The organism is Bdellovibrionales bacterium (assembly GCA_018266295.1).
Lineage (GTDB): Bacteria > Bdellovibrionota > Bdellovibrionia > Bdellovibrionales > Bdellovibrionaceae > JACMRP01.
This window is the reverse complement of record JAFEAQ010000004.1, coordinates 223,381-281,051: the sequence shown is the minus strand read 5'-3', so window position 1 is coordinate 281,051 and position 57,671 is coordinate 223,381. Positions and strand designations below refer to the sequence as shown.

General features: G+C 46.2%; 53 protein-coding genes and 1 tRNA gene (2 of these 54 only partly in view). 21 read left to right on the top strand and 33 right to left on the bottom strand.

Features of this window, described 5'->3' with window-relative positions; translation table 11 throughout:
• Positions 1–4,668, top strand: the 3' portion of a protein-coding gene (locus tag JSU04_01745; GenBank protein MBS1968996.1) for a VCBS repeat-containing protein. It extends 1,392 nt beyond the left edge of the window; the window shows 4,668 of its 6,060 coding nt (coding positions 1,393–6,060); its start codon lies off the left edge, out of view; its stop codon occupies positions 4,666–4,668.
• Between the two features lie 3 nt (positions 4,669–4,671).
• On the top strand, positions 4,672–6,564 hold the full coding sequence (locus JSU04_01740) for a hypothetical protein (GenBank protein ID MBS1968995.1): 1,893 nt from the start codon (positions 4,672–4,674) through the stop codon (positions 6,562–6,564).
• Between the two features lie 14 nt (positions 6,565–6,578).
• On the opposite strand, the gene JSU04_01735 is transcribed toward JSU04_01740, so the two are convergent.
• The 3 genes from JSU04_01735 to JSU04_01725 form a co-directional block, all read right to left on the bottom strand.
• Positions 6,579–7,808, bottom strand: a complete 1,230-nt coding sequence (locus JSU04_01735) for a DUF3443 family protein (GenBank protein MBS1968994.1) — start codon at positions 7,806–7,808, stop codon at positions 6,579–6,581.
• Positions 7,805–8,260 carry a DUF2844 domain-containing protein gene (locus tag JSU04_01730; protein ID MBS1968993.1) on the bottom strand — a complete coding sequence of 152 codons (456 nt, stop codon included), beginning with the start codon at positions 8,258–8,260 and terminating at the stop codon, positions 7,805–7,807. Before JSU04_01730 ends, JSU04_01735 begins: the two co-directional genes overlap by 4 nt.
• A 163-nt stretch (positions 8,261–8,423) precedes the next feature.
• Positions 8,424–10,400, bottom strand: a complete 1,977-nt coding sequence (locus JSU04_01725; protein MBS1968992.1) for a hypothetical protein — start codon at positions 10,398–10,400, stop codon at positions 8,424–8,426.
• Positions 10,401–10,591: 191 nt separating this feature from the next.
• Here JSU04_01725 and JSU04_01720 point away from each other — a divergent pair, with 191 nt between their 5' ends.
• The 3 genes from JSU04_01720 to JSU04_01710 all read left to right on the top strand — a co-directional run bounded on the left by JSU04_01720 (position 10,592) and on the right by JSU04_01710 (position 12,620).
• On the top strand, positions 10,592–10,903 hold the full coding sequence (locus JSU04_01720) for a hypothetical protein (protein ID MBS1968991.1): 312 nt from the start codon (positions 10,592–10,594) through the stop codon (positions 10,901–10,903).
• 3 nt (positions 10,904–10,906) lie between these two features.
• A complete protein-coding gene (locus JSU04_01715; GenBank protein MBS1968990.1) occupies positions 10,907–11,452 on the top strand; it encodes a hypothetical protein in 546 nt (181 codons plus the stop codon).
• A gap of 229 nt (positions 11,453–11,681) precedes the next feature.
• Entirely contained in the window at positions 11,682–12,620 is a 939-nt protein-coding gene (locus JSU04_01710) for a hypothetical protein (protein MBS1968989.1), read from the top strand.
• A 65-nt stretch (positions 12,621–12,685) separates the two neighbouring features.
• Here JSU04_01710 and sucD read toward each other — a convergent pair whose 3' ends face one another.
• The 3 genes from sucD to mdh are packed head-to-tail and all read right to left on the bottom strand — an operon-like array spanning position 12,686 to position 15,690.
• Complete coding sequence (sucD, locus tag JSU04_01705) at positions 12,686–13,555, bottom strand: succinate--CoA ligase subunit alpha (protein ID MBS1968988.1); 870 nt, start codon at positions 13,553–13,555, stop codon at positions 12,686–12,688.
• A gap of 2 nt (positions 13,556–13,557) precedes the next feature.
• On the bottom strand, positions 13,558–14,724 hold the full coding sequence (sucC, locus tag JSU04_01700) for an ADP-forming succinate--CoA ligase subunit beta (protein ID MBS1968987.1): 1,167 nt from the start codon (positions 14,722–14,724) through the stop codon (positions 13,558–13,560).
• Positions 14,725–14,745: 21 nt separating this feature from the next.
• Positions 14,746–15,690, bottom strand: coding sequence for a malate dehydrogenase (mdh, locus tag JSU04_01695; protein MBS1968986.1), 945 nt, complete (start codon positions 15,688–15,690; stop codon positions 14,746–14,748).
• A gap of 117 nt (positions 15,691–15,807) precedes the next feature.
• On the opposite strand from mdh, the gene JSU04_01690 reads away from it, so the two are divergent.
• Entirely contained in the window at positions 15,808–16,566 is a 759-nt protein-coding gene (locus tag JSU04_01690) for an ABC transporter ATP-binding protein (protein ID MBS1968985.1), read from the top strand.
• A 16-nt stretch (positions 16,567–16,582) separates the two neighbouring features.
• On the opposite strand, the gene JSU04_01685 is transcribed toward JSU04_01690, so the two are convergent.
• A complete protein-coding gene (locus JSU04_01685) occupies positions 16,583–17,626 on the bottom strand; it encodes a hypothetical protein (GenBank protein ID MBS1968984.1) in 1,044 nt (347 codons plus the stop codon).
• A gap of 130 nt (positions 17,627–17,756) precedes the next feature.
• Between JSU04_01685 and JSU04_01680 the strand changes: the two genes are divergently transcribed.
• The 11 genes from JSU04_01680 to JSU04_01630 all read left to right on the top strand — a co-directional run bounded on the left by JSU04_01680 (position 17,757) and on the right by JSU04_01630 (position 25,833).
• Entirely contained in the window at positions 17,757–18,485 is a 729-nt protein-coding gene (locus JSU04_01680; protein ID MBS1968983.1) for an ABC transporter ATP-binding protein, read from the top strand.
• Positions 18,482–19,267: an ABC transporter permease gene (locus JSU04_01675; GenBank protein MBS1968982.1), complete on the top strand. Its 786-nt coding sequence runs from the start codon at positions 18,482–18,484 to the stop codon at positions 19,265–19,267. Before JSU04_01680 ends, JSU04_01675 begins: the two co-directional genes overlap by 4 nt.
• The gene (locus tag JSU04_01670) at positions 19,268–19,960 is read left to right on the top strand and encodes an ABC transporter permease (protein ID MBS1968981.1); all 693 of its coding nucleotides are present in this window, start codon (positions 19,268–19,270) and stop codon (positions 19,958–19,960) included.
• A gap of 42 nt (positions 19,961–20,002) precedes the next feature.
• Positions 20,003–20,779 carry an MCE family protein gene (locus tag JSU04_01665; GenBank protein ID MBS1968980.1) on the top strand — a complete coding sequence of 259 codons (777 nt, stop codon included), beginning with the start codon at positions 20,003–20,005 and terminating at the stop codon, positions 20,777–20,779.
• An 8-nt stretch (positions 20,780–20,787) separates the two neighbouring features.
• The gene (locus tag JSU04_01660; GenBank protein MBS1968979.1) at positions 20,788–21,402 is read left to right on the top strand and encodes a hypothetical protein; all 615 of its coding nucleotides are present in this window, start codon (positions 20,788–20,790) and stop codon (positions 21,400–21,402) included.
• Positions 21,403–22,062: 660 nt separating this feature from the next.
• Positions 22,063–22,800, top strand: coding sequence for a hypothetical protein (locus JSU04_01655; protein ID MBS1968978.1), 738 nt, complete (start codon positions 22,063–22,065; stop codon positions 22,798–22,800).
• Positions 22,788–23,225, top strand: a complete 438-nt coding sequence (locus JSU04_01650) for a hypothetical protein (GenBank protein MBS1968977.1) — start codon at positions 22,788–22,790, stop codon at positions 23,223–23,225. The genes JSU04_01655 and JSU04_01650 overlap by 13 nt, the downstream gene beginning before the upstream one ends.
• 26 nt (positions 23,226–23,251) lie before the next feature.
• Positions 23,252–23,461, top strand: a complete 210-nt coding sequence (locus JSU04_01645; protein MBS1968976.1) for a hypothetical protein — start codon at positions 23,252–23,254, stop codon at positions 23,459–23,461.
• Between the two features lie 18 nt (positions 23,462–23,479).
• Positions 23,480–24,529: a cysteine synthase family protein gene (locus tag JSU04_01640; protein ID MBS1968975.1), complete on the top strand. Its 1,050-nt coding sequence runs from the start codon at positions 23,480–23,482 to the stop codon at positions 24,527–24,529.
• Positions 24,530–24,550: 21 nt separating this feature from the next.
• A complete protein-coding gene (locus tag JSU04_01635; protein MBS1968974.1) occupies positions 24,551–25,705 on the top strand; it encodes a cystathionine gamma-synthase in 1,155 nt (384 codons plus the stop codon).
• A gap of 52 nt (positions 25,706–25,757) precedes the next feature.
• Positions 25,758–25,833 (top strand) — tRNA-Phe (locus JSU04_01630).
• Between the two features lie 36 nt (positions 25,834–25,869).
• On the opposite strand, the gene JSU04_01625 is transcribed toward JSU04_01630, so the two are convergent.
• The 23 genes from JSU04_01625 to galU all read right to left on the bottom strand — a co-directional run bounded on the left by JSU04_01625 (position 25,870) and on the right by galU (position 50,932).
• Positions 25,870–27,078 carry a hypothetical protein gene (locus JSU04_01625; GenBank protein MBS1968973.1) on the bottom strand — a complete coding sequence of 403 codons (1,209 nt, stop codon included), beginning with the start codon at positions 27,076–27,078 and terminating at the stop codon, positions 25,870–25,872.
• Between the two features lie 67 nt (positions 27,079–27,145).
• Positions 27,146–27,727, bottom strand: coding sequence for a DNA-3-methyladenine glycosylase (locus JSU04_01620; GenBank protein MBS1968972.1), 582 nt, complete (start codon positions 27,725–27,727; stop codon positions 27,146–27,148).
• A 90-nt stretch (positions 27,728–27,817) separates the two neighbouring features.
• Entirely contained in the window at positions 27,818–29,257 is a 1,440-nt protein-coding gene (locus tag JSU04_01615; protein MBS1968971.1) for a DUF1254 domain-containing protein, read from the bottom strand.
• Between the two features lie 96 nt (positions 29,258–29,353).
• The gene (locus JSU04_01610) at positions 29,354–30,136 is read right to left on the bottom strand and encodes a hypothetical protein (protein ID MBS1968970.1); all 783 of its coding nucleotides are present in this window, start codon (positions 30,134–30,136) and stop codon (positions 29,354–29,356) included.
• 59 nt (positions 30,137–30,195) lie between these two features.
• The gene (gene pgeF, locus JSU04_01605) at positions 30,196–30,891 is read right to left on the bottom strand and encodes a peptidoglycan editing factor PgeF (protein ID MBS1968969.1); all 696 of its coding nucleotides are present in this window, start codon (positions 30,889–30,891) and stop codon (positions 30,196–30,198) included.
• Entirely contained in the window at positions 30,888–31,847 is a 960-nt protein-coding gene (locus tag JSU04_01600; GenBank protein MBS1968968.1) for an RluA family pseudouridine synthase, read from the bottom strand. Before JSU04_01600 ends, pgeF begins: the two co-directional genes overlap by 4 nt.
• Before the next feature lie 26 nt (positions 31,848–31,873).
• Complete coding sequence (locus tag JSU04_01595; GenBank protein ID MBS1968967.1) at positions 31,874–32,503, bottom strand: helix-turn-helix domain-containing protein; 630 nt, start codon at positions 32,501–32,503, stop codon at positions 31,874–31,876.
• 10 nt (positions 32,504–32,513) lie between these two features.
• A complete protein-coding gene (locus JSU04_01590) occupies positions 32,514–33,485 on the bottom strand; it encodes a P-loop NTPase (protein ID MBS1968966.1) in 972 nt (323 codons plus the stop codon).
• 16 nt (positions 33,486–33,501) lie between these two features.
• A complete protein-coding gene (tsaB, locus tag JSU04_01585) occupies positions 33,502–34,191 on the bottom strand; it encodes a tRNA (adenosine(37)-N6)-threonylcarbamoyltransferase complex dimerization subunit type 1 TsaB (GenBank protein ID MBS1968965.1) in 690 nt (229 codons plus the stop codon).
• 18 nt (positions 34,192–34,209) lie between these two features.
• Positions 34,210–35,877, bottom strand: coding sequence for an RIP metalloprotease RseP (gene rseP / locus JSU04_01580; GenBank protein ID MBS1968964.1), 1,668 nt, complete (start codon positions 35,875–35,877; stop codon positions 34,210–34,212).
• 98 nt (positions 35,878–35,975) lie between these two features.
• Positions 35,976–36,797 carry a phosphatidate cytidylyltransferase gene (locus JSU04_01575; GenBank protein MBS1968963.1) on the bottom strand — a complete coding sequence of 274 codons (822 nt, stop codon included), beginning with the start codon at positions 36,795–36,797 and terminating at the stop codon, positions 35,976–35,978.
• Positions 36,775–37,500 carry an isoprenyl transferase gene (locus tag JSU04_01570; GenBank protein ID MBS1968962.1) on the bottom strand — a complete coding sequence of 242 codons (726 nt, stop codon included), beginning with the start codon at positions 37,498–37,500 and terminating at the stop codon, positions 36,775–36,777. Before JSU04_01570 ends, JSU04_01575 begins: the two co-directional genes overlap by 23 nt.
• Positions 37,501–37,536: 36 nt before the next feature.
• Positions 37,537–38,094 carry a ribosome recycling factor gene (gene frr, locus JSU04_01565; GenBank protein ID MBS1968961.1) on the bottom strand — a complete coding sequence of 186 codons (558 nt, stop codon included), beginning with the start codon at positions 38,092–38,094 and terminating at the stop codon, positions 37,537–37,539.
• A 14-nt stretch (positions 38,095–38,108) separates the two neighbouring features.
• Positions 38,109–38,822 carry a UMP kinase gene (locus JSU04_01560; GenBank protein ID MBS1968960.1) on the bottom strand — a complete coding sequence of 238 codons (714 nt, stop codon included), beginning with the start codon at positions 38,820–38,822 and terminating at the stop codon, positions 38,109–38,111.
• A gap of 1 nt (position 38,823) precedes the next feature.
• Positions 38,824–39,753, bottom strand: a complete 930-nt coding sequence (locus tag JSU04_01555; protein ID MBS1968959.1) for an elongation factor Ts — start codon at positions 39,751–39,753, stop codon at positions 38,824–38,826.
• Between the two features lie 112 nt (positions 39,754–39,865).
• Positions 39,866–40,816, bottom strand: coding sequence for a 30S ribosomal protein S2 (gene rpsB / locus JSU04_01550; GenBank protein ID MBS1968958.1), 951 nt, complete (start codon positions 40,814–40,816; stop codon positions 39,866–39,868).
• A gap of 265 nt (positions 40,817–41,081) precedes the next feature.
• Entirely contained in the window at positions 41,082–42,959 is a 1,878-nt protein-coding gene (locus tag JSU04_01545) for an OPT/YSL family transporter (protein ID MBS1968957.1), read from the bottom strand.
• An 86-nt stretch (positions 42,960–43,045) separates the two neighbouring features.
• The gene (locus JSU04_01540; GenBank protein ID MBS1968956.1) at positions 43,046–44,989 is read right to left on the bottom strand and encodes a S9 family peptidase; all 1,944 of its coding nucleotides are present in this window, start codon (positions 44,987–44,989) and stop codon (positions 43,046–43,048) included.
• 72 nt (positions 44,990–45,061) lie between these two features.
• Positions 45,062–46,234, bottom strand: coding sequence for an NAD(P)/FAD-dependent oxidoreductase (locus JSU04_01535; GenBank protein MBS1968955.1), 1,173 nt, complete (start codon positions 46,232–46,234; stop codon positions 45,062–45,064).
• 53 nt (positions 46,235–46,287) lie between these two features.
• On the bottom strand, positions 46,288–47,118 hold the full coding sequence (locus tag JSU04_01530; protein MBS1968954.1) for a hypothetical protein: 831 nt from the start codon (positions 47,116–47,118) through the stop codon (positions 46,288–46,290).
• A gap of 12 nt (positions 47,119–47,130) precedes the next feature.
• Complete coding sequence (priA, locus tag JSU04_01525; GenBank protein ID MBS1968953.1) at positions 47,131–49,185, bottom strand: primosomal protein N'; 2,055 nt, start codon at positions 49,183–49,185, stop codon at positions 47,131–47,133.
• Positions 49,182–50,033, bottom strand: a complete 852-nt coding sequence (locus tag JSU04_01520) for a hypothetical protein (GenBank protein MBS1968952.1) — start codon at positions 50,031–50,033, stop codon at positions 49,182–49,184. The genes priA and JSU04_01520 overlap by 4 nt, the downstream gene beginning before the upstream one ends.
• A complete protein-coding gene (galU, locus tag JSU04_01515) occupies positions 50,033–50,932 on the bottom strand; it encodes a UTP--glucose-1-phosphate uridylyltransferase GalU (GenBank protein MBS1968951.1) in 900 nt (299 codons plus the stop codon). Before galU ends, JSU04_01520 begins: the two co-directional genes overlap by 1 nt.
• A 138-nt stretch (positions 50,933–51,070) precedes the next feature.
• Between galU and JSU04_01510 the strand changes: the two genes are divergently transcribed.
• A complete protein-coding gene (locus JSU04_01510) occupies positions 51,071–52,324 on the top strand; it encodes a hypothetical protein (protein MBS1968950.1) in 1,254 nt (417 codons plus the stop codon).
• 15 nt (positions 52,325–52,339) lie between these two features.
• Here the strand turns inward: JSU04_01510 and JSU04_01505 are convergent, their stop codons facing one another.
• Positions 52,340–53,416, bottom strand: a complete 1,077-nt coding sequence (locus JSU04_01505; GenBank protein ID MBS1968949.1) for a M23 family metallopeptidase — start codon at positions 53,414–53,416, stop codon at positions 52,340–52,342.
• A gap of 35 nt (positions 53,417–53,451) precedes the next feature.
• Here JSU04_01505 and JSU04_01500 point away from each other — a divergent pair, with 35 nt between their 5' ends.
• Positions 53,452–54,297, top strand: coding sequence for a hypothetical protein (locus JSU04_01500; protein ID MBS1968948.1), 846 nt, complete (start codon positions 53,452–53,454; stop codon positions 54,295–54,297).
• Between the two features lie 252 nt (positions 54,298–54,549).
• On the opposite strand, the gene JSU04_01495 is transcribed toward JSU04_01500, so the two are convergent.
• On the bottom strand, positions 54,550–55,824 hold the full coding sequence (locus JSU04_01495; GenBank protein ID MBS1968947.1) for a TonB family protein: 1,275 nt from the start codon (positions 55,822–55,824) through the stop codon (positions 54,550–54,552).
• A gap of 25 nt (positions 55,825–55,849) precedes the next feature.
• Positions 55,850–56,143: a DUF2388 domain-containing protein gene (locus JSU04_01490; protein MBS1968946.1), complete on the bottom strand. Its 294-nt coding sequence runs from the start codon at positions 56,141–56,143 to the stop codon at positions 55,850–55,852.
• A 262-nt stretch (positions 56,144–56,405) separates the two neighbouring features.
• Between JSU04_01490 and JSU04_01485 the strand changes: the two genes are divergently transcribed.
• On the top strand, positions 56,406–57,170 hold the full coding sequence (locus JSU04_01485; GenBank protein MBS1968945.1) for a hypothetical protein: 765 nt from the start codon (positions 56,406–56,408) through the stop codon (positions 57,168–57,170).
• A gap of 113 nt (positions 57,171–57,283) precedes the next feature.
• A protein-coding gene (locus JSU04_01480) for a hypothetical protein (protein ID MBS1968944.1) crosses the window boundary here: on the top strand, positions 57,284–57,671 show its start. The gene runs 926 nt beyond the window's last position; 388 of the gene's 1,314 nt are visible here — the first part of the coding sequence; the start codon lies at positions 57,284–57,286; its stop codon lies beyond the right edge, outside the window.

Here is a 57,671-nt window from a genome sequence, read left to right as displayed (position 1 = left end):
GGGAGGGGCAGTCCAAATGTTTCTTATCGCTTTTTTAGTGCAGATTTCAACGGAGATGGGCGAGCAGATACATTTGAGTTAGCCACCAATGGTGCAAACCCAGAGGTTTGCTTATCAAATGGAAGAGCAGTTGATAATAATTGCTACAGCCTTAGTATGCCTGATTTTAGTCCCGTCAATGTTATAGTTGGTGATTTCGATGGAGATGGACGAACAGATATTGCATACGCTATAGAAAATCCCGCTTGGACGGGACTGCCTGGAAATCCAAATGCTCCGATGTTAGAAGGAAAAATTAAAGTCTGCTATTCAGACGGCGGCGGAGCTTTTACTTGTGAAACCAAAGATACTCTAATGGGATCTCATGGGAAAACTTGTGATTTTAGGAATGTATGTTTGGGACCTTATTTTGCTGGTGACTTTAACGGTGATGGCATCAGTGATATTGCCGAATTCGGCTCTGATGGTACCATTGCGATTAACTTTGCTGCTGGAAGAGGTTTAGCTTTCTCGAGTGTTCAAAATCCAATTGCAAATATGAGCGGGTGGAAAAGTTCTCCACTGTTGGTTTCGGACCTAAATGGCGATGGAAAAAATGACATCATTACTAAAGATGGCACTGCGACAGAAATATGTTATTCACGAGGAACAGGGGTTTTTGATTGCACTAACGGTCCAACTATTTCTGAAACGAATATTCTATTCGGCAATTTCACTGGCGATGCGACAACGTCTATTTTAGGAGGTGAGATTACCAACTCAGATGCAAAAGTGTATGTTAACCCCACAACAATTCCAGATCTAATGACCTCTATTTCAACGGGAATTGGAGGTAATTATAACATCATATATCAGCCACTGACTAATCCGGCTGTTCATACAAGGTCCGCTACTTCGGTTTACCCAATACAAGATGTTCAATTTCCTTTTTGGGTTACCTCTGTAGAAAAAGAAGATGATGGCAACGGTGGCCAGAGAGAAAAGTCGTATCAGTATTTTGGAGCAAAAACTGATTTGACTGGGAGAGGATTTCTTGGATTTGCGGAAGTTGATCAAAATGACTTAACCGCGAATAGATACTCAAAATTAAAACTAACACAACTTTTTCCTCTCACTGGTCAAGTTTTTGAATTTGCAAAGTATGCTTATAATGCGGCCTTATCAAAGTTCGTCATGGCAAGCCAGACTCTTTCTAACTATGGTGCCAAAAAAATTGATGGAACTCGCTATATTCCATTACTTCTAACTCGTCAGGATCTTTCTTATGATATTAATTCTGAGCAATTAATATCAAATGTAGGTTTGTATAGGAAATATGATTCTTATGGAAATTTAGTGTATGAAGCAAACGTAACTAATGATGGATACATAACTCAAAAGAATTTTGAAATTTCAAATTTCACAGGATCACCGATTGCAAGTCAGGCTAATTGGTACATCGGGCGAGTAGGCAAAATATCTCAAAAAAACATTATGCCGGATGGATCGAATACAACTCGAACTAAAGCATATACTTACGATTCAAAACACCGGCTGTTGCAAGAGCGATTAGAACCCAATAACAGTACCACATACGTAGCGACAAATTATACGTATGATGTATTTGGTAATATGCTTACAAGAAGCATTTCAGGTTCAAATCTGCCCGCGAGAACAGAAACATTTGTATTTGACTCTGTTGGAGTATATCCGATTGTCAAAAGCAATTCATATTACCATACTAGAAACTTTACTTACGATAGTAGATTTGGTCTTCCGAACAAAATTATAGACGAGAATAATCTTAGCACCTTTTTGGTCTATGATGTTTTAGGAAGAAAAATAAAGGAGACAACGCCAGACGGAATACAGACAAACTTTGGATATGAAGTTTGTAACACGACCGTGTGCAGTCCTAACCTTAGTTTTTTCACCACCATGAGCAGACGAGGATCCCCATCAAAATATTTATACTTTGACCACCTTGGAAGAGATGCTGTTACTCAAACAGGTGGATTTAACGGCCAATGGATTTATAGCTACAAACAATATAACCAAATCGGAAATCTTCAATCACAATCCAGAAACTCAAATGGACAGTCTAATTATAAGACTGAATTTCTATATGACCCTTTAGATAGAGTGGTTTCCGAAACTTCACCAGACGGTAGCCAGAAGCGAATTACCTATACAGGGTTGACTACAGTTATAAAAAATAACAAGGGGCAATTACGGACGACTATTAGAAATAGTGTAGGGCAAGTAATCTCAATTAAAGATGATTCTAATAAGATCACTTCTTACAAATATGATCCATTTGGAAACCTAGTTAAAACGATTGATCCCGCTGGCAATCAGATTTCTACAACATACGATGTTCTAGGATATAAAACGAGCAAAACTGATACTAATTCGGGGACAACAAACTTCGTACATAATGCCATTGGGGAATTAATCTCTATAACCGATGCAAGGGGTGGAGCAATATCAACGACGTTTGACAATCTTGGACGGGTTAAAATTCGGACAACATCAGAAGGCACCAGCACGTGGGTTTATGATTCTTCGGCGAATGGTATCGGGAAGATTGCAAGTGTTAGCCGAGATAACGGTTATAGCAAAATATATAGTTATGATTCTTTAGGAAGACCTACGAGTACACAAATTACCATGGATACAAACTATAACTTTTCAGTTAGCTACAATGCCGACGGAAAAGTTGGACAGGTAAATTATCCAACGGGATTCGCAGTAAAATACAAATACGATGTAAATGGTTTTATGACTGAGGTAGATAATGCGGCGACGAACACTCTCTTATGGAAGGTAACAGAAGTAAACGCAGACAATGATCCCATAAAAGAAGTCTTTGGTAACAACATTCAAACTGAAAAATCATATTACGCAGAGACCGGTCTTCTGAAGTCGGTGATTGCGACACCTAGTTCAGGTAGTGAAGTTCAAAACTTAAGTCTTTCCTATGATAAATTAGGTAACTTAACTAGTCGAGCAGAGCTCTACAATCAAAGTACAGGAGCAACGATTACTGAAAACTTTGACTATGATGGGCTAAACAGATTGGTTTCAGTAAGCGGTCCAAATTCAAAGTCATTTTCTTATGATGACATAGGGAATATTGTTAGCAAATCAGATGTTGGAACATACACTTATGGCAATGGATCTGCTGGCCATCCAATTAATGGGGTTGCTTCTGTAGTAGGCGCCACAAGCTCGAGTTATACCTACGATGCTAGTGGAAATATGTTAACTGGTAATGGACGTACAATCTCCTGGTCTACATTTAATAAGCCGCTAACTATTTCGAATGCTAGTAATACTATTAATTTTTACTATGATACAGATTTAGAAAGATTTAAAGAAGTAGCATCCACATGTCGTGACCACAATGGCACTGTCAGTAGCACTTGCATCAAGTATGTAATTAACCCGGGTTTTGGGACCGGATTTCAGTTTGAAAAAGAAATCAATGGTTCGATTACGACTTATAGAAATTATTTGTATGCAGGACAGGCAAACAATTTTGGTGTGTATACGACTACAAGTGATGGCCAAACTTCCACGCGGTATTTTCATAAAGACCATTTGTCATCAGTAACTTTAGTTACTAATGAATCAGGCGCAGTATCAGAACGCTTTTCTTATGATGCTTTTGGTAAAAGACGTAATTTAGATGGTAGTGATGATCCGTATAATGCCTTAAGAAGTTTAGTGACCCATCAAGGTTTTACACTTCATGAGCATCTTGATGATGGTGGTCTTGGGCTTGTTCATATGAATGGGCGAGTTTACGACCCACAACTAGGAAGATTTATGTCAGTGGATGCTGTAGTATCCGATTTAACAAATATTCAAACTGCGAATGGATTTTCATACGTGAGTAATAATCCATTAACATTAACGGATCCTTCTGGATATTGGTCTTTAGGAAGTATAATTAGTGACACAGTTAACGGCATTGGCGACTTTTTAAGTCATAATGTAGGCAATATAGCGGCGGCTATTCACGACACGATTAAATGGTATTCTGAAAATGCACAGACCATCATTGTGACAAACATCGCAATTGGCGCAGCTATATTGACATTTGGATATGCAGCTCCTTATTTAGCCGGATCTCTTGGAACGATAGGGGCTGGAGTTGCGGCTGGTGCGGCAGCAGGCGCCGTTGCAGGTGCTATTTATTCCACTTTAACCACAGGATTTAGCTGGGCAGCAGTTGCAAAAGGGGCACTTTTCGGTGCAGCAATTGGAGGCTCGATAGGTGGCTGGCAAGCTGCTGGAGGTTTTAGTGGATTAATGCCAGGGATAAGCAGCGTAGGTGGATCTGCAGCTGTAGAGGGGACAGTGACATGGTTGAATGGTAATAGGTCATGGGAAGCCTTTACACAAGGTATTGAGGTCTATTTTAGGTATCCTGAAACGGCGTTAGCTACATATATCGGTGGAATGATCGCTGGCCCCCTTACTGATGCTATAGATAGCAAGTTAGGTGATATAGGATTTAAGCTTATTGATGTACAGGGCCTTAACTCGTGGATTGGTGGATTTATGTTGGCCCACACTATAGATAAAAAAGTATCCAAACATAGGGCTTCTACAGATGAGAAGAACTTTTTTGGTCTATTTTATTTTATTCTTCCCCCCGTGCTCGGAATGCCGTCAGAGTAAGACTTGATTTTTATGAACAAATTGCGAGCAAATTTATTGAATTCAAGAGGGATATCTGTGAAAACTTTTTTTAAAGTTAGAAAATTAAAATGGGTGATTAGGAATACTATTGTTTCCGTTATTTTGCTTTTGAGTTCAAATGCATTTTCACAGTGGAGTACAAATGGCTCAAATGTTTATTATAATGCAGGCAATGTTGGGGTGGGTACCTCCGCTCCGGCGGCAAAATTTGAAGTTGTCGGAGGCGATGCAATTATTAATGGTGTTTCCATAGGCGCCGGAGGGGGAGCATCTACCAGTAACGTCGCTGTGGGATTTGGGTCATTTATAGGCAACACAACCGGTATGTGGAATACCGCTATTGGCTTGCACACGCTGCGGTCAAGTAATGCTAATTATAACACGGCTCTGGGGTCAGCAGCGTTATTTTCAAATACTACTGGAACAATAAATACTGGCGTTGGTTCAACCAGTCTCTACAGTAATACAACGGGGAGTAATAATACGGCTTTTGGTACGAATGCCTGTATGTACAATACCACGGGTTCGTACAATGTGGGTGTTGGTATTTACTCATTAGCACACGGAACTACAAGTTCATACAACATTGGCGTTGGTGGCTACTCACTTAATAGCAATACGGTAACTTCTGGTAATATCGCTATTGGCTTCAACTCTTTATATGACTTCAATAGAGTGAGTGACAGCGAAGGATACAATACGGCGGTTGGATATGCGACTGGCCTAGGAATTACGACTGGCAATAACAACACAATAATTGGCGCAAGAGTTCAGGGATTAGACCCTAATTTAAGCAATAATATTATAATTGCGGATGGTGCTGGTAATAGACGTATCAATGTCGATTCAACAGGAAAGGTCGGCTTGGGCACCGCCACTCCCACAGCATCTCTAGAAGTTGTTGGAGAAGTACGTGCTGATTCCATCTGTGACCGGAGTGGTGGAAATTGTAAAATTCTTTCGAGCGGTTGGCCAGCCAGTGGTACAGTTACCAACGTAAATACGGGGACCGGTTTAATTGGGGGACCGATTGCTACCTCAGGAACTATTAGTCTGTCTAATACGGCAGTAGTTGCAGGAAGCTATGGTTCGGCCACTCAAGTCGCGACATTTACGGTGGATGCTCAAGGGCGAATTACATCAGCAAGTAATGTAGCGATTGCAGGTGCAGGATCTGGAGGAACAGCTGGAGGGGATTTAATAGGCACCTACCCAAATCCAACACTTTCTACAACAGGAGTTCTCGCTGGTACATATACGAAACTGACTGTAGACACAAAGGGTAGGGTGAGTTCAGGATCCAATTTAAATATTTCTGACGTGCGGTCTGCAGTTATAGGTCCATGGATGTTAGCCTCTGGATCGTGCCCGTCCGGTCAGCAGCTTACGTATCTTCCGATTTCTGATACATTGTCTTGTCAGTCATTCTCGTTGACATCTACACAAATTACAGCGGCGTTGGGATATATACCATTTAATAAAGACGGAGATTCTTTAGCTTTAACTTCTTTAACGGTGGGTACAAATCAATTAGTAGTATCTAACGGTAGCGTTGGTATTGGGACTACGACACCCACTGCAAAATTAGATGTTAACGGTGATATTAGACTCGGAAGCACTGGGGCTTCTTGTTTGTCAGCTAATGAAGGCACACAAAGGTATAATTCAAGCACAAAGCAAATGGAGTTTTGCAACGGAAGTGCTTGGGTTTGTATTCCTACTGGTACTCCATACTTTCAATTTTCTAGCTGTAGCAATGGGTTCGCCTCTGCACCATTTAGAAGATGTGCCTATCGCGTTTGCAATAGCTGTGGATGTTCTGCGCTAAACTCTAGTGGTGATAACGGAATTATTTTAGCAGCTCCGGGGTACTAGTACTCCGAGCTTTATTACCACGCCCAGTATGGACCAGTACCGAGTGGCGAAGATTTTCCGTCGATACCGTGGAAGATGGTTCGCCCGAAGTAGAATGGCAAGCCCCAGTCGTAGGACGACGTCATATCACCGGCGCTGCCGCCGATATTATTAAACATAAAGTTCGGGCTCGTTGTGACAGCGTAAGCGGCATTTTGAATTTCAAATGAAACGGCGACTTGTGTATTACTGCCGGATCCAGATTGGTAAGCAGTATAGGTTGTTGTTGTCGTTGGGCAATAGAAACCAGATGCACCACTCCCCGAACTACAAGAAGGCAAATTAGCAGGACCTGGGAAGAAGAGCCCATTTGAACCGCTATCGATGAACGATTGGACGAGTGTCGTGCCATTAAAGGTCGTTTTAAAGTAGCCGTTTCCATCTGCTTTGAATACGTTAGCACTTGTTGGAGTATTATTGGAACGAGTTCCAATTCCCAGAATCACATATCCCGAAGCGGTGGTTGATCCTGCCGACGGAATTGATGGCAGTTGGAAGATCACACCGTTATTGTCGCTTGGTAGGAAGGAAATTGGATTTGAAACTTGTTGAGCAACAGGCACAGCGGTGTATCCGCATGTGCTACCACTACAAGCATAATATACTCTGTTGTTGGTAGTATTGGCGCATCCGATACCGCAATCTTCGGTAAAAATTCCAACGCCCAGAATTCCATTATAACCTGCTGCAGTTGGGCTAGAATCCGGAGTACCACATTCCGTAGGAACGGTTGCATAGCTTGCATCTATTATTTGGATTGGAATGCTAGAAGCCTTCAGCGATCCTAAGACCACATCTGCAGTTTTAATTGGCCCCCAGTTCGAACTATTATCTGCATATCTAACGCACTCAGTGAGATTGCCACCGTTGATAGTTCGTTGTGTGAGATTCACAGATACAAGACTCGAGAATACACGTAGCCCAAAGCTACCAGTATCAATAAGAATCTTGTCGATTGTTTGGCAATTGGAAGTGCCCGGCTCACAGATCGTCACGCTCACGCAGGGCTGATTGATATAATTGCAGCTAATCGTGAGCTTCATAACATTGGCTTCGTTGCCAACGATAGTAAGAGGGCCGCTTGCGTTGCTCGCAATAGTGACTAATGACTCGCTGATATCGAAACCTTTATTAGAACAGTTATTATATGCAAAGATCGATACTACACTCAGCGTCGTTAGAAGAAGTGCGCGCCATTTACTCATTTTAGCTCCTCGACGTTCACTCCTTCGGGAACGAGTGATGGAACGCAAGCAAAACCGCGCAAATCGCGCATACGACCACCTCGACGGATGGACATCTTGGTGGTTTTTAAGGAAATGTTTTTAACACCATACTGTTTCGGGACAGTTTTCAAACCATCAAGATATTCTTGATAATAAGACCCGAAAAGAGCTTGGAGATCAGGTTGGGAAACTCCATTCCAGCCAACTGCGAAGACAAGACCTGAAGAGTCTGCATACTCCCTGACAGTATTACCTCCATCTTCGTACTCACGAACCGAGTACTTTTCAGTAGAGAGTTTTGCTGAAACGGCGACTTTTAAAGAAGATAGATTTTTGGCTGAGGAGCTGACCTGTTCGCCGAGTGTCGCCATGGAAAAACCTGGCAATAGAGAAACAATAATTCCTGTACATACGACGGCGAGTGTTTTCATAGACCCCTTTGAGAACTTATCGGCTCTTTTAAAGAGTTTAACAAGGTCGCGAGGTGCTCGCAATTACGAGTGACAGTATTCTTTATCAAAGACGTCTTATTTTGAGACGTGTACAAAAGTATGTAATGAGTGTTGAGTGACTATGGAAAAGAACAAACTCAAGCTACTTTTTAGAGATGAAAATGTACCCCGAAATGGGGCCGCGTTTCACCATCCGGATCTGTTTGGTAGCCACAAGCTTATTCAAGAATGGATGAAGAGCTTGTCGCGAAACTTTAAACTCGTGACACAGTATTCGGGTTGGCACAAATGGCTCCATCGCAATCCTTGAAAGGATCTCTTCTTCGCGCGTGCGTTTTGTGTGTGGTTTTTCCGTGAGTTCTTCACGACTTAGTAAAGTAAACGGACTTAGTGATGACTGCAGAGAGTAAATCGCTTGATCGCGATCATAAGAAATCTTAAGCCCACAACCTTGAAGCATTTCACGAAGACGCGAGATCTGCATTTTTGCAGCTCCGGCGTGAAGCTCCTCGCGATAAGTGCTGGCGTGGCGAGTCTGATGAATCTCGGGCAGAGTTGCGCCACGTTCTTGGTTTTGAAAGGCATTCCAAAAGAGTCTAAAGGTTGATAGCAGCTGTGGCCTCTGCGAGAAATCCGCAAGCTTCATGCGATAACCGCTGTGATTAGCGAGTAGGATCTGTTCTTTTTGAAACCAAAAGAGCCCTTCCTCTGAAAACAACTGACGGCGCAGATCAGCCTCAGCCAGAGTCTCTTGGCCTCGGCGGGAAGATACAGCTAACGTAACACTCGCGAGCAGGCTGTAAGTTCCGAGATAGTACTCAAGCTCAGGTCCGATTTCCTGACGGCGCACGAGGCTGAGCAGTGCATGTCCGCTGGATTGCTCTTGATCCATGACCTCAGCAATATAAGAGAAGCAGGCAAAGCGCGCTCGCAGTCCAAGCTCGCTCGAGAGGCGTTCTCCGCGATGAATATAGAGTTTTGCCTGCACCGGATGGCCCGCTGCCAGTGAAATACCCGCACCATGAAAGAGCGCCCAGCTGAGTGCCGGCAGATAACGGCGTTTCTCTGCCTCGGGCATGATTGCAGAAACTTGTGCGTAAGCTGACGAGTAATCTTCTTTGAGGAAATGCGCTTGGGCTTTTAATAGAGAAAGACGAAATAAGAGATAATGGTCTTGGCGCGTTTGTTCAGCTTCGAGATTGGAAATCCCGGTGAGCGCCTGATCTGGACGGCGAGAGCGGAGATTCCACTCGATCTCTTCAAGACGGAAATCCAAAACCCCTTGAGGGATTTTCTGAGACTTCACGAGACTTCTGAAGTTTTCTAATATTTGCTGAGCTTCTTTGAGCTCATTCCGTGCAAGATGTAGGCGTAATTTCAAGTGGCGTAAGAAAAAGCCATTGATGGACTCTTCACTCAGATCTTCGAGAGCGCCGGATAGCTGTTCGCTCGCCTCGGCGAACTCATTCCGTTCAAGTAGCAAAAGGATTTCGTAGAGGCGCGTACCAAACTCGAGTGTTGGTGAAATATTGGTTTTTAGAATGTAGCGACGTTTTCTCAGGGCCTGCTCGGCCTCACGGAAGGAGCCTTTTTGAATGAGTGCCAGGCTAAGGCCGCCGAGTAAAGTACATTGCGAGTATGGGTCAAACGTATCTTCACTTTCAGCGAGGGCTTTTTTAAATAACGTCTCGGCCTCGACGATCTCACCGAGATTCAATTTTCTCAGGGCGCGCTCGGTATCAATCTTTGCGCGGAACTCTTCCGGCAAAAGCTGAAACCAAGATTCAGACTCTGTGATTTTGCCGAGGCGGCTGAGCGCAAAACCTTTTAGAAAAGCGCGCTCATGCCAGAGCGACTGTTCTTTGGGGGCTTTTGGCATTTGTGAAGACAAGCTTTCAAGAGATTGCAAAAGCAAAGCGGGACGTCCCAGAACTTGAAGAGTTTTCTCGATCAAAAATGAAGATTCCTCGGAACTCAACTTTGTGAACACGTCATTTGGAATGGCTTTTTCACTCTGAATCTTGCCAGAGAGAATAAGTGCCTGGAGCGCGGCCGTTTGCCTTTGGGAAACAGGTAAAAATGACAGCCAATTCGTCTTGACGATTAATTTTTGTCTCACTTGACGATTATAGCAAAAACTATGTGATTTTAATAAGTTGTATATAGTCTCGTCGAGGTCACGAATCTGTGAACCATATAAAATACAATAAATTCAGTACTTTGTAACGTTATCAAATTGATCTGTTGTTTTAGTTTGAACCAGCTTAAAAGTCCTCTCATCAAAGTTCAAAACCCTCAAGGAGAAAGACAATGAAAAAGACGATCCTGGCTTCTGTAGTTATGTTGGCCTCTATCACAGCTTCAGCAGCGCACATCCCTTCTAAAGTTCAACAAGTTGCCGCAGATATCAAAGCGAATGAAGTTCGCACTGTTATTACACCGGTAGATAACAAGAATGGTGAAAACCCATGCTTGAGCGAAGGCATCAGCTATGTCATCGATGTTCAAGTAAAGAAAGCTTACTGGAATGGCTTGAAAAACAAAGTTGAATATAAATGGGAAACTGCAAAGACAGTTGTCTCAGAAGCCAACGGCCAAAAAGGCGAAGTTTGCGCGGAGTAATCGATGAAAACATTATTCGTACTATTCACAACAACACTTATTTCTTTAAATGTTTTTGCTGGTACCGGAGATGTTGATTCATCTCAAGGCATTCAATCTGTTCGTAAGAGCCTCTACACAGATTTATCTAAAGACTGTGTTCAGATCTCCTCTTCAACGGACCAAGCTCCGATCGACTTCTATGAAGGCGAGTGCAAAGCATTCGGTGGCTATCGTTTAACTATCGAAGGTGGCGATCTTCGCTATCATCCATCACTTTCTTTCGGTGGTAAGAAGATCGATATCGAAACACCGGGCTCTTTCCATGATATGCCTTCAAATAAAATTGAATGGGTCTACAAGCACAGCGTGGATAAAGAGGGCTCTGGTAAGCTTCAATGGGTTGGTTTGATCTATCGTTTGAGCCAGGCAACTGAAGACGGCGAAAAAGACACTCAGGTTCTTTATGTTGTTCGTCTTGATGGCGCAAAAAGCTGCCTTGTTGGAACAACTCAAAGCAACGTTCAAGCTCGCGAGTTGGCCTACAACTCAAAACCTGGCTGCAAATAATCCGAATCCCCCCGAGAGGCCCGTACTTAGAAAGGGCCTCTCTGCGTAACAAAGGGAAATGTGGAAGATACAATGAAGTCCTACCTCCCACGTTTTGCAGCAGTGAATATCCATGTTGGAATGTTATTCTAAAGCTTGTGAAGGCTTTGGCGTAAAAATATCCTAATAAAACAGCATCCTAACTTTACTTTAACACACGGACCCCTTTAGCATTTTACTAGGGGGGATTATGGTTCGTATATTTGCTGGTTTAGCAGTGTGCAGTTTTGTGTCTTTGGCTCAAGCTCAGCTCTGTACTCAATGGAGCAAGCCACAAGAAGTCGGTCTTCTCGATACTGCTTTGCTGAAAGAGGCCAGCGGTGTTGCGGCTTCAAGGCAATTCCCCAATAGGCTCTACCACCATAATGATTCGGGAGCGAAAGGCGTTTTCTACGTCACAGATCTAAACGCTCAGAACATCAAAGAGATTACTTATACATACTCGCAGGTCACAGATGTTGAAGACATCGCTGTCGGTCCTTGCAGTAGTGGTCAGTGCGTTTTTCTCGGCGATATTGGCGACAACTACAGAACTCGCAAATCCATCAATTTATGGATTGTTCCAGAAACCCAGGCCTTCAGTAACGTTTCTAGCACGGCAAAAAAGATCGTTCTTCGTTATCCGGATGGCCCTCATAATGCTGAAAGCTTAGCGGTGCATCCGGTGACGGGTGACGTGTATATTCTGACAAAAGAAGATATGTCGGGCCGAGAAAAATATCTTCCTGGAAAGCTCTACCGTTTGCCCAAAGCAGCTCTGAGCCAAGCATCAGCCACTTTAAAATATCTTGGTGAAATTGATCTGCATTGGATGCTTCAAGCAAAAAGTAAGTACGGTGACATTGCCACGGGAATGGATATTAGTCCGGACGGTAAAACACTTTTAGTGCTGACCTATGAAAACGCCGTTGAGATCAAATTTGATGACATGGCAAAAGAGTCCTTTGGCACATATAAATGGGATGAAAACATCGACTATCGTATTATCCAGATTGACGGCCTGCTGTCTCAGCAAGAGGGGATAGGTTATAGCGCCGACGGCAATTCCTTCTATTTCGATTCTGAGTTTAACGCAAAAGAAGGCGATACCGAGTCGCCTTTATATAAAGTCGACTGTTTAAAACGCTAGATCGCTGAAAATAAAAAACCCACGCCTCATCAGCGTGGGTTTTGTGTTTCTAAGTAAGCTTAGAATTACTTAAGCATAGATTTCAAAGTTGTTCCCATATCCGCTGGGCTGCGAGAGATCTTCGCGCCTGCAGACAAGAGAGCTTCGAATTTAGCTTCCGCTGTGCCTTTACCGCCGCTGATGATCGCGCCAGCATGACCCATGCGTTTACCTGCTGGAGCTGCTGCGCCCGCGATGAAAGCCGTTACTGGCTTTTTGAATTCGCGTTTGATGTATTCAGCTGCTTCTTCTTCAGCAGATCCACCGATTTCACCGATCATGATCACGGCGTCAGTGTCTTTGTCTTTGTTATACATTTCGAGAACGTCGATGAAGTTCGTGCCATTTACTGGGTCACCACCGATACCAACGCAAGTCGATTGACCAAGACCCAAACGAGTCAATTGACCAACAGCTTCGTAAGTCAGAGTGCCTGAGCGAGACAATACACCGATACGACCTGGCATATGAATGTGACCAGGCATAATACCGATTTTGCATTGTCCAGGAGTGATCACGCCAGGGCAGTTAGGACCCACCAAGCGAGTCTTTTTACCCTTCATGTATTGTTTTACTTTCACCATGTCCATCACTGGAATGCCTTCAGTAATACAAATCACGAGGTCCAATTCAGCTTCCACCGCTTCAAGGATAGAATCCGCAGCAAATGGAGGTGGAACGAAGATCATAGAAACGTTGCAACCAGTTTTTTCTTTGGCCTCATGAACCGTGTTGAAAACCGGAAGACCGATGTGCGTAGTTCCGCCTTTACCAGGAGTCGTACCGCCCACCATTTGAGTTCCGTAAGCTTTACATTGCTCAGAGTGGAAAGTCCCTTGAGCGCCAGTGAAACCTTGGCAAATAACTTTGGTATTTTTATCAATCAAAATAGACATGATTACTGGCCTTTCACAGCAGCAACGATTTTCTTAGCTGCATCGGTAAGATCATCCGCAGGAGTGATATTCAAACCACTCTCTTTGAGCATTTTTTTACCAAGTTCAACGTTAGTACCTTCAAGACGGCAAACCAACGGCACTTTCAAACCGAGCTCTTTAGACGCTGCGATCACGCCTTCTGCGATGATGTCACATTTCATGATACCGCCGAAGATGTTTACCAAGATGCCTTTTACGTTTGGATCTTTGAGGATGATTTTGAAAGCTGCAGTTACTTTTTCTTTGTTAGCGCCGCCGCCAACATCCAAGAAGTTTGCAGGCTCTGCACCGTGGAGCTTAATGATATCGAGAGTTGCCATCGCAAGACCGGCACCATTCACTAAGCATCCGATGTTGCCATCAAGCTTAATGAAAGCGAGGTCGTACTTAGACGCTTCGATTTCAGACGGCTCTTCTTCGTTCAAGTCGCGCATCTCTACGATGTCTTTATGACGGAACAAAGAGTTGTCGTCGAAGTTCATTTTAGCATCGAGGCAAATGATATCGCCTTCTTTTGTCAAAACGAGTGGATTGATCTCTGCAATTGAGCAATCAGTATCTACGAAAGCTTGGTAAAGACCTTGGAAGAACTTCACAGCTTTGTTGACGTTTTCATTCGGGATACCGATTTTGAATGCCAATTCACGAGCCTGGAACGCAGCCAAGCCGATTGTTGGATCGATATCAGCTTTAATGATTTTCCCAGGGTGCTTTTCAGCAACTTCCTCGATATCCATACCGCCTTCAGAAGAAGCCATCATTGCAGCTCTGCCTGTTGCGCGGTCGATCAAGCAAGCAACGTAGTATTCTTTAGCGATGTTGCAACCTTGCTCGATGAAAACTTTCTGAACAACTTTACCTTCAGGACCTGTTTGGTGAGTCACCAAAGTCATCCCGATCATCTTTTTAGTAAGGTCAGAAACTTCGTCCAAAGTTTTTGCGATCTTTACACCGCCACCTTTACCACGGCCACCCGCATGGATCTGAGATTTTACAACCCACAATGCGCCACCGATTTCTTTTGCTGCAGCCACAGCCTCCTCAGGAGAGTGAGCCAATTGACCTTTCAAAGTGGCAACACCGTATTTTCTGAGGATGGACTTGGCCTGATACTCATGAATATTCATGTCTAAGAGCCTTTCAAATAATTACTGAACGTTTTTCAAACCAGCTACAAGTGCACGAACAGCATCAACGGATTTAGCAAATTCCGCTTTTTCGTCCGCGTTCATTTTGATATCAACGATGCCTTCCATACCTTTGCCGCCGATTTTCGCAAGCACGCCAACCATCATTTTGTCAGACACGCCGAACTCACCAGTGAGCTCAACTGCAACAGGAAGAATGCGTTTTTGATCTTTCAAGATAGCTTCTGCCATTTCAACCGCACCACGTGAAGGAGCATAGTAAGCAGAACCTGTTTTCAAGTGACCACCGATTTCAGCGCCAGCTTGTTTTGTGCGAGCAACGATCGCCGCGATTTTATCTGCAGGCAAAAGATCCATCAAAGGAACGCCAGAAACTGAAGCCATGCGAACCATCGGAACCATCGCATCACCGTGGTTGCCAAGAACGATACCAGTCACATCTTTCACAGACACGTTCAACTCTTCAGCGATGAATGCGCGGAAACGAGCTGAATCCAAGCAGCCACCCATACCGATCACGCGCTCACGTGGGAAGCCCAAGATTTGTTTTGCGTAAACAGCCATAACGTCCATTGGGTTACAAACAACGATGACGAAAGAGTTTGGAGCGTGTTTTTTAACGCCTTCACAAACGTCTTTTACGATTTTTGCGTTGATACCGATAAGCTCATCGCGGCTCATGCCTGGTTTACGTGGCATACCTGCAGTGATGATCACAACGTCTGCATCAGCGATATCTTCGTATTTGTTAGTCCCTTTGATTTTTGAATCGAACATTTCGATTGGAGCTGCTTGAGCCAAGTCCAATGCTTTACCAATTGCTGCGCCTTCGTTAACGTCAAGAACGACAACGTCGCCCAATTCTTTTTGAGCTGCCCAGTGAGCAGTTGTTGAACCTACGAAACCCGCACCAATGACGGCGATTTTATTTCTTTTGTGAGCCATGACGTCCCCTTAGATTGTGAGTGAGATCTGATTTAAAAAATTAGATTGCTTTCAAGGGCTTATTCAATCTTAAATCGAGTATTGAGACAAGTCCGAGTGAGGTGAGTCATCGCAAATATGTCTTTGCAACTCCAAGAGATCGAAGTCGCCTTCGACTCACAAGTTGTTTTAAAAAACATAAACGTGGAAATTCCACGTGGCGAAGTCTTCGTTTTGATGGGTCCGAGCGGCCAGGGAAAAACAACTCTTTTGAAAACCATGGCGGGGTTGATAACTCCGCGAAATGGCAAAGTTTTTATTAACGAACAGGACTGGTCAACGCTTGGCGGCAACGAGCGTTTTGAGACCCTTAAAAAGCTCGGAATGCTCTTCCAGAAAAATGCTCTGTTTGATTCACTCACATGCGGAGAAAACATTGCGTTCCCGCTCCGAGAAACCACGGACCTTAGCGAAGAGGAAATCCAAACGAAAGTCGATGTCTTCCTCGAGGCTGTCGGGATCACACATGCCAAGTTTCTTTACCCCGATGAGATCAGCGGTGGAATGCAAAAGCGTCTCGGCATTGCTAGAGCATTAGCTCTGAATCCCGACGTTATTTTTTATGATGATCCGACCGCAGGATTGGATCCAATCACTTCACGAAAAATCATTGAACTGATTCTTGATTTACAGAAGAAAAATAACTCCACAGTTGTCGCAATTACCAATGATGTGAATCGGGCTTATCAGCTGGCGAACAGAATGGCGTTGGTTGTGGATCAAGAGCTTGTCATTACAGGAACTCCTGAGCAGACGAAGAAACATCCTGATCCGCGCGTTCAGCAATTTATCCACGGCGCTCTTCACGGCCCACTCACTGAAAGCCTTGGCCCTTAAGGCGCCCATATAAAAACTAGCGATCGATAATCGTCTTACGTGAGTGAGGTGTTACGTTGCCTTCGCCAGGGTATAAAAAGGGGCTTTGTAAAAAGGCTTCGACGTAAGCGCGTTTGCTGACGAGCAAATCTGAAGCAAAATGTCCCGTGAGATCAAAAACATTTCCGTGCGTTTCAACGTAGAGCTGAAAACCGCGGGCTTGAATCATCGTGTAGTAAGCAAAAGTTTCGGCCCAATCATCTGCCATATTTGAAGCCGCATAAGTACTAGCGAAGTTAGAGCCTAAGAGACCGCTGAACATCGCGGTCGAATCTGCTGCTGGCAAATAATGACCATTGCAAAAGTAAAAACAGGTTTCTTTGCGGAAAGGATAGTCGTTTGCAGGTGTTGGTGATGTGGCCCCTTGCCAACTCAAGGAGGACCACGATCCCGGCATTGGAGTGCAAGCTCCTACAAGATGGCCGCCGTGATCGTCTTCTTCCCAGCGACAGTCGACGAGTTGATTGAGTTTGTTGGTAAAGTCAAAAAGATGACCAAACTCGTGCGCGAGCACAAAATCTAAGAATAAATCATGTGTATTAATGTTTGCTTGATAGTGAATCAAATCTAAACTTGGCCCTGTCACGGTCGTGCTGCCACCGAAAGAGGTTTCTTCTTTCCACGAAAGCCATTGGGGATAAGTCAGTGGATTATCTAAGACCTCTTTGCGAATACCGATCGCACCGCCGGTCATTTTTCCGCTGGGGTCAACAACCTGAGAAGCATAGGCCGTTCCTTGAAACCCAACCTCAACGAAAATCTTTTCAAGATGGCAATACATGTTTTTAATCACATCCGGCGAGCGATCATAGTGGCGTTCGAAAAAGCTTTGATAGTCTTCGCTTCCAGGTTTGCAAGGTCTTTTCAGATATCCGGCCTCTGGAGTGGAAGGATCTGCGGGATCAACAAGGCAAACAATCTGAGCAATATGGCTTTTGCAGTCACCTGGCTGAGGATATTTCTGCGCCATTGCTGGAAGTGTTAGAAGTAAAGAAAAGCTTAAGAAGAATAGTTTTGTCATCGAGAACCCCATAGTTGTTCAAGCATATCGAGACTGATTTTCGAAATGCAATCAGAAGTCAATGTTACGAGAGCGATTTTAGTGTGCTCCCGCCTTGCAATCCTGCAAGAAGTCTATCTATGATAACGGAATGATTAGTTTTAAGAATCTCATTAAGCGCTTCGGCGAGCGGACCGTCCTGAAAGGACTGAGTCTGGATATCCGTGAAGGTGAGATTCTTTTTATTTTGGGAACTTCTGGTACCGGCAAATCCGTTTTACTAAAAAACCTTGTGGGCCTCCTTCGTCCTGATGAAGGTGAGATCTGGATTGAGGGACAAGAGGTTAGTCGTCTTAGCGAAGAAGAATATCTGCCGATTCGTAAGAAATGCGGCATGGTTTTCCAACATCCGGCTTTATTTGATTCACTCACAATCTACGAGAATGTCGCTTTTGGTTTGCGCCGCCATTTTCGTCTTGAGGAAGATGAAATCCATCGGCGCGTTACAAAAGCTCTCAGTCTGGTCCATTTGAGCGGGATCGAAAATAAAAAACCAGCAGAGATCTCGTACGGCATGCAAAAGCGTGTGAGCCTCGCAAGAACGGTCGCTTTAGAGCCAAAAATCCTGCTTTTTGACGAGCCCACCACAGGCCTAGATCCGATTACGACCAATGCCGTGAATCAGCTTATTCAAGATCTGTCGCGCACACTCAAAACGACGTCACTCGTTGTCAGTCATGATATGCAATGTGCCCTGAGCATTGCAGATAGAATCGTTGTCTTAGATCAGGGAAATATTGTTGCATTGGGTACTCCTGAAGAAATGAAACATTCCAAGGTTCCCCTGGTAAGAGACTTTATGGCTGAGGTGCTTACATGACGGTTGCAATCCGGGGCCTGATTAAAATCGCCGACGAAATTGGCCAAAGTATTTTGTTCTTTATGGAGATTATCACGACGATGATCCGCCGGCCGAGCCGTGCGCGTCTGATTCTTGAGCAGATCTGGCATGTCACAATCGAAAGTTTTCCGACGACAGCGATGGCGGGCTTCTTTGTTGGCGCTATCATGACAGTGCAATTTACTTTGCAGATGAAAGAGTTCGGCGCGCTGGGATTCCTCGGCGGTCTTGCCACAAGTGCCACATTTCGTGAAGTGGGCCCGCTTTTGATAGCCTTCATGCTGAGCGGAAAAATCGGCGCCTTTACCTCTGCGGAGCTGGGAACAATGCGAGTGACTGAACAAATCGATGCAATTCGTTGCTTGGGAGCAAATCCGATGCAAGAAATCATCGTCCCAAGATTCCTTGGCATCGTTATATCGAGCTTTTTTCTGCTGTTTTTGGGTCTTTTCATGTCTATTTTGGGCGGAATGTTCCTGGGATTCTTCTTCGCGGGAGTTAATCCCGAAGAATACATGCGCCATGTGCCGACAATTATCTCCATTCCATCTATTATTAGTGGCCTGACAAAATGCTTCGTCTTCGGAACGGTTCTAGCGACAGTGTGCACGCAAAAAGGTTACTTCACCACGGGCGGAGCCAAAGGTGTTGGTCGTTCGGTGGTTTCTACAGCCGTGATTACTATGATTGCGATTGTTGTGACGGATTGGCTGACAAGTTTCTTAGGCGAAATCGTTCTGCATATGGTGAGAGGTTTTTAGATGGCGGCAAAAGCACAGCAATTCCGCTGGAAAGAAACCTTTGAGCAGCTATATTTCGTCGGCAATGGCAGCCTTATTATTATTGTTTTCTGTGTTTGCTTCGCGGCGATGGTGACGATTCTGGAGTCATCATTCCATATGAAACTTGTCATTCAAAACGATTCGATGGTTCCAGGCTTTGCGGCAATGCTGATTTTGCGTGAGCTGGCGGCTGTCGTCACAGCATTGCTTTTAACTTCACGTGTGGGGGCGGGGATTGCTGCCGAAGTGGGAACTATGCAGGTCACAGAGCAAATTGACGCTCTCAAAATGCTTGGCATCAGCCCGACAAATTATTTAGTTATTCCAAGACTAGTGGCATGCATCCTCGGTGCCGTTTTGCTAACCATAGTTGCAAATATGACGTGTATTTTCAGTGCGATGGCAGTGAGCAGTTCGTATCTTGGTTATACGCCGGCGCTGTTCATTTCGGGAATGAAACGCTTTGTTCAGTTCAAAGATTTGATTTTTGCGATCATCAAAGCGGCATGTTTTGGCGCGGTTATTCCACTCATCAGTTGTTACTTCGGTTTTCGCTGTGAAGCTGGCGCCGAAGGAGTCGGCCGAGCAACGACGAACAGTGTGGTTGTGGGATCAATGGCTGTGATCGTGATTGATTTTCTTTTGTCTTATGCCTTCAGTTATCTATACTAATGGAGATTTAAGCCGGATGCTTGAATCTCATGGAGACTTGTTATGAAGATTGAAACCAAGGTTGGTTTGCTGGCACTTGCTGCGATTATTCTTATTGTCACTTTTGCATATATGATGGGACTGGTTTCACCATTTTCGAACACTCGCGAACTCAACGTCATGTACAACTACGCTGGTGGTATTGAAGAAGGCTCTCCTGTGCGCGTGATGGGCATTAAAGTCGGCAAGGTGAAGAAAATCAGTTTTGAACCTGGATATAAAAGCCCTCAAGGCGAAGAGGTGAAGCTTCGTCTTGAAATCACGATTGATAAGAAGGCTTGGCCGACAATTCGTAAAGACTCTAAATATTTCATCAATCTTGCAGGCGTGATCGGGGAAAAATTTCTCGAAATTTCGCCGGGCAGCACAGATTCAGCAGAACTCTCTAACGGCGACTATGTCCGTGGCGAAGATCCTCCTCGAATTGACCAGTTGATTTCGCAAAGCTATGGCTTAGCAGGCAAAATTATTGAACTTGTTGAAAAAAATGAGGGCTCTGTCAGCAACGTGATCTCGCAGGTGGACCGTTTGATGACGAACTTCAATAAGACTTTGGCGCTCCTAGACAAAACGTCGAAGAACAAAGACATGGGAAGACTGCTTGATAATGCCATCAAGATAAGCGATGACATGGCTTACTTAACGGGTGAGCTACGCACGAAAAAGTCCCAAGATACTTTCAACTTGGTTCATAAGCTTCTCTTCCGTTTGGAACCCTTGGATGGACCGGCTCTTAAAAAGTTTTTCCAAGAAGAGGGTGTGAGAGCTCGCGTTTTATAGGGGGTTAAATGCGTTATCTTCAGAGTCTATTCGCTATCGCTGCATTTTTGGCCATGCCTTTGTCTTATGCCAGCACTCAAGATCTTGATGAAACAGACTTCAGCTCCACAGCTGCGAGTGTCTTTAAAGTAGACGAAAACAACAACTATGCTGACAACTTGGCTCTTCGCGAGGCCCGCAAGATCGGATTAGGTCTGGGTTTGGGCGGTTCTTTGGGCTTTTATGGCTTCAATATCGAAATCAACTTCGAAGATGCTGACGGCGCGATGGCGGGAGTTGGTGGCGGCGATGGTTACAGTTCCTTCAACCTTTTGTGGAAACATACATTCTTGGGCGACACGGTCGCTCCTTATACAACATTGGGCTACTCACGCTGGTACAACGCGAGTGGTGGTGGAAATTACAAGAATTCAGCCGTTTTGGATCGAGTTTTGACAGATCAGGAAAAAGCCGACGGCAAATTCGCCACAGATTTCCTTTCAGGCTCCGTTGGTTTGCAGTACACCACCTTGCGTGGTGAGCTTGCTGGCACGTCGCTGTTTGCGGAGTTTGTCCTGCTCGGCGATGTTCATCATGGCAATATTGTTCCGACAGGGACCGTGGGCGCTGGGTATTACTTCTAGGCCGCTTTTTTTGTGATTTACTAATCTTCTTAAGTACTCGTCACAGCAGATTCGGGCACACCGAAGTCCCTCCATCCATGAGAGGGCCTTCCTGCCGGCCGTCCTGGCCGTCAGGGAAAAGAACTTTAATACAAGTACAGACCTCAATATCAGCGAGAGCTATGAGGTTTTCTATTTCCTATGGAGACACTAGGAGGTCGGCCACGATGGCCGAGCTCTCGGGGGTTCGGGGCGCGAGCCCTGATTGCAGGATGCAGGAAGAAGTGCGGAGCCAGTAATTAACGGCGAAAAAAATAAAGCCTGTTCTTAAGACAAGAGTCCAGCTCTCAGAGGGAAAACACAGAGAGAAAAGCATTTCAGGCATAAAAAAACCCCCGGTTTTCACCGAGGGTTTTAAAGTACTGTATCAGTACCAAAAAAACTATTTTTTAGAAGCTTTTTTAGTAGCTTTCTTTTTAGTAGCTTTTTTTGTAGTTTTTTTAGCTGCTTTTTTAGTAGCTTTCTTTTTTGCCATTTGCTCCTCCTAGGATGCAATCGTTGTTGTTGTTAACTGCTTCAATAAACTTCTTACCCTAAGTCTTCACAATTCGACTTGCGCCGTCAATAAAAAAATTCATGGGCACCTTTTTTGCGAGAACTCTTGGCATGGAGGTCACGCTCATGAATGTTTCTATCCTGCTTACGAGTCTCGGATTCGTGTTCGCGCATCGGATTCTGCGCTCTTCTCTGCAAAAAATCGGCCTTTCGAATCTTCACACGCGCATTTTTCTGGTTTTGGCGGCGTTGATGATCGTTTTCTTCGTCATCTTGGCCCCGCACCCGAGTCTTCTGTGGATTTTCTTCGGCATGGTTTTTATTTTGCTAAAGCTTTTGCCACAACTTTTTTCTCGTTATCAGGAAAAACTGATCCAATCACACACGCTGCGAATGTTAGATCATTTGATATTAAGTGTTCAATCCGGCCATTCTTTGCGCGCATCTTTGGTGATGTTGTCGCGACAAGAGCCAAGCCTACTGCGGGTTTCGTGGGAAAACCTTGTTCATGCAATCGCGGTGGAAAACTCTCCTGCGAGTTTGAAATCCCCCTCTTTGAAAAAACTTTTTGGAGAACTCAGCCGCATCGAGAAGTCTCAGGCGAAATGCGTCGATCAACTGCGCTCGTTGCGCCGGAATTTGAAAACGTTGGAGGACTTTCGACGTAGGTCTGGACAAGTGAGTTTGCAAATTCGCATGCAAGCAGCCATTTCGACGCTTCTTTTTGCCGGATTGTTGCTTTTTATGATCACTCAATTCGGTTTTTATCAGCATCAGACACTGATTTTGGTGTCAGGAACTTTGTTTTTTATCGGGGTGGTGACAGTTTTTGTCATCGGCAGGAGACTTCAATGGACCACATAGCGCCACCGCTGCAACTCATCGCACATGTGAAGCGGTCGATCGAAACGGGCCATTCTACCCGCACGGGTGTGCTCAGTTATGTAAGGGCCGAGCGCTCAAGCTTTGCTAAAGACGTTTCAAAATGGCTCGGGCACTTGGATCAGGGGTTGCCGGTGGGTTACTTGCTGGTACGGCATCAATCGCAATACCGGCGCAGTCTGCTCGAACTACTGGAGCGGGGAATGCGCGGTGAAAGTATTTATGTTTATCTGTGTCAGCTGGAGCAGGAAACGATCGAAGCCTGCCAAGATGAAATCAATCGTAAACTGGCGAAGCTACCCTTTCTACTGCTCGCTCCGCTGCTTTTGCTGCAGTTTCCAGCGTTTTTGATGCTTCTTTTTGGCCCACTCCTTGATAATTTTTTTCACTCTTTCGGAGGTGGGTGATACAGTGGGGGTGTTGGAGGATAGCAATGACAAGAGTCTGCACGAAGCAACAAGATCTTGAGATGTTGGTTGATGAATTGATGAAGGATCAACCCAACAAGAACACGGTTAAGAAGCTTTCGACGAAGCTTGGCATGAACTATTCTGTCGATCCATTGACTCAAATGAATACGGTTCTGCAGTCGATGAACACCGTTTATTTGCGCCAGCAAACCAAAAAAGAACTCGAAAACTAGAGAAAGTCCATTTCCCACATGTCTTATAATAAAAGTATCCTCGAAACCGTCGGGCACACGCCTATTGTTCAACTCAAGAAAATCTTCCCTAACTCGAAACATAATTTTTTCGCGAAAGTGGAATACCTCAATCCAGGCGGCAGTATTAAGGATCGCGTGGCGATCGCAATGATCGAAGAAGCAGAAAAGCGCGGCGATTTGAAGCCAGGTGGCACAATTATCGAAGCAACTTCGGGTAACACAGGGGTTGGTTTGGCGCTCGTCGGGGCAGTGAAGGGCTATAAATGCATTTTCACGATGCCTGAGAAGATGAGTGAAGAAAAAAGAGCGATCCTTCGTGCTTATGGAGCTCGCGTGATCATCACTCCGACGAGTGCTGCTCCAGAAGATCCAATGTCACACTATTCTGTGGCTCAAAAGCTTGCAGATACGATTCCAGGCGCGTTCCTCGTGAATCAATTCCACAATCCAGACAATCCTAAACGTCATTATGAGACAACAGGACCTGAAATTTGGGAACAAATGGAAGGCAAAGTCGACATGTTGGTTGGCGGAGCCGGCACTGGTGGAACACTTTCAGGTTGCGCAAAGTTTTTGAAAGAGAAAAACCCACATGCAAAAGTGATCTGCGCGGACCCAATCGGCAGCATTCTTTACGATTTGTATTATCACAATAGAGTCGTAGACCCTCCAGGCTCTTATAAAGTCGAAGGCGTCGGCGAAGACATGTTGCCGGGAAATGTTCATTTGAAGTTGTACGATGGCTTTATTAAGGTGTCGGACCAAGAGGCTTTTGATATCACGCGCGAATTGGTAGCAAAAGAAGGTCTGTTGGTAGGTCCATCGAGCGGTTTAGCACTAGTTGGAGCAGCAAAAGCAGCAGAAAAATTGGAAAAGCCATCTAACATCGTCGTGATTTTTCCAGACAGTGGTCGAGCTTACCTCAGCAAAGCGTTTAACGATCAATGGATGGTTGAAAACGGCTTGATGAAGGCGGCAGATTTGCAAAACACCTTCAATCGAGTGATCTCAGCAAAAGAAGCTCTCGAAGAACTCGCAAAGAAATAAGGATTCGCCATGAAAAATGATATGAGCAAACTTGGTTTCGCCACTCGCGCGATCCACGCAGGACAACAACCTGATCCAACAACGGGGGCAATCATGACTCCGGTGTATTTGACATCTACTTACGTACAAGAATCTCCGGGTGTGCACAAAGGCTGGGAATACAGCCGTACTCATAACCCGACTCGCAGAGCCTACGAAGATTGCTTAGCAAACCTTGAAGGCGGCAAATACGGTTTTGCCTTTGCTTCTGGTTGTGCCGCAACGACAACGATCCTTCATTTCTTGCAGCAGGGCGATCATGTCATTGCTGGTGATGATATGTATGGTGGAACGTTCCGTTTGTTCAATCGCGTTCTTAAGAACAACGGCCTTGAGTTCTCTTATGTAGACCTCACGAACCCAGAGAACTTCGCGAAGGCGTTGAAGCCAAACACCAAGATGGTGTGGCTTGAAACTCCGACAAATCCGACTTTGAAGTTGGTTGATATCAAAAAAATTGCCAAGGTGGCGGCTGAAAAAGGTGTGATCACAGTTGTTGATAACACGTTCATGAGCCCTTACTTCCAAAGACCTCTGACTTTGGGTGCGGATGTGGTTGTTCACTCGGCTACGAAGTACATCGGTGGTCATAGTGATGTGGTTGGCGGTATTGCCGTGACCAATCGTCAGGATTTAGCTGAAAAGCTCGCGTTCTTGAGCAACTCTATGGGGGGCGTTCAAGGGGCCTTTGACTCTTTCATGTGTTTGAGAAGTTTGAAAACTTTGCCATTGAGAATGAAAGCTCATGCGAGCAACGCCCAAGCCGTGGCGGAGTTCCTTGAAACTCATCCAAAAGTACAAAAAGTCATCTATCCGGGCCTGAAATCTCACCCTCAGCATGCTTTGGCGAAAGAACAGATGCTTGGAATGGGCGGAATGATCACGTTCTACATCAAAGGGGGCCTTGATGAGGCTCGGATCTTCCTTGAAAATGTCCGCGTTTTCGCGCTGGCAGAGAGTTTGGGGGGAGTAGAGTCCTTGATTGAGCATCCAGCGATTATGACGCATGCGTCCGTGCCACCGGAAAACCGCAAGGCTCTGGGCATTGACGACACTTTGATCCGCCTTTCTGTGGGGATCGAGGATCTCGAGGACCTTTTGGCCGACTTAAAATCAGCTTTTGATAAGGTGAAATAGTTGACACTAAGCCTATCGGGAAGGTAACTAATGGACCTTCCTGATTTCGAATGGCTCGGTAGCTCAGTCGGTAGAGCAGAGGATTGAAAATCCTTGTGTCGGCGGTTCAATTCCGTCCCGAGCCACCATTTACTTCTCAATATTCAAATTTTAAAAACTAAAAATTACTCTACGTCGAGATACGCTTGCAGATATTTATTTGGCAGGCGGGTTTTGAGCTCTGTGTTTTGGGCCTGGTCATGAGCGACGTCATGGCGGAAGCGGACAAAGATATTTGCGAGTCCGTCCAACATCTTCGCGAAGTCAGACTTAAAGAAGATGAACTTCTCCGACATCGGAGCGCTTGAGAAAATCAACCAAGCCACATCACTTTGCTTTTTCACGTGCTGATGTTCCGGCGAAAGCTTATCAATTAAAGGCATGTCGTTTTGAAAAGGCACGAATTGGGTCGCTTGGTAGACACCTTCAGGCAAATCGCCATAGAAGGCTGCCAAAAGAATATCTTTGAAAGACTCAGCCACTGCCTGGCGCGGCAGCGCAAGAGTAGGGTCCAAATCTGTTGCAAAAAGATTCAGATGCCCATCACCACGGGTCATCCAAACATCACCGCGGGAGTTCTGTACGCGAAGACCTTCTTCTTTCCGAGTGCGAAGGTTCAGACTTTCAGTATTATGCAAAAACATCGATAGCAAATCACCGCGAGAAGAGCGGAGAGTTCCCGGCAGTTCGTCTTTGGCCCATTCTTTAATCTGAATGCGCGGAACACGAATATGGCCGGAAGCAAATGCATCCGTCAGATAGTGATCGGCATAGGCATTAAAGATCATAGCTTTATTAAGATAAGCACGGCTTTGCACCGAATCTGAGGATCTCAAATCATAAGAGCGTTTTGCAAACTGCAGAGCTTTACCGTGATATTCAACGTAAGCAACCATATTGTTCCAACCGAAGTGGTTGTAGTTCTGCGATACAACTTCGAGATAGCCAGGAATTCCCAATACGCCGGTCGAATCACAGCTCGGATATTCGATGTCTTCAGTGCGTTGTTTTGGATGTACGCTCTTTTGCTTGTAAGCGCATTTTACAATTTTGACGATCGCCGATTTCTTATCTTGGGCAAAGTCGGTAGGATTGTTGTAGTAGTCCGCCGATGTCACAATTTCACCATACTGAAAAGTGTATTTGCGATCATCGCGAAAGATACGCTGATTCGGGCATTTCTCTGCCGAAATACCAAGTGCCTTGCAGGCTGCGGTAGAGCCTTCAATGCCGAGTTCGAGGTGCTCACCTTCAGACCACTTAATGCCAACTTGCTGGGCCCACGATGGCTGACCGATGAATAATATTAAGAGTGAAAAACCAAGCTGAATCATGCCTGTTCTAGATCGGGAACTCTAGAGCCGGACTTAACGGGGATTGTTTATTTGTCGAGTTTCTAGATTAAGGCCGTGAGACCCAAAAACTATCTTTGAGGTAAAAACGGAGCGGCCAAGCAGCAGCTGCACCCGCATAGTCGACGCCAATTCGTGGAGCACTCACGATTTGCTTGGTTTTTACTTTGAAACCATCATCCTCAACCCAAAGTCCGGAGCGTTTTTTCCAAAGCTTCAGGCCATCTTGCTGTTTAGTGATACCAAAATATTTGCAGAGCTTGCCTGGACCATTGGTATGTAGATCCTTCTTCGGCGGCTTTTCTCCAGAGTGATGGAGTGGCTCCAAAGCGCGAATCAGCACGGCTTCCGGGTCATTTTTACGAGTCACAAAATTCAAGCAGTAGTACATGCCATAGATGAAATACACATAGGAGTGACCGCCCTCAAGATACATGGATTTGGTGCGCTCGGTTCGGCGATCTCCAAATGTGTGAGCTGCGGGATCTTTGATTCCCGTATAGGCTTCAGTTTCAACAATACGGCCCGATAAAATTTCTTTATCTTCATTTTGAAAGTAGAGAACCTTACCTAAGAGTTTCTTAGCGACGTCCTCGGTTTTCTGAAAATAGAAATCCTGTTCAAGAATCATGTGGATAACTTAGCGGATTGCGGGGATTGAGTCACCCCTGGATTGGCAAAGCCGCACCAGGGGATCTAATATAGACCGCAAAGCAAGGGTCTAAAAATTAATTGATGAAATAACAGGGGTCAGGTTCACGCGCTGAACTCGCGGCAAAGTATACTTTCCTTCAATGACGTCGGTGGTAGGATTGTACATACTCATCATGATGTAGAAATTTTCTCGAGGAACGGGCAACCAGTTTTGGGTGAACCCGCGCGGCTCATTCGCGGAAATGTAAATATCCAAAGAGCCATCCGGATTGTAATTGAGTCCTCTTGAGTAACTACCGATGGCATATCGATGCAGGCTATTTGTGATAAGACTTTTTTGAGTTGCATTATAAGGAGTTACGGACCACAGAGCTCCGACAGGCGGCAATTTACCTTTGGCAAAACGAAGGACGTAAGTCGCATTTCCGTTCAAACGCGTGTTGTAGTTATCGACATAAGAAACCGGATGTAGTGATTCGAGCGGAATGGATTGGCCAAAATAAACTTTGCTCATTGCCGCTCGCAGAGTGGGATTGGTTTGAACTTCAGGCGTCGCGATAACATAGTTCCATCCGGCACGATTGGTAACGAGTTTTGTTTTGATCGCGTTATCGATATCAAGTTCCGCCGAGGCGATGGCTCGGATATAAGAGTCGCGGGTTTCGCGATTGTTTATGAAGCGTGTTGTTTTTACCCCGGCGCCGATATTTGCGGAGCGGAATCTGTTCATCATAGGGGTATCGAGGGTGGTTGGCTCATTTTCTCGAAGGGCGATGCCAAGCTCGTCAAAGAAACCAACTCCTGCATTGGCAATCGTGCGGGGATCTACCACACCAGTGCTTTTTGCACTCAGGATAGGAGCTTTTCCAGATCGCTGCTTTCCGAGATAGACATTGTAAGGTTTTAAATCGTATTTGCGAATCAGAATCAGAGAGCTGCGCACGGCTGATGGAGATTCAGTTTGAATTCGTCCATTAATCCAAGCGAAATTTGTCGGTACACGAATGTGCTCAAATCCAGTTGGAGTTGCACCAATGTATCTAGGGCCCGTAATAAAAAACTTACCTGCAGCTTCGCCGCGTGTTCTTGATGAAATGGTAGAGATATTGTTATTAAAAGCATCGAAAACCTGCAGACTATAGTAACGATCCTTAATTCGCGGTGTTTGCAGAACCATGGGCTGTTCACGCAGATCCAAGAAAGCAGAAGAATAGAGACTATCAGGGATTGGATTTGCCACTGAGCGGTCCTGGGGATTTGGCAACTGACTTGCGTGAAAGAAGTGGTTCATAGGCGCGTGACCGTAGCCTGGGGTCGTTGTCATGAGTTTCTTCGTGCGCTCGAAGCGCACGAGTGGGTAACCCCAAAGATAAGCGTCCTTAGCAATACTCTCCGTAATGACAGATTTCTTCGCATTGACGATGGGCAGAGATTGCGAATCCCTCTGTGCGAAGGACGTGCCTGGAAGAGTACAAACAAAAGCCAAAAACAGGATCATTTGTTTCATGCAAGCCTCCCGGCATCTTAGGGGTTTTGCCTGGAATGCTAGCATGCGGGGGATTTCAGAACTTGGTTAAACCCTGGAAGAATTCACGAAACCTGTTTAGCCGCAGGAATTCATGCTCTTAGAATGACAGCGCAGGGCCTCTTGAAACGCCGGCTGAGAAAGGAAAATCTGCTCAATACGGTTTTGAAAGTTTGGGTGAGTCTGCGCCCAATCCGGCTTTTTTTGCGGCTGACCGCAAGCCAGGCTCAAGAACAGTAGCTGTGATTCAAAAGCTTGCTTACCGGCGGCTCTTTTATCGCGCTCAAGCGCAATTTTCTCGGAAAGCACTTTCGATGCAACCCAATCAGCAAAGATCTCATCGACTTGTTTTTTCGGAAAGTCTTTAAAACACGGAATGTGATTCTGTAGCTTTTGAATCACGTGACCCAATTCGTGCGCTAGAATTTGCTTCAGCGTTCCTTGTGGGTAACTCAGTAAGCTAGGACAGACGTAAACCTTATGCATGCCGGCGATATAGATAGCATTCGGGCGATTGCAGGCGCCCGGAAAGACCTTTCTAATTTTTGGATCTTCGAAGTTGCCTAAAGTGACCGTGGAAATTGCTTTTACCAAAGAATCAAAAGTCGACTGAGAAAGCGAAGACTTTCTTTGCGCGAGCAATTCAAGAATCGCCGCTTGATTCTCGGCAAAGAGAGGCTCCAAGCTTTCAAGAGACTTTTCACTGTTCGTATTTTCAGGAATGTCAAAATTCAGAACCGTGTTGGTGTTCCTCATCTGATCGCATAGCAACTGCATAGAGCACACGGGGCGTGACGGATTCGCGAAAAGAGTTGTGCTGAAAAAAAGACCTGACAACAGACTTGCGACAAATAACTTCATTACTAAATGATAGAGGTCATTTAATTTCGAGATACAGTGATTTCTGCATTGTCGTGGGTCTAGTTTTTACAAATGAAACTGATTTGACGTCCCGATTTCTCTTTATCGCGGCGATAAGAGTGAAAACGTGGATCAATAAACGTATCAATGTGGAGATTATAAAGATTATCAAATGCCACCCCACAATTTTGTAGTTGAGTGCGCATCACTTGGTTGAGATCGACCAGCGCTTTTTCTGCACTGATATTTTTGTGATAAATACTATCTTCATGGACCGCGCCAAAATCAATGCTGGACAGGATTTCATCACGCACATTGTGATCTACTTCAAAACTATTCATTTGAATATGCGGCCCCACGATGACGTGCATATTTTCGGGAAGGCACCCCATAGTTTGCAGACGTTTAAAAGTTTTTGGCACGATTTGATTTGCAACTCCACGCCAGCCAGCATGAACGCCGGCGATGATTTCCGTTTTTGTATCGTAGATAAAAACTGGAATACAATCCGCTGTTGAGATGCATATTGCGGTTTTAGCAATTTCGGTGAAGTGAGCGTCGGCTTCAACTTTATAATCTAGTGTCATATCTTTTGAGTGCACGACGATATCGCTATGGGTTTGCTTAACACGCAGAAACTGGAAATCGGGAAATGAAGCTTGCAGATTTACTAATTGGGCTTTTACGCCGCCTAGTAAAACCGTGATCTTCGGAGTTTCAATCAAATAACCGAGATTCGTTTCGGTGACCTTCATTCGAGCCCCCATTCTTGAATTAATGTCTTAACTTCCGCCGGCCAGTCTTTAGCAAAGAAAAGCTCTTTGCCCGATACGGGGTGGGTAAACCCTAGTTCGGCCGCGTGAAGCAGAAAACGGTGGAGGTTTTTTAAATCTGACTGAATCTTTTTAGAGGCGATGTTTTTAATTTTCTTATCCGCACCATAGAGGTCATCGCCGGCAATCGGTGTGCCTTTTTCCGAAAGATGTACGCGGATTTGATGCGTACGACCCGTCTCGAGCTTCATTTTGCAGTAACTGAGACCGCCGTGGTTATTCAGCATCTCATAGTGGGTAACGGCCCACTTTCCGATAGAAGGTTCCGGTGACTTCGTCGTTTGAATTTTGCGGTCTTCGCCAAGAACGGAGGCGTAGCGTTTGCGGTCTCCGGGGTGGCGAGCCAGGTAAGAATGACTGGTGCCTTTAGGGGGCTTTGGTACGCCAATGCAAACCGCATAGTAGATACGATGAATGCTTCGGTCTTTAAACTGCTTCGTTAGCAGTTCGTGAGCTTTATCATTTTTAGCAACAACGAGGACACCGCTGGTTTCTTTATCGAGACGGTGAACAATTCCGGGACGTTGCTCGCCGAATTTCATCGAGAGATCTTTTGTATGATGAATGAGTGCGTTCACCAAAGTATCTTGTGCATGGCCCGCCGCCGGGTGGACCACAAGACCCGAAGGCTTATTGATTACGATAATATGCTCATCTTCAAAAAGAATATCGAGAGGGAAGTCGTAAGCGACAAGCTCCGTTGGCTCGGGTTCTGGCAGTTGAATCGAGATTTCATCGCCGGCTTTCAAAGCAAGAGATGACTTGGCCGGACGGCCGTTCACGGTGACGCGGCCATCATCAATCAGATGTGAAGCGCGCGAACGCGTTTCTATCTCGGGTCGCAAGGCCAAGGCTTTATCGAGCCTGAGTCCTAGCATTTCTTCAGTACAGGTAAATGAAAGAATCATTTTATCGAAGTGTTTGCTTTCAACACTTTCATATAAGAGTCGGCGACCTTTTTCTCGTCAAGGCCGAGCATTTTTGACATCTGAACTACATAACCACGGATGAAAACAGGTGCCGGCAGGTTTTGCGGATCCATTTTTTCAATAGCAGTGATGTAATAGGAATTGATCTTAGTCTTTTCGCTCATTTTCTGAACGGTGATCTTTTTGTATTCGCGGACACGTGTGAGGAAGTCGCCATTCCACTCATCACGGGCTGCGATTTCTTTTTCAAAAGCTTCGTCTTTTTTGTACTCAGCTTTTCTTTCTTCCTGTTTTGGCTCAGGAAACATTTGTTTGCTGGCAACAACGATGGCGTCGTAAGACAAGTCTTCCATTTGGAAGCGCCCACTGAGCAAACGCTGATCATAAACACTGCGAAGATTTTTATTACCAAGAACAGAGTAAGCTTCTTCGATGAGAACCAAGAGTTCGCGGGCCTCTTGTTCAGAGAAAATAGTATAGATCGCTGGATTATCACCAGAATAAGTGGCTTTGGCTCTTTCGTAAGCCTTAGTCACTTCGTGTTGGGCTGAATTCGCATTCAGCTCCAGGATATCGTAATAATTGTTTCTCGATCCTACATTCATCATCCGTATATTATATTACGGCGCGAAGTTCCTTAGGATCAATAAGATGTTTGCATGTTGCCAAAAATTGACCCGCAAGCGGAGTAAATGGCTGAGCGATCAAAACAGGTTCGCGATTGCGAATCGACTGCCACACCGCATTGTCATAATCAATGGCGCCGAGGAAATCGACTTTAAAATCGTAGTATTTGTAGCAAACACTCTTCATTGAGTAGCCAAGTTCTGAGTTAGCTTGGCTACGGCATGAATTCACGATGAGTCTCAAAGGCTTCGACATGAGGCTTTCGAAATAGTCAGGTTGAATGCCGGAGTTTTGTTTTAGATAAGTTCTAAAAGAGAAGTGCTTTTCACCTAGACCATGACGGTTCTCGCGCAGAGTTTTGATCATATGATCGTATGCTTCAGGAATGCTGTGCTCTTGCAGTGAATAGCAAACAAAGGATTCGATAAAGCGATATGTTTTTTCAATGCTCGTAGGTTCAGGTGAGGACACCAGAATCTTTTCATCGGTAAGCTTCAACATTTCAAGGTGGCTTGCAAGAGCACCGGCACCTAAATCAACAAGCACGATATCTGCGTTAAGCTTTCTGATCTCTGGAGCCAAGTGTTGGATTTGTTCGACAGAGATATCTGTCGGAGCCCAGGCGTCCCAGAAGCCTTGAATATAAGAAACGCGAGGAATAGAAGTAGGAATCACAAGGTCTTGCAAAGTTTTAGAACCTTCGAAGAAGTGACGGATGCTGTCTGAGGAAGGTGAAAGACCGAATGTTGTATGAACGTTGGCACCACTCAAATCAAGATCTACGATGACAACCGTGTGGCCCATTTTGCTGAGGCAAATGGCCAAGCTGGAAGTTACGAAGGTTTTACCTACGCCACCTTTACCTGAAGCCACTGTCCAAATTTTTGCGGGGGCCTTGTCTGAATTTGAAGGTTTCAGCTTAATCACATCTTGCGATTCATTATCCAAGTCACGTTCCATGGGACCTACTCCGAATTTACTTGAGCGGGGAAATCACTATCCCCTTTCTTTGCTCTTCGGCTTCGGAGGCTCGGATATAAAGGGGCACAAATGAATTCCATTCAATAGTCTTGTTAAGTTTTGCACGCTTCTCTGCGAGCAAACCCAAGGTTTCAGCAAGCGGCTGATCGCTGAACTGTGCATCCCTGTGAAATTTTCTTTTCAGATCTTCTGGCAAGTACTCTTGATAAGTTTCATAACCATCGCCGACAACGAGAACATCTTGCGTGATGAGGCTTCCCAGTTTTTGCACGGGAACAGCATCAGGGCCGATGATGTAAGTGGGCTCTGGACCTTTGTTCAGGTCGAAGAGGCCCAGGTACACCATGTTCTTGTAAGCATTGATGATTGATAAAACTGGTAGTTGGGTTTTTACGGCGGCTGCGAGCAAAACCAACGAGTCGATTGTGACCAGGGGCTTATTGTAGATATAGGAAAAACTCTTACCCGCATTGGCAGCAACGCGAATGCCGGTGAAACTGCCGGGACCCTGGCCGACGGCAAAGACGTCGACCTCTTCGAGCTTGATATTAGATTTATCGAGGCAGTTATGGATGAACCGATTGAGGACCTCGCTATGGGATTTTTGACGGAGGGAAGATTCCATTGCTAGAACCTGTCCGTCTTTTATTACCGCAACCCCGCCGAGCTGGGTGCTGGTTTCCATAGCGAGAACGATCATGAATTAGTTTCCAAATAGACGAGTGAAGTCGTTAAATAGCGCAAAGACCATCAAACTCATCAACAGAACTAGACCCACTTGTTGTGCGATCTCCATTTTCTTCATGCTGATCGGTGCGCCCTTCAGTCCTTCGATGGTATAGAACAAAAGATGTCCGCCATCAAGAACTGGGATTGGCAACAAATTCAAAATAAAGAGATTCACAGAAATCAAACCCATCATTCTCAAGAACGGGCTGATACCGATTTTGAAAGTCTCGCTTGCTGCCTGTCCGATTGAGATCACGCCGCCAATATTTTTAGGTGAAACTTTACCTTCAAACAAGCGAACGAAGCTCATCACTGTCATCACTGAAACATCCCAAGTACGCTGAACGCCGATTTTGATCGCTTCAACGGGGTTGCTTGTGCTGATTTTTACAAGTTCAGGCATCGCAAAGTTGATGTAAGGAGCGACACCGATCGTGTAGCGCTTATCTTCAACGCCACCTGGAGTCATTTGTGAAATCATCTGTGGAACGATCGTCATTTTCAAAAGCTCTGGACCGCGCATGACTTGAAGTTTCACGCCTTCTTTGTTGCCGTCGTAAGACTTCACAGAAGAAATAACGTCATCCCATTTTTCGATCTTCGTATCGTTGATCTGCATGATGCGGTCGCCGGGCAAAAGGCCCGCCGTTTTTGCAGGAGTGCCCTCAAGGATCGTACCAAGATACAAATCCGAGCTTTCAAGTTTCAAAGTTTGGAAGTCGTACTTCGGAAGAGCCATCGGAGCTAGCGTCACGCTCATCGTTTCTGTATTTTTATTTTCAGCACTTGGGCCACGTTCGACATCGATTTGCAAAGCTTGCTTTGGATCTTGTTTTGCCAAAGTCGCTTCAAGATCACGCCAGTAAGGAACCGCCTGGCCGTTGATCGCCGTTACGCGGTCACCGGTTTTAAGCCCCAACGCTGCCAAAGGAGAATCCTTTTGTACGCCGATCAAAGCCGCCTTCGACATTGGTGAAAGGCCTTCGATTTCTCCGACAGTAGGATCCGTGCTAAGAACGTTTGGATTTGGTTTGCCAGTAATATCCACTTTCAAAGAGGTTTTCTCAGTGCCGCGTTGGATATCCACCATGGCTTGAGTGTCGTGGATGTCTGAAAGCTTGCTTTCGAACTCTTCCCAAGTATTTACATTGGCGCCGTTGACAGAAAGGATTTTATCTCCGGATCTGAAACCAGCTGTGTAAGCTTTCGAAGTCGTTTCCAAATCGCCCACTCTTGGTGCGCGATAATCTTCACCGATAAACGCCACGACGAAGAAAATGAAAATCGCAAAGAAGAAGTTCATCAACGGGCCGGCGAGAACTACAGCGATTCTCTGCCACACGTTTTTATGTGTGAATGAATATGGCTTGTCCGCTTCAGCGATTTCAGCACCTGGTTGGTCGCCAAACATCTTCACATAACCACCCAATGGGATGATTGAGATGCAATATGTAGTATCTCCACGCTTGTATTGGAAGATTTTCTTTCCAAATCCCAAGCTGAAAACTTCGACGCGCACACCGCACAAACGAGCCACGATGAAGTGACCAAATTCGTGAATGAAGATCAAAATTCCGAGGAGGATTACGAAGGGAACTGCTGAATTAAGGACGCCTTTAAGTAAGCCGATGATAATTTCCATATCCCTCTATTTTACTAATAGAGGCACTGTATCAGCTAGGAAATTTGCAGATTGGTGTGGTGAATTACGGGTACCTAGACGTTCTACCTGATGCTTTTTTAATACTGTGACTCAAAAAGAGAAGCCACAAGCATTAAAACAGGACTGGCAAACAACACGCCGTCGATTCTGTCTAAGATCCCGCCATGGCCCGGCATCAAACTGCCAGAGTCTTTGACGTCTGCAACACGCTTAATCAGTGACTCAAAGAAGTCACCGAATTGAGCGACGAAGCCTGCACAAACAGATGTGACGAGGATCGCATTTAGTTGAATATCGGGAAGAAAACGTGAACAAACATAGCCAGCAACCAATGAGCCGATAAGGCCGCCGATGGAACCTTCCCAGGTCTTCTTCGGGGACAAACGCGGGTTTATTTTGTGCTTTCCAGCGAGGATTCCAACAAGGTAAGCGCCCGTATCGCCAGCAAAAACAACGGCCAGCAGAGTCGCAAACCATACGAGTCCGTGAGTTAAATCTAAGAGACGGTAAGCGTAAGAAGGCAGAAGACCCAAATAAACGAAGCCCATTACAGCCTTGGCTTGATAGCGAACGAGTCCGTCAAGTTCAGGGAACCCTTGGTGAGTTAGAACACTCAACACCCAGAAGATCACAGTGAGCACTGAAAACGCCACCACAGCAAAAGACGGGTAGTTGGCGGCCACGTGGAAGATCATCAGTAAAATGACGTAAAAGAGGCCTTTATGAAATTTACCGGTGCCCTTAGGAAGCAAGATTTGAATGAGTTCGTAACCGCCGATCAAAACCGCGGCATAACAAATGAGACGAAGACCAGTGAGTTCCAAGAAATAGTAGATAGCAAAGAGAACACCAAGAGCGACAACAGCAGAGATGAATCTAGTGAGAAAGGTTTTCGTCATTTTGTGCAACAGCTCCGAATCTTCTTTGACGGCTTTGATAATCCTGCAGGGCTTTATCTAGGCTGGCCTCAGTAAAATCCGGCCACAGCGTAGAAGTAAAGTAAAATTCGCTATAAGCCGCTTGCCACATGAGGAAGTTCGAAAGACGAAGCTCGCCACTTGTGCGAATAATCAAATCCGGATCCGGAGTAGGATAGGTGCTGAGAGCCGCATTGATCGTAGATTCATCAATTTCACCGGCTTTGATTTCACCAGTAGCCACTTTCGCAACGATGGTGCGAACCGCTTCCGTGATTTCCTGACGAGAACCGTAACTGAGCGCAAACACCAACTGCAGACCCGTGCATTTAGCAGTAGCTTGCATAGATTTAGTGATGGCATCGCGAACGTCAGCAGGAATTTTAGAGATATCACCGATGATTGAGAAACGGATGTTTTCTTTCACCAGGTTTTCAGTTTCTTTTTTGAGGTAACGACGAAGGATGTTCATCAAGAACGACACTTCGGTTTCAGGACGCAGCCAGTTCTCGGTGCTGAAAGCATACAAGGTCAAATGTTTGATCCCTTTACGAGAGCAGGCTGTGATGATGTCTTTGGCGACGCGAGTCCCTTTGACGTGACCAAACACACGTGGCTTACGGCGGAGTTGGGCCCAACGCCCATTTCCGTCCATAATGATTGCAATGTGTTTAGGTAAAGCCATGTATTCGGACTCCGGAAAAAAGCTCAGCTACCGAGCTTAGATGGTCATGATGCTTTTTTCTTTTTCGTCCGCGATCTGATCGATTTTTTTGATGAAATCGTCAGTCATCTTTTGGATTTCAGTTTCAGATTTTTTAGATTCATCTTCGCTGATCGCTTTATCTTTCAAAGCCTTTTTGACTGCTTCGTTAGCATCACGGCGAATCATACGAATTGCGACGCGAGAATCTTCAGCAACCTTCTTTACTTGCTTCGCAAGGTCTTTACGGCGTTCTTCAGTGAGGTCAGGAACCTTCAAACGAATCACTTTACCGTCATTCATTGGTGCCATACCGAGGTTGCTTTTAATGATCGCACTTTCGATTTCTTTCAAGATGGAAGTCTCCCAAGGAGCGATCAAGAAAGATTTAGCGTCTGGGCAAGAAACAGAAGCCACCTGAGACAAAGGTGAAAGGCTTCCGTAGTAATTTACTTTAACACCGTCAAGCATAGACACTTGGGCTTTGCCTGTACGGATCTTGTTAAGCTCTTCAACGAGAGCTTTTGATGATTTATCCATTTTGTCTTGAGCGGACTTTTTTACATCTGCAAGCATGTCTATCTCCTCTTTTATTGAACGAGAGTACCGATGTTTTCACCCATCACAGCTTTCAAAACATTCCCTTTGTGGGTCATATCGAAAGTGATGATCGGGAGTTTGTTATCCATGCAAAGGCTGATGGCCGTAGAATCCATCACATTCAAGCCTTTGTTCAAAACATCGATGTAACTAATTTTATCGAACTTCTTTGCGTCTGCAAACTTCTTCGGATCTTTATCGTAGATTCCGTCGACCTTAGTGGCTTTCATAATCACTTGAGCGCTGATTTCCATCGCGCGAAGTGACGCCGCTGTGTCTGTTGTAAAGAACGGGTTCCCGGTGCCTGCACCAAAGATAACGATGCGGCCTTTTTCAAGGTGGCGGATCGCTCTGCGACGGATGTAAGGTTCAGCGATTTCAGCCATTTCGATAGCTGTTTGCACGCGGGTAGGAACATTCTCTTTCTCAAGAGCGTCCTGGAGAGCAAGGGCATTGATACAAGTCGCGAGCATTCCCATATAGTCAGCACTCGCGCGGTCCATGCCTTCAGCAGAAGCGGCAACACCACGATAGATGTTACCGCCGCCGATGACGATCCCAATTTCCACACCTGCTTTGAAAGCCTCTGCTACGTCTTGGGCGATTTGCTTAATGACTGTATTGTTGATGCCTTGACCTTGACTGCCCGCCAAAGCCTCACCACTCAATTTTAGCAAAATTCTTTTATAAGCAGGTGACGCCAAATTAGTGACCTTTCATTTGCGCAGCAACTTCCGCTGCGAAGTCTTCAGATTTCTTTTCGATACCAGCGCCCAACTCGAAACGAGTGAAACGTTTGATAGTCAAATCAGCACCCACTTTTTTGCCAACTTCTTTCGCCAAATCACTGATTTTGATATCTGGATTTTTAACGAAAGCTTGGTCAACCAAGCAGTTTTCAGCCAAGAACTTACGGATTTGGCCTTCTACGATCTTATCGATCATGTCAGCTTTTTTACCTTGTTCGATGTTTTTAGCTTTCAAAACTTCTTTCTCTTTTGCAACGACATCCGCAGGGATTTGTTCAGAAGAGATTGCCATTGGGTTCATTGCAGCGATGTGCAAGCAAACGTCTTGTGCGAAAGTGCGCATTTCAGGGTTGTTTGTAGCAGCTGGGTTAGAAGCAGCAACTTCAATCAACACGCCGATTTTGCCTTCACCGTGAACATAGGTGTGAACGATGCTGTTAGGAGCGGCTGTATAGCGCTCGAAACGGCGAATAACGATTTTTTCACCGATAGTCGCAGTTGCCTCAGTCATCATTTCGCCGATTTTCTTAGCTGGATTTTTGTGGAAAACTTGTTCCAAGATATCACCAGTTGCATTAACAGCGTGAGTGATGTGGTGAGCGATATCTGTCACCAATGCTTTGAAACCATCGTTACGAGCTACGAAGTCAGTTTCAGAGTTGATTTCTACAACCATGCCAGTGTTGCCAACTGTTTGTGCGAAAACAACGCCTTCAGCAGCGATACGGCCAGCTTTTTTAGCAGCAGCAGACAGACCTTTTACGCGCAACCATTCGATAGCTGCATCGAAGTCACCTTTAGTTTCTTCGAGAGCCTTTTTGCAATCCATCATGCCGGCGTTAGTTCTTTCTCTAAGTTCTTTTACGAGAGTAGCGGAAATTGACATAAGGAGATCTCCTTTAATCTAAGAATTAAACGATATAAAAATCTAGGACACAGAACAAAGCAGCTGGCCTCTGAAAGAGAACGCAGCTGCCTCATTTTTGGGGAAGAGCTGATTACTCAGCGTCTTCAGAAGAAGTTTCGTTGTTCTCAAGCTCAGCTTGGATTTCAACGTCTTCAGCAGTACCAGCAGCAACAAGCTTACGAGCTTTAGTTGCTTTAACAACTGCAGGACCCGCAGCAGGTTTAGCAGCTGCAGTTTTACCAGCAGGAGCGCCACCAGCGCGTGGAGCGCGTTTTTTAGGAGCTGCTTCAGCAACTTCGCCTTTTTCTTCTTTAGCCAAGTCAGATTGCTTGTCAGTCATAGTGCGAAGTTTTTGTTCCCAAGTTTTAGCGCCTTCGAGGTAAGCATCAGCTACCATGTTAGCGAACAACTTGATGGAACGAATAGCATCGTCATTGCCTGGGATTGGGTATTGGATCAATTCTGGGTCAGAGTTTGTATCAGCGATACCAACTACTGGGATGCCCAAACGAGTCGCTTCAGCAACTGCGATGTGTTCTTTAGGAAGATCCACAACGAACATAGCTGCAGGCATTTCCTTCATTTCACGGATACCGTTCAAGAACTCAGACAAGCGTTGGTATTCTTTATCCAAACCAGCGCGTTCTTTTTTAGTGAGGTATTTGTCTTCGCCTTTTTCTTTCATTTGGTCGATTTTGCGAAGGCGAGCTACAGAAGACTTGATAGTCTCGAAGTTCGTCATCATGCCGCCCAACCAACGCTTAGTAACGTAGTATTGACCGCATTTTTGAGCCGCTTCTTGGATAGGTTCGATAGCTTGCTTCTTAGTTCCTACGAAGATCAAGCGACCGCCGTTAGCAGCGATATCTTTTACGAATTCCGCAGCTTTTTGAGCGCGTACAACAGTCTTTTGAAGGTCAATGATATGAATGCCTCCACGAGCTGTGTATACGTAGTTTTTCATTTTTGGGTTCCAACGCTGTGTTTGGTGTCCGAAGTGAACGCCTGCGTCGAGCATCTCTTTCATGGTTACTTGAGCCATGGTCTCTCCTTTTATCTGGTTAGCCACCCTTTCGACAGAGCCTGCATCTCGTGAGAGGAGCTACAGGTATTTCCCTTTTTATTATGCGGGACCAGTACTTATCGAAAAGTGAGTTATAGTTGGCCATAGGGGATATCACGCTGCCCCATCCGGGGCAAGCAATATTCGTGAGCAATTCTGAGGGTTTTGCACAATATTTGGGCGCCAATATTGGAGGACCTATATAGGCGCACAAGTGTATGGATATTTAAATAATATCAAATAGTTAGGTTAATGCATTTTCTAGCAAAATTAGGACAATTCCGATGATAGAACCGCCCGCAATCACGCCGGCAGCCATCGTTTCTTGATTCTCGACGAAGGCGCGGTAGCCGAAGCTCTTTTGATCTTTGAATTTCTTGCGAGCGAGCCAGAAGAGCAACGTGCCCAAAGCCATTGACCAAGAATCGGTAAAACGGAGAACGAAGCCCAAACCGAGACCTACACCCGACAGCGGGAAACGGCCGCGTGTCTTCTTGTTGAGGAACTCAATCAAGATTCCAAGGAGCGCGCCGATCACCGCGGCAGCTTGAGCCGACGGATGCAGATTGCCCAAACCTTTTGTCAACGCCTCTGCCACACCTTTCCAGATCGCCGCGCCCGGAAGTGGCAAAGCATCTGAGGTCAGGAGGGAAATATCGCCGTGGAAAAGTGAGTAGAACACCGGAACTGCGACAAACGCGCCGGCAAAAATTCCTAGCACGTGGCCGACAGCTTGGTGACGTGGCTTTCCGCCCAGCATGTAGGCGGGCTTAATATCCATCAACAAGTTGCTGGCGTTCAGAGAAACTTCAGAGGTAATTCCTGCCGTCATCAAGTTTGTCGTCACATTGCCTGGAGCTAGAATGCCGTAGGTGATTTGCGTGAGTTTACCCAGGGCGCTGCCTGGAGTGATTGCCGTCAGGCCGGTTGCAGTCACGGCAATCAGAGTAAAGACAAACACGAGCGGAATCGCAAGCAGGCCGAGCCAATAGTGCACACCAAACCAAATGTGGCCAAGGTATACGACAATCGCGCCCACAACCGGAATGCCGATAGCGAAAATCCACATTGGTAACTCGATTTTAGCAAGCACGTCGTGGTGTTTGTGCTTCTGGCCTTTTTTAAAGCTTTTTGAGAAAGCTTCAACGATCATTTGCGGTTTAGAGAAGAATGAAAACAGAGACGACGTCGTCATGATCGAAGCTCCACCCCAAAGCGCCCACATGGCAATCGCTTTGAATTTCGCCTCTGGAATCACACCGGCTTGAATCAAAAGCGGCGCGCACAAGAAATAGTTAATAAGGCCGCCGATCAAGATCGACATGGAGGTTTTCATGCTCATCAAACCGCCGGTTCCGAGCATCACGATCGAAGTGTCCCACTGAACCGTGAGGTCTTTGAGCGGAGTATTGAATATTCTCGGAGTGACGAATTTGTAAATGAATTCATCCCAGTACTGAGGCAAGGCCAAGAATTTTAGTTTCAGGGCCGTGAGGATGGGTTCCGCACGTAAAAACTCGATGAGCGCAGAAAGGCCTGCGCCGCCAACGAGAAGTTTTGCTTTGAAAACACCCGAAGCGCCGTCATCCGAATGAAGACTGTCGAGAACCACGCCGGAAGCATATCCTTCTGGAAAGGGCATTTGTTCATCGTTGATAAAACGTTTTTTCAGAGGGAAAGCAAACAGAACTCCAAGGACCGCCAGGGCAATAATCCACCAGATTGTTTGATACATCGGAATTACTTGGCCGGTGACCATCATGTACGCCGGGATGGACGCCATCATTGGAGCTGTCATGTAACCAGCGCTGGTTGCGATGGATTGCATGGCATTGTTTTCAAGAATCGTCATGTGGCTGCCGATTTTCATCTTGTCCATCGCTTTGAAGAACGCGAAAGACAAAATCACCGAAGAGATGCCCACACCCAGCGTCCAGCCGGTTTTAATGCCGATGTACAGATTTGTCAGACTTAAGATCCCGCCCAGAATCACGCCGGTTAAGGCTGAACGAAGGGTCAGTTGTGGCATGTCGCCTTTGTAGACGTTTTTTAACCACCACTCGTCCTTCTCTTCGAGGGACATTGTGTGAATCTGATCTTCATTGAGCTCTTGAATGGACATGAAACCTCCACAGGTATCTTCAAAGAATATTCTCTTCTTATGATACCGGTGTGGAGGAGTGTCAACGCGATTGGGGGAGCGGCAAATTAATTCATAAGGTGTTTTTTGAAGAAGTCCATCGTGTGACCGATCTCGAGGATCTGGTTGGATTTCTTTTCTGATCCGTGGCCTTCATCGGCAAACAAGATCAAATTCGATGGAATGCCTTTTTTCTCGAGAAGCTTTTGGATTTGCAGCGCTTCACCTGCCGGAACGCGCGGATCATTCGCGCCTTGAGTGATCATCAATGGCGACTTCACCTGATTGATGTAAGTAATTGGCGAAAGCTTTACGAGGGCGTCGTGGTCTTTGTCGAGATCGCCATATTCTGGCGTGCGAAGGGCGCGGCGGTAAGGGGCGGTGTTTTGCAAGAAGGTCACAAGGTTACTCATGCCCACGCTTGCTACGCCGGCATCATAAGCGCCCGCGAATTTTGTCATGGCCATCAATGTCGAGTAGCCACCGTAACTTCCACCCATGACACCGATCTTTGTGACCTTCCAGTTTTCGCGGATGAATTTTGCGGCATCTTCAATATCTGTGATGACATTGAGGCGCTTGGCTTGGTCGTCAGCATGCAGCCATGCTTTGCCGTAGCCTTCGCTGCCGCGAACGTTTGGTTCAACGAAAATAAATCCTGCATCGACATAGAGTTGCGCCACGGAGTTGAAGCCTGGAACGCTTTGGCCTTCGGGGCCGCCATGGAAGTGAACGATCACAGGGCAGGCTTCAGAAGCGCATTTTGCCGGACGGCGAACAAACATCGGGATTTTTGTCGCATCACGAGCTGTGTAATACTCGAGCTTTGCTGGAACGAATTTTTTGAAATCAACTCCCGGAGCGCTTGGGAAGACCCATTGTTTTAACTGTTTAGTCTTCCAGTTATAAGCAAAACTTTTGCGAGGTGTATTGTAGGATGAAACAGAGAACATTGTGACGTCGCCGTCCCAGCTGCTCATGCCAACGTATACATTCTCGCCATTTGGTAATGCCGGAAGCTTCATAGGACCGTAGGAAGTCGAGTCAAAAACGTAAGATTTTGCGTAGCCGTCTTCATTGGTAGTCACGAAGATACGCTGTTTCTTGTGATCCATGCGAAGGTCTTCCACGTCGCCGGTTTTTGGCGCGAAGAGCTCCGTCCATTTTTTATTTCTATAAAGATACAGTTTTTTGAAGTCGCCGAATTTTGGCGTCACAACTAAAAGATCGCGTTCATTTTTAGCGTAGATCGCGCTGTAGTCTTCTTTTTCCTCTTGGCCGAGAACCGGCGTGAGGGCTTTTGTTTTCAGATTGTATTCAGAATATTCGCGATAAATATTTGTCGTCGCCTTGGCCATGAGCCAACGGTTGCCGTCGCGAGAATAGTCGGCCAAGAACCACTGGCCGTCTTCGCGAAAGATTTTTTCGCGCTGACCCGAGCTGATATCATACTTATAAAACGTGTAGCTATCCGGTTTTTCGTCATTGGCAGAGTAGACGAGATATTTAGAATCATCAGAAATAAATGCAACACCCGCACGCACCTTAGGGCTCTCGAAGATCGTCTTTCTTTGCAAACCATCAAGGCTTAGCAAGTAAATCCCGGGATTCTCTGCGCCATCTTTGTCTTGGGAAACCACAAGCCATTTTCCGTCCGGAGTCACATTGTCGAGGCGGGTAGAGTCTTTGCCGGCCGTGAGTTGAACTGGAAATTCACGATTCGATTCCAGGGACCAGATTTGGTAAACGCCCGTGATTTTCCAAGTGAAGAAGAACTGCTTTTGATCCGGAGTTAAAAGGCCGGCTCCCGGGAAAGAAATATCGAGCATTTCGCGGATGTTTCTTTCGGTGGCAGCGCTGAGAGGAGGTGGCGCGTATTTTTGAAGATCTGCTTCGGAAATAGAATCTTTGCCGAGGCCGGTATAAGTGCCACCGCTGCTGCTGGAATCTGTTTTCGTCGAAGAGTGGCTGCACGCCAAAAGGAATAATGAAAGGATCAAGATATTCTTCATAGTAGCCTCCGCTAAATCCTATGAAGAATATCAAATGCTAAGACGGCAGGGTACCGTCTTAGGGTCTAGGAATTACATTTCAGCAGGAGTCTCTGAATCAGTTTCTGCTTGTGTTTCAGCTTCAGTAGAAACTACTGGAGCAGTCACATCGAAACCAAGAGCTGCCATTACCAGATTTGCTTGTGCAAGAGCGCCGATGAGGTTCTTCTGAGCGTTCACCGGACCAGAAGCGACCCAAAGGTTATTCAAGCCTGGAAGGGATTGATTCCCATTGAGTTTCAATTCGCCGTCACCCGCGATTTGGGGGGCTACCACGATGCGCTCAAGCTTAACAGACTCAAGAGCTTCAGGGTATGCACGCTTGATTTGACGTTTGATTTTTTTAAGAGCCGCACCAACAACTTCGCTGTCTTCAGTCACTTCGTCTTCAATGAAGGTCATCCACTGAGAAGCCTGCAAAGTCTGTTCGCCCTCCGTCACAGCTGGAGAGAAGCGGCCTACGCAAGGTCCGATTTCGTCTTCCGTAGTTCCGTTAAGAATGTGCATAGAAGCAACATCAGTCACTGCACGAGTGTGGCAGATATCAAGACACAAAGCTGTCCAGTAAGTATTTTTGCTCAGTCTTTGGCGAGCACGGATAGAAATAGCATCTTCAGGCAACAAGATAGCAAGGTCTTTCACGGAGCCACAGAAGATGAAATTATGTGCGCTCAAAGTTTTCGCGCCGTTAATAGTCACCTGAGTCACAGTTTCGCCAACGGCGTTGAACTTTGTGACATAAGAGCGCGGCATGAACTCGCCTTTGAATTTTTCAAACAACAATTGCGTCCAAGCATAAGGCTCAAGCTTCAAGCCAAGAGTTTTATTGGCCGTGAAATAGTTGAGTTCTTCGTAGAATGGCGGAGGGTTTTCACCGAAGCCGACAAACGGTTTGAAGGTGCCGGAAGCATACGTGATCGGCGGAAGCTCTTGGCTTTCACCGGCGATTTTAAGTCCAAGAACGTTTTCAAGGAAGTCGATCGCATTGCGTGCGCTTTCAGTGTCAGGGACATAACGAAGACCGTTATTAGTAACACCCGTCGGGAATTTAATTGCGCGGTTCATACCACCAGAAACATCGCCACTTTCAAGCAAAGCGATGTTGTCGGTGAAGCGGCTCAATGCCGCTGCGATACTCAAGCCACTGAGTCCACTTCCGATAATTGCATAATCATAAACGTGATTTTGAGATTTTTTCTGAGCCATATTTCTAACATCACCGCCGACGGGAGGCTTTGCAAGCGCAAAGATGACAGAAACTAACTAACGCATTTAATCAAAAGGCGCAGAAGGCCGCGGACCGCGGGTTTGGCCCAAGAGTGCTTGTCGAGTAAGCAAGCGATCTGAGGAGAAACACGATAATACCATTTGGTGAAAGCACGTCCCCAGATATGTTTTTTCAAATGATGATCACGGAAAAAGCGCAGTTGTTGCACTTCTAGAGCGTAAACACTTTCAAACGCAGACGTCGCAACAAAGCACCGTGGGCGGCTTTCAGAGGACATCTTGAGGAACTGCTTAATTACAGCAGGATTTTTAGCAGATCTTTGGAAGATCTCTGCTTTGCGAATGATATCCGGGTAAATGGGTGTGAAACGAATAAAAATCGACAGCTGTTTTGCAGCGGCTGACTGGCGCTCGGCATAGCGCTCGCTGGTGTCGTAAATTCTCAAGAGATCCCAGTAAACAGAGGCTACCACAGTGAGTTCCGTATGACGGGCGCTTTCTTTGAAAAGCTCGGGTTTGAGTTCGCCTTTTTTGCAATCAAAGACGATCTCCATAATCTTGATATATTTTTCGTAAGCGGCCGCCGCTTCAGAATACATTTTCTGACCCATGCAAGTGCGAGCTTGCTTAATCAATTGCACGCGATTTTTCCAAAGATTCAATCGATGTTGTTCTTTCGCTCGCTCTTGCGCCATGAGGACGCCACCACTCGAGGCAGCAACACTTCTTTGCATCTCGGTAATGCAACCCACGCAAACCTGCCCGGGTACGGATTCACCGGACGCCTGCAGTTTCATTGCAATATCACCAGGGACTGGATGCAATTCTGTTACTTGGATTCCACAACGGGGGCATTGGATCATTCTTTAATGCTACTAGAGTAAATTCATAGGGTCTACATCAAGAAGGATTTTAATACCTGTTGGTAGCCACTCTTCGTTACCCATCGTTTGTCGAGCAAACGCATTGATCACATTTGCTTGCGGTCCTTTTAGGAGCAAGTGAAAGCGGAATTGCCCTCTGAGTTTTGCCAGAGGCGCTTCTGCCGGCCCGAGAATTTCAACGAGTTCGTATTGAGGAAATTGAGCTTTCAAAGCCTGAGCACGTTTAGCCAAAAGTCGAGCTGCATCTTGAACCGCTCTCAAGTGATTTCCTTGAATGCGGAAACCAATAATTTTTCCCGCTGGTGGATAATTCAACTGGGAACGGTTTGTTAGTTCTTGTTGTGCAAATCCTTCGAAGTCATGTTTTTGCGCGTAGATAAGGCTTTCATGCTCAGGATTGAAAGTCTGAATGATCACGCATCCTGGGCTTTCACCTTCTTTAACGTGACGGCCGGAGCGTCCGCTCATTTGAGTAATGAGCTGAAAACTTCTCTCTGTCGCACGGAAATCCGGTAAATTAAATCCGACATCGGCAAGTACTAATCCCACGAGTTTTAACTTCGGGAAATCGAGTCCCTTGGCGATCATCTGTGTCCCCACCAGAATATCAATCGTGCCATCCTCCATCTCAGTAATCAGATTTTCGAGATCCGCACGGTTTTGAATTTCATCACGATCGGCGCGAGCAACTTTTTTTCCGGGGAAAAGTGCGGTCAGATCTTTTTCTAAAAGCTCTGTCCCTAGACCCATCGCTTCGAGGTGCCCTTCAGAACAATCCGGGCATTTTTCTTTGAAGCTCTCGTGATAATCACAGTAGTGACAAACGAGGTGTGAATGATGATGCAAAGTCAGATTAATATCGCAATTCGGGCATTCACGCGTGTGACCGCACGCTGGGCAGATCACCATTTGCGCAACACCACGGCGATTCAAAAAGAGAGCGGCCTGGTCACCGTTTTCAAGAGTCGCTTTCATTTTTTCAAACAGCAGGGGGCTCATCCAGAAAGGTATTTCAGAATACTTTTCTTGTTTTTCTTTTTGGGCCTCTTCAGACGCTTTTTCCCCACGCAAATCCACCACCAGCATTTCTGGAAGGGAACGATTTGCGACACGGTTTCTGAGAGTGTGAAGATGATATTTTCCTTCGGTTGCGTTCTTCCAAGTTTCAAGACTCGGAGTGGCCGAACCCAAAACAATCGGGCAGTTGGCTTGCTTTGCCAGCATCACCGCGGCGTCGCGGCCATGGTATTTTAGCTTCTCGTCTTGCTTATACGAGGGCTCATGCTCCTCATCGACAATGATGAGGCCCAGGTTTTGAATCGGACAAAATAGAGCGGAACGTGCGCCAATCAAAATGGATTTGCGTCCCTCGATAATATCCCACCATTGAGTCGTGCGTTCACGATCGGTCAATTGTGAGTGAAGGGCCGCGATTTTATCGCCGAAGCGACGAACGAAACGCTGGATCAGCTGCGGCGTCAGAGAAATTTCGGGAACAAGAACGATCCCGGTTTTACCTTGCGCCAGAGTTTGCTCAAGAAGATGCAAATAAACTTCGGTCTTACCCGAACCCGTGACACCAAAAACCAAGTGCGAAGAAAACTTATCGAAGCTTGCAATGCTGTCGACGGTTTGTCTTTGCTCCGGTGTTAACTCCGGTGGGGTGTCCGCCTTCATATCCGGAATCACCGGCGGACGCTTAGATTTGCGAAGTTTTTCTTTTCTTTCAAGCGGCGGGTAAGTCAATTGAACGACTTGGCCGATCGGGTAAATATAGTAATTCGCCAGCCACTCCAGCCATTTGATAAAATGCTCCGGCAAAGCTGGATATTCTTCATCCAAACTCGCAACGGCTTTTAACTTAATTTCTGGATCGAGAGCGGCTGTTGAAGGACCAAGAACAAGTCCCTTGGTGACACGTTTTCCGAGGGGAACGTTCACCAACTGACCTCTTTGCAACGGCGGAAGTTCCGGCGCATGCAAGTAGGTCAGGGCCTCTGGAAGTGGAGCATCAACAGCGATCTTCCAGAGAGATGTTTCGGTCATCGAAACCTCGAGTAGAAGTCGAGAACGACATCTTTCGCCGGCTGACTGTTTAAGCCATCAAGCTTCATGTTTGTATCAAGTGCGGATGCTTGGAAAGTGTTTGCTGGTAAAGATCCGCGGTGAGAAGTCACGCCGATCAAACGAATCGTCACCGTGTTTTGACCCCAGCGGATCGTACGCACTTTCGGATAATTGAGGCCACGAGCGTATTGATTGTAATTATCAGCCGTCACTTCTACTTGGCTTGGCAAACGGAACTTACGAACTAGGAACTGATCTTGTTCAATCCAGAAGCCCGGGTTGCCGTTGCCATCCACCGGAGATGGGACGCCAAAGGCGTAGTTCACAGTGCCGCCCGCGCGAGATAAGCGAACGAAATCATCTGGCTCGTACTTGAGCGTCTCGAGATTTTTTGGCATTGGCTTTTTCGCAAAGGCATTTGTCGGCAAAATTTTGAGATTCATCAAAGTGCTTGCCAGCTGATCCGTCGAGCGGAAGTTAAAATACTTTTCGAGGAAGTCTTCTGAAATGCGAGAGTTCTGTTTGCTGCCGTTGTAAGACCAGCGCTGACCGCCGGCATAGACGAACTGCATTTTGATCTGATCTTTCAGATCTTTCGTTCCGGTCACAGTCACTTTCATGGTGCGATCGTTTTCAATCAACCATGTTTCTTTCAAAAACAAAGAATCCTGAGCGTTGTTGAACTGAACTTCTTGCTCGATAGAATAAACACCGCCGCCAGCATTTTCAGCTGTTCTTTGCAAAATCATGCGAGCTGGTGGGATGTACGCAAAAGCCGCCGGAATAAAAACAACCGGTGAAACCAACAGAATTAAGATTTTCTTCATCATGCGAAAGTTCCGTTCTTAAGTTTTTCTGACACTTGCAGAATATAATCCTTAAGCCCGGCTTGCAATTCTGGATTTCGCAGGCCCAGCTCAATATTGGCCTGAAGATAGCCTAATTTATCACCCGCATCAAAACGGCTGGCTTTAAACGTCATTGCGTTGAGGCCTTTTTGATCACAAAGCACCTTCATGCTGTCCGTGAGCTGAATTTCACCGCCCAGAGAGGGTTTAGCGTGTTTTAGAATTTCCATGAGTTCGCCATCAAAAACGTAGCGACCAGGCAGAGCCCAGCGGCTTTTCGTCTCTGTTGGCTTTGGTTTTTCAACCAAAGACTTCACTTTGAAGAAGCCTGATTTTTGCTCTTCCACTTCAGCGATACCGTATTTGGAAACGTCCTTTTCAGGGACTTCCATGATCGCGATGGTTGAGGTGTCGGTTTCATTGAAAGAATTCACAAGCTGCGCTGTAACGTTGGGCTCGCCGTGGAAACCCATGGTAATTTCATCACCCAGCAAAACTGCGAAAGGATCTTTGCCGACAATCGGCTGACCCATCAAAACAGCGTGACCCAAGCCGAGAGCTTGCTTTTGGCGGATGCTGATGATGTTCGCCATATTGCGGATTTTAGTCAGACGCTCCAGCAAATGACTTTTCCCATCTTTTGCCAAGCGGTCTTCAAGTTCATAAGAGGTATCAAAGAAATCTTCGATGGCATGTTTGCCACGTCCAGCAATCAACACGATGTCTTCGATGCCGGCTTTGACGGCTTCTTCGACGACGTAGAAAATGATCGGAGCGTCTACAATCGTGAGCATCTCTTTCGGGACTGTTTTAGTGGCTGGGAGGAAGCGAGTTCCTAAACCTGCGGCTGGGATAATTGCTTTTTTTACTTTAGACATGTTTAATAAATCTCAGACGTTTCATTTTAAGACAAGTCCTAAACCTGCCTGTCTCAAATTGTAATAGCAGCTGCTTTTTGGAGCAGTGCTCAGAACGAATGTGTTACTCTGAATTTGGGGGATTCTATGAGGACCGACGTGCGTAGTAATCTGTTAAAGTCCTTGTCTGCCGTTTTCGCGTGCGGACTCCTTGTTTTCGCCTTCCAAAACTGCGGAAAAGCGGGTTTCGATTCGGCCATTGATACAACCGAGAATCTAGCCTCTGTTGGTTCAGACACAGCAGCTCCTTTCGCATTCAATGCAACATTTGATCAAATTACTTACAACTCTTGCTTTGGCGCAGGCCTCAGCACAAATGCCGCATATTTCACAGTCAAAGCTGGTTCCTATGATGGCGGCGGTGTGAATTTAACGTCAAACTTCATCACCTATGTGAACTCGAAACTCAAACCACAATATCCTTCGACCACTGTCACTGTCGAACAGATGAAGTCCTATGTTGGTGAAACTGTTGAAAACAACTCGGCAACATTGCAAATGGCACTGCGCACTCGCGGCGCGCCACAACAAGTGCGCAATCCAACCGGTTCAAATCCTGCTTTGAACGTGGACTATGTGAACTTGATGACCGATTTGACTGATGACCGCATCATGGAGCCTGTGTTCAGATCTTTGGGCGGAGTAGTGAACTACTTTCCACTGGCGGCGACAGCGGCTCAGCGTGTGATGGAAGCTAAAATCACTTACAACAACGATGAAGGTGTGGCGTACAGCCTGCGTAATGACTTATCTAACAACGGCATGCTTGCCCTGACTTACACAGGTCCTACGGGAACTTCAGCGTTTGCGGCAAGAATGCCTTCTTCGACGACAGATACGTCAATCGCTTACGGCCGTGGCTACACGATGTTGTTTGCAGCGGATATCGCTCCTTTGACTCAGGCGATCGCTCAAAGCACAACGGTGGCTCCGAACTCACGCAATCCGAACAATATCCTTGTCGGCATTCAAGAGACAGATCTTGCAAATCCAGCGGCAAATAGCGGTGCGACTTGGAGCTGTGCTCAGGGGCGCCGTTATGCGATCGTAAAAGCTGCGGACTCGGCAACTTATTGCCCAGCAGATTCGATTGACCGTATGGGTGATGCGAACTATCGCCGCGAACTTGAAATCGTCCGCCGCCATTTGCCGGCTTCTCAGTGGGATGTCAGCATAGATCGCCGTTGTGTCGTTCCGAAGTCGGGCACATGCTACAATAATGCGGCTGGTACTGCTGAAGAAGCGGTTGAGTACGATCAAAGAAACGAATGCTATCAAGGCTTGCAAGGTCTTGCGAACCCAGCGATTGCAAAACGCTGCGCTCAGTATATTTCAATCTGTCTTCGTAACTAAGATGCGTTCTCGCTGTTAGAACTGCGCGACTTTCGCATGCAATAAGTTTTCTGCAAAAACAGGATAAGGGCGTAAGAACTTGAGTGGATCCACCATGCGTCCTTTTTGTCTTACGGCAAAGTGCAAATGCGCTTTCGTGCAGTAGCCGGTACAACCGACTTCGCCAACACGGTCGCCGGCGTTGAGTTTTAAGCCAAAGCGAATGCGCGAATCCAGTTTACGCATATGATTGTACGATGTTTCGACTCCATTTCCATGCATGAGCACAACGTAATTCCCGGCAGCTTTGTTCTTGCCGAAGCGAACAACGGTGCCGTTACGAGCGGCGTAGATCGGAGTTCCTTCTGGCAGTTCAAAGTCGACGCCTAGGTGTGGCTGCACTTTGCGTGTGATCGGATGACGACGGTGAGGTTGGAACAAGCTTGCCACGCGCAGGTAGGTTACCGGCGCATAGAACGGACGATTCTTCAGTAGATCACTTTCAGCAATGAAGACGCCTCCGCCCTTTTCGATCTTTACGAATCGTTTTTGAATGTTATTGCCGCGAATTGCGAGAGAAGTCTGCAGAACCTCGCCATAGCGAATGAAGAATGGGCCGTCGTATTTTTTCTCGACCGTGAGCCAGAACTTTGCGCCGCGCTCAAGACCACGATTGAGATTATAGTCCATAATGTAGGCGTCCATAAAACGCGATGCCACCCAGTTGCTATTCACTTTGTCGAGAATATTTGCCATCAGTGAACCGCGAACTTGTCCGTCGTAACGAGCCACAGTGGTTTTGAAAATGGCGCGGGCTTTTCTGGCCTCAACACCCTGAGCAGACTTCTTAATAACAAACACGACCGGCTCTTGCGGATCATACAGGCGCACTTCGGTTGCGCCCCCTTCACTGCGAACCAAATAACCCACGTCGAGTTGTAAATATAAATGACGCAGGTCCGGTGCTAACGTCAAAGCGCGGCCGCGCTCAGTTTCGCTAAAGCCATGGAGTTTTAATAAAGAAACAACATTGTCACCGGTCCGTACCTTTTTTGCGATAAAGCCATTGGCTCCGGCGAAAGCTCTTTGATAGGATAACAGCGAAAAAATCATCCAACTCGTGAATACGAAACGGTAGAGGTACTTCAATGCTCAATCCTTTAAGCGTGTTAAAACATCCTGTTTTACTGAGCCTTTATTTTATATCTAGTTTGGCTCACGCCCAAAGTTTTTCTAGTGCTGCTACTGATGGTGTGGCCGGTGCGGGCCGGGCTGCGGTCGAGGCCGGGGACGTCAACTACTTGAATCCAGCGGGATTAGTCCACTTGAAGGGACGATATATTTATGCGACCGGAAGCAAAGACGATCTGTCCTTAAGTCTAAGCGAATCAAGCCGCGAGGTCGTGGTTCCCGCGAGTCTTTCTTATTTACAGCGAAAGGCAAAAGACAGCACCGATCAAGATGTGAAGTGGAAAGACACGCGTTTGTCGCTCGCTGATTTTGTCGTCGACAAACTCTCGATGGGGATTACCGGGACGATGAGTACTGTGGATTACAAAACCAGTACATACAATCAGACCAACGGGCACTTGGGATTGTTTTATACTCCAACCGATCACTTCGGTTTAGCGTATGTTTTTTATAATATGTTTGGTGGGAAGGACACGGTCCCTGAAGAGGTCCGCGAAGAATCGCAGATGGCCGTGGGGCTGAATTTTATTTATAAAAACTTCGTTCGTTACCGTTTTGATGTGCTTTCTGCCAAGAATAACAACTTCGGCAAGCCGGCTTATATTATGGGGCTTGAGACCCTATTAAACGAGTGGCTGATCTTCCGTATTGGGTACAAGAACGACATTTTAGCCAGCCAGGAGCTCTTTACCCAGGGGATTGGCTTTCATGGGCCGGTCTTCTCGGTGGATTATGCCCACCAGGGGTCGGTAAAAGGTGCTAATTTTGATCGCCACTCCATTGACTTGTCCTTTTCCTTTTGATACCTAACACCATCCGTTAAACTTGGAGATGAAACATGGCTTCTAAAACTAAAAAGACTGAATACATTCGCGAAAAGAAAAGAACTACTAGCGGTACTAAACGTAAAGCTGCTCTTCGCAACAAAGGCACTACTAAATCTGCAAAAGCCCTTTTTAAAGACTAAATCATTGATTTGATTGATCTTTTAAAGAAAAAAGCCGGTATATCCGGCTTTTTTCGTTTGTCTAAACTCTATTGTCCATTATCCAACTCTATTTTCTAAGCTGGCCGCCGGCTTCCAGAGCCTCCCCATTCAGGGTCCATTTAAACGGCATTTCCACCCAGCCTTCTTGTCCCGGATAGAACTTCCATTTTTTCAGAGCCGCCAGGGTTTTTGAGTCCAAATTGCGATATCCCGTGGATTGGCCGAGCTTAAACTGCGAAAGACTGCCGTCTTTGTTCACGTAAGCATAGAACATTGTCTGACCCTCTTGACGGGCTAAACGCTCTTCTTGCGAATATTGAGGAAACTTATTGCCCGGCATTTGACGGAGTTGTTCGAGCGAACGCACGCCACCTGGAATGCCTGCAACTTCCTTCGTGGGCGCTGGAGAGCCGGAATTGCCGGTCCCTTCACCCTCATCTGCAGTGCCTTTGCCATGAGCTTCTTTCAAAGCGGCAAGGCGGGCATTCGCTTCTTCACCTTCACGGGCGATTTGTGCTTCACGAGCTGCGGCCGCACGGGCTTCAGAAGCTTCGCGATCTGCTGCTTGTTTGGCTGCAAGACGGGCTGCTTTATCAGCGGCCGCTTTTTCTTTGGCTTCGGCCGCGGCAATGGCAGCGACATCGGCTTTGCGACGAGCTTCTTCGGCTTGGGCGGCAGATTTCGCCAGAGCTTGGTTTTCTTGTTCAACTTCTCTCAAGGCGTCGTCGCCATCTTGGGCAGCTTTATCGGCGTCGCTTTCGATGGATTTTTTAGCGGCGATCACGGCTTTACGATTTTCGCGGTCGACTTTTTCGAAGTCGTCTTGAAGATCCTTTTCATCCATCTGAGCGACAGCGACTTCACCGGTGTCTAAGGTTTCAAGATCAGGAGTGGAGATATCATCTAAAGTCGCTGGTGCTGCTGCTACTGCTTTCGGAGCTGCGGCCACGGCCTTGGGAGCCGCCACAACGGGTGCTATCTTGGGCGCCACAGACTCAGCCGGTTCTGTCGGAGGTGCTACAGGAGCGGCTTTTGCGACAGGTGCGGGAGCTGCTGGTGGCTCGACAGGAGCTGGGGCCGGCGCTGCTTCGCCTTTAGTTTCAGGAACGTTGGTGCCGTCAGCAATCGGCTTCGCAGCCGTTGTTTCGCTTTCGACTTCAAACTCGATCACTTCTTTTTTCGGGAATTCAATCGGCGGTACGCTCATGAGCGCCACGGTGGCGACCAGAGCTGCGTGAAGCATCACTGACAATGAGATAAAACGGCCCGACTTATTCTCCGTCAAATCAACGGGCATCGGTGGCAATTCGTTCTCGGTTTGTTGCAAGCCTTTAAATTCCATGACGGACTCCTAGATTATTCAGTAACTACTCAGCCTGAAGAATGGCGATCGAAAGGTCCATATCAGAAGATTGCAAACGAGGTCTTTCACGACGGATCAGAGCCAGAGCACGCTTTAAGTCTTCGCCACGAACAGCGCCGTCAGAGAAAGTAAATTCGGCAGCATCACGTTCAGCAAGTTCGAACACACGGCGGTTGTTTTCAGATTCCTTACGAAGCTGAGTCACGGCCTGGAAAGTTTTTGATGGCGTTGAAGAGGCGGCCATAGCGGCGTCAGTCATCATGACAGCGGCAAGAACTGCGAAGAGAGTCTTTTTCATTGGGGGCTCCTATCCTAAGAGATTTAATCCATTGGGAAAGGAGCAAAGTCCTTGCCAGGATTTTGCGCCTTGAGAGGGCGTTCTTTTTCAGCTCAGGGAACGGGGGTGTTCCGGTTTTTGTCAGTGTTCCGGCTTTCATGAAGCTTTTACAAACAGCCCTAGGAGCCCGTTTGCCACCAGACCAAGGCTCGGAATTGTGGAAAACAGAGGGCAATGAGCGGGGTTTTCTGTAAACTAAAACCACCGAGAAAAGGAATGAATCATGATTAAAAACGCATGTGTTTTAGTATCTTTGATCTTCGCTGTGAGCGTTGGTTTTTCAGCAGAGAAATCTTTAAAAGATCTCGAGGCTGCAACTGGTGCGGTTAATGCAAAGAACAACCAGTTCGCTCAAGACTTGGCGACGCTCGCAAAACAGCAAACAGAAGCGGCGAAGAAAGTTCAAGCTTTGCAAAAAGATTTCGATGTTGCATCTAACCAGTGGAAAGACACGGCGGGCGGGATTTTTGGAATTGGCCGCGGTGCCGGTGACAGAGAGTTGAAAAAGAAAATGGACGATGCAAAGGAAAAACTCGACGCTGCGAAAAAAACGGCGGGTGAGCTCGATGATAAGGCAGAAAGTTTAAATCGCGATAAAGTGAAGCTGCTTCAAGAGTCCGGCAAAGAGATCTATGATTTGAAGTCACAAAATAAAGCCATCACGACGGCGATTACGACTCAAGGTTTGCTGACAGAGTTTGCGACCTTGCATGGCAAAGTGGGAGATACAGATATGGCGCTTGAAAAAGTATCTAACGCTTATGATAAGTCTCTCATCGGTGCTTATTTGAAAGACAAGTTTGGTCTTCTTTTGAATTCGCAAACAATGTGCGAAGGTGTCGCTCGCTGCCGTGTTCCCGAGCGCAAAGAAGTTTCAGCTGAGACCATCCAAAAGACACTTTTCCCGGGGACTGAGAACTCTACTCGCAAAGGCAATCTGTACGATAAATCTCACGGTAGTAGCAGTGAAAACGGTACTGCTAAGTAGTTGTTAAACTTCTAGTCAGTTTGAATATTATATCTGAGTGAACCCCGCGAAAACCGCGGGGTTTTTCTTTGAGGCCGAAAATTCTGGCAAGGGAGTTGCTTTGTTTTCTCTCTATGAAAACAAAAAATATTCTTTTAGCGGCATTGACGGTTCTGACCATTCCATTTTCGTCTGCTTTTGCGCAAGAGACCGAGCTCATTTCCCTGAGTGCTTATGCGCGTATTGGCAATGGAAGTTTTAAAAACAAACTTCCAGTGGATATTCGCGATAAAGATATTAACTCGCCGAAGTCGGTGCGATTCTCGGCTGATGCCAGAAAGATTTATATTAACTCTCTCGAGGGCGGGAAGACGGTTGTGTATTCTTGGCCCGAGTTGCAAAAACTAAAAACAATCGTTCACAAGTTCACGGAAAAAGATGCAGGCCTCTTTGAGGGTGAAGTCAGTGCGTTTGATTATAAGTTTTATTCTAAGCCACCAACAGGGGATGTGAATCAATTCA

Bases quoted from the DNA above. Each gene is read 5' to 3' on its own strand.
- JSU04_01735 (MBS1968994.1), bottom strand. From the start codon at position 7,808: ATGAGTAAATGGCGCGCACTTCTTCTAACGACGCTGAGTGTAGTATCG.
- JSU04_01730 (MBS1968993.1), bottom strand. From the start codon at position 8,260: ATGAAAACACTCGCCGTCGTATGTACAGGAATTATTGTTTCTCTATTG.
- JSU04_01720 (MBS1968991.1), top strand. From the start codon at position 10,592: ATGAAAAAGACGATCCTGGCTTCTGTAGTTATGTTGGCCTCTATCACA.
- JSU04_01715 (MBS1968990.1), top strand. From the start codon at position 10,907: ATGAAAACATTATTCGTACTATTCACAACAACACTTATTTCTTTAAAT.
- JSU04_01710 (MBS1968989.1), top strand. From the start codon at position 11,682: ATGGTTCGTATATTTGCTGGTTTAGCAGTGTGCAGTTTTGTGTCTTTG.
- sucD (MBS1968988.1), bottom strand. From the start codon at position 13,555: ATGTCTATTTTGATTGATAAAAATACCAAAGTTATTTGCCAAGGTTTC.
- sucC (MBS1968987.1), bottom strand. From the start codon at position 14,724: ATGAATATTCATGAGTATCAGGCCAAGTCCATCCTCAGAAAATACGGT.
- mdh (MBS1968986.1), bottom strand. From the start codon at position 15,690: ATGGCTCACAAAAGAAATAAAATCGCCGTCATTGGTGCGGGTTTCGTA.
- JSU04_01690 (MBS1968985.1), top strand. From the start codon at position 15,808: ATGTCTTTGCAACTCCAAGAGATCGAAGTCGCCTTCGACTCACAAGTT.
- JSU04_01685 (MBS1968984.1), bottom strand. From the start codon at position 17,626: ATGACAAAACTATTCTTCTTAAGCTTTTCTTTACTTCTAACACTTCCA.
- JSU04_01680 (MBS1968983.1), top strand. From the start codon at position 17,757: ATGATTAGTTTTAAGAATCTCATTAAGCGCTTCGGCGAGCGGACCGTC.
- JSU04_01675 (MBS1968982.1), top strand. From the start codon at position 18,482: ATGACGGTTGCAATCCGGGGCCTGATTAAAATCGCCGACGAAATTGGC.
- JSU04_01670 (MBS1968981.1), top strand. From the start codon at position 19,268: ATGGCGGCAAAAGCACAGCAATTCCGCTGGAAAGAAACCTTTGAGCAG.
- JSU04_01665 (MBS1968980.1), top strand. From the start codon at position 20,003: ATGAAGATTGAAACCAAGGTTGGTTTGCTGGCACTTGCTGCGATTATT.
- JSU04_01660 (MBS1968979.1), top strand. From the start codon at position 20,788: ATGCGTTATCTTCAGAGTCTATTCGCTATCGCTGCATTTTTGGCCATG.
- JSU04_01655 (MBS1968978.1), top strand. From the start codon at position 22,063: ATGAATGTTTCTATCCTGCTTACGAGTCTCGGATTCGTGTTCGCGCAT.
- JSU04_01650 (MBS1968977.1), top strand. From the start codon at position 22,788: ATGGACCACATAGCGCCACCGCTGCAACTCATCGCACATGTGAAGCGG.
- JSU04_01645 (MBS1968976.1), top strand. From the start codon at position 23,252: ATGACAAGAGTCTGCACGAAGCAACAAGATCTTGAGATGTTGGTTGAT.
- JSU04_01640 (MBS1968975.1), top strand. From the start codon at position 23,480: ATGTCTTATAATAAAAGTATCCTCGAAACCGTCGGGCACACGCCTATT.
- JSU04_01635 (MBS1968974.1), top strand. From the start codon at position 24,551: ATGAGCAAACTTGGTTTCGCCACTCGCGCGATCCACGCAGGACAACAA.
- JSU04_01625 (MBS1968973.1), bottom strand. From the start codon at position 27,078: ATGATTCAGCTTGGTTTTTCACTCTTAATATTATTCATCGGTCAGCCA.
- JSU04_01620 (MBS1968972.1), bottom strand. From the start codon at position 27,727: ATGATTCTTGAACAGGATTTCTATTTTCAGAAAACCGAGGACGTCGCT.
- JSU04_01615 (MBS1968971.1), bottom strand. From the start codon at position 29,257: ATGAAACAAATGATCCTGTTTTTGGCTTTTGTTTGTACTCTTCCAGGC.
- JSU04_01610 (MBS1968970.1), bottom strand. From the start codon at position 30,136: ATGAAGTTATTTGTCGCAAGTCTGTTGTCAGGTCTTTTTTTCAGCACA.
- pgeF (MBS1968969.1), bottom strand. From the start codon at position 30,891: ATGAAGGTCACCGAAACGAATCTCGGTTATTTGATTGAAACTCCGAAG.
- JSU04_01600 (MBS1968968.1), bottom strand. From the start codon at position 31,847: ATGCTAGGACTCAGGCTCGATAAAGCCTTGGCCTTGCGACCCGAGATA.
- JSU04_01595 (MBS1968967.1), bottom strand. From the start codon at position 32,503: ATGAATGTAGGATCGAGAAACAATTATTACGATATCCTGGAGCTGAAT.
- JSU04_01590 (MBS1968966.1), bottom strand. From the start codon at position 33,485: ATGGAACGTGACTTGGATAATGAATCGCAAGATGTGATTAAGCTGAAA.
- tsaB (MBS1968965.1), bottom strand. From the start codon at position 34,191: ATGGAAACCAGCACCCAGCTCGGCGGGGTTGCGGTAATAAAAGACGGA.
- rseP (MBS1968964.1), bottom strand. From the start codon at position 35,877: ATGGAAATTATCATCGGCTTACTTAAAGGCGTCCTTAATTCAGCAGTT.
- JSU04_01575 (MBS1968963.1), bottom strand. From the start codon at position 36,797: ATGACGAAAACCTTTCTCACTAGATTCATCTCTGCTGTTGTCGCTCTT.
- JSU04_01570 (MBS1968962.1), bottom strand. From the start codon at position 37,500: ATGGCTTTACCTAAACACATTGCAATCATTATGGACGGAAATGGGCGT.
- frr (MBS1968961.1), bottom strand. From the start codon at position 38,094: ATGCTTGCAGATGTAAAAAAGTCCGCTCAAGACAAAATGGATAAATCA.
- JSU04_01555 (MBS1968959.1), bottom strand. From the start codon at position 39,753: ATGTCAATTTCCGCTACTCTCGTAAAAGAACTTAGAGAAAGAACTAAC.
- rpsB (MBS1968958.1), bottom strand. From the start codon at position 40,816: ATGGCTCAAGTAACCATGAAAGAGATGCTCGACGCAGGCGTTCACTTC.
- JSU04_01545 (MBS1968957.1), bottom strand. From the start codon at position 42,959: ATGTCCATTCAAGAGCTCAATGAAGATCAGATTCACACAATGTCCCTC.
- JSU04_01540 (MBS1968956.1), bottom strand. From the start codon at position 44,989: ATGAAGAATATCTTGATCCTTTCATTATTCCTTTTGGCGTGCAGCCAC.
- JSU04_01535 (MBS1968955.1), bottom strand. From the start codon at position 46,234: ATGGCTCAGAAAAAATCTCAAAATCACGTTTATGATTATGCAATTATC.
- JSU04_01530 (MBS1968954.1), bottom strand. From the start codon at position 47,118: ATGATCCAATGCCCCCGTTGTGGAATCCAAGTAACAGAATTGCATCCA.
- priA (MBS1968953.1), bottom strand. From the start codon at position 49,185: ATGACCGAAACATCTCTCTGGAAGATCGCTGTTGATGCTCCACTTCCA.
- JSU04_01520 (MBS1968952.1), bottom strand. From the start codon at position 50,033: ATGAAGAAAATCTTAATTCTGTTGGTTTCACCGGTTGTTTTTATTCCG.
- galU (MBS1968951.1), bottom strand. From the start codon at position 50,932: ATGTCTAAAGTAAAAAAAGCAATTATCCCAGCCGCAGGTTTAGGAACT.
- JSU04_01505 (MBS1968949.1), bottom strand. From the start codon at position 53,416: ATGATTTTTTCGCTGTTATCCTATCAAAGAGCTTTCGCCGGAGCCAAT.
- JSU04_01500 (MBS1968948.1), top strand. From the start codon at position 53,452: ATGCTCAATCCTTTAAGCGTGTTAAAACATCCTGTTTTACTGAGCCTT.
- JSU04_01495 (MBS1968947.1), bottom strand. From the start codon at position 55,824: ATGGAATTTAAAGGCTTGCAACAAACCGAGAACGAATTGCCACCGATG.
- JSU04_01490 (MBS1968946.1), bottom strand. From the start codon at position 56,143: ATGAAAAAGACTCTCTTCGCAGTTCTTGCCGCTGTCATGATGACTGAC.
- JSU04_01485 (MBS1968945.1), top strand. From the start codon at position 56,406: ATGATTAAAAACGCATGTGTTTTAGTATCTTTGATCTTCGCTGTGAGC.